The 57,671-nt window shown below is 72.2% G+C and carries 47 protein-coding genes (1 of these 47 running past the window's edge); 22 read left to right on the top strand and 25 right to left on the bottom strand.

Annotated elements, in window-relative coordinates:
* Positions 1-1,919: tetratricopeptide repeat protein (locus ABTY56_RS30765; RefSeq protein ID WP_350632625.1), on the bottom strand; the 1,919-nt coding region annotated here is incomplete at its 3' end.
* A 292-nt stretch (positions 1,920-2,211) separates the two neighbouring features.
* On the opposite strand from ABTY56_RS30765, the gene ABTY56_RS30770 reads away from it, so the two are divergent.
* Entirely contained in the window at positions 2,212-3,999 is a 1,788-nt protein-coding gene (locus ABTY56_RS30770) for a serine/threonine protein kinase (protein ID WP_350632626.1), read from the top strand.
* A 127-nt stretch (positions 4,000-4,126) separates the two neighbouring features.
* Here the strand turns inward: ABTY56_RS30770 and ABTY56_RS30775 are convergent, their stop codons facing one another.
* Positions 4,127-6,370, bottom strand: a complete 2,244-nt coding sequence (locus tag ABTY56_RS30775; protein ID WP_350632627.1) for a heavy metal translocating P-type ATPase — start codon at positions 6,368-6,370, stop codon at positions 4,127-4,129.
* Between the two features lie 207 nt (positions 6,371-6,577).
* Here ABTY56_RS30775 and ABTY56_RS30780 point away from each other — a divergent pair, with 207 nt between their 5' ends.
* Together ABTY56_RS30780 and ABTY56_RS30785 are read left to right on the top strand one after the other, a co-directional pair.
* Entirely contained in the window at positions 6,578-6,910 is a 333-nt protein-coding gene (locus tag ABTY56_RS30780; RefSeq protein WP_502893221.1) for a metal-sensitive transcriptional regulator, read from the top strand.
* A gap of 47 nt (positions 6,911-6,957) precedes the next feature.
* Positions 6,958-7,878 (top strand): DUF8832 domain-containing protein, encoded by a 921-nt coding sequence (locus ABTY56_RS30785; protein ID WP_350632628.1) that lies wholly within the window; start codon positions 6,958-6,960, stop codon positions 7,876-7,878.
* A 243-nt stretch (positions 7,879-8,121) separates the two neighbouring features.
* On the opposite strand, the gene ABTY56_RS30790 is transcribed toward ABTY56_RS30785, so the two are convergent.
* Positions 8,122-8,403, bottom strand: a complete 282-nt coding sequence (locus tag ABTY56_RS30790) for a hypothetical protein (RefSeq protein WP_350632629.1) — start codon at positions 8,401-8,403, stop codon at positions 8,122-8,124.
* Complete coding sequence (locus ABTY56_RS30795) at positions 8,400-8,834, bottom strand: ATP-binding protein (protein ID WP_350632630.1); 435 nt, start codon at positions 8,832-8,834, stop codon at positions 8,400-8,402. Before ABTY56_RS30795 ends, ABTY56_RS30790 begins: the two co-directional genes overlap by 4 nt.
* Positions 8,835-9,073: 239 nt before the next feature.
* Between ABTY56_RS30795 and ABTY56_RS30800 the strand changes: the two genes are divergently transcribed.
* The 6 genes from ABTY56_RS30800 (at position 9,074) to ABTY56_RS30825 (ending at position 12,107) form a co-directional block, all read left to right on the top strand.
* Entirely contained in the window at positions 9,074-9,931 is an 858-nt protein-coding gene (locus ABTY56_RS30800; protein ID WP_350632631.1) for a helix-turn-helix domain-containing protein, read from the top strand.
* 29 nt (positions 9,932-9,960) lie between these two features.
* A complete protein-coding gene (locus ABTY56_RS30805) occupies positions 9,961-10,161 on the top strand; it encodes a DUF397 domain-containing protein (RefSeq protein ID WP_350632672.1) in 201 nt (66 codons plus the stop codon).
* A 65-nt stretch (positions 10,162-10,226) separates the two neighbouring features.
* Positions 10,227-10,472 carry a DUF397 domain-containing protein gene (locus ABTY56_RS30810; RefSeq protein WP_350632632.1) on the top strand — a complete coding sequence of 82 codons (246 nt, stop codon included), beginning with the start codon at positions 10,227-10,229 and terminating at the stop codon, positions 10,470-10,472.
* 101 nt (positions 10,473-10,573) lie between these two features.
* Positions 10,574-10,783, top strand: a complete 210-nt coding sequence (locus ABTY56_RS30815) for a DUF397 domain-containing protein (protein ID WP_350632633.1) — start codon at positions 10,574-10,576, stop codon at positions 10,781-10,783.
* 107 nt (positions 10,784-10,890) lie between these two features.
* Positions 10,891-11,100 carry a DUF397 domain-containing protein gene (locus ABTY56_RS30820; protein WP_350632634.1) on the top strand — a complete coding sequence of 70 codons (210 nt, stop codon included), beginning with the start codon at positions 10,891-10,893 and terminating at the stop codon, positions 11,098-11,100.
* A gap of 416 nt (positions 11,101-11,516) precedes the next feature.
* Positions 11,517-12,107: a dihydrofolate reductase family protein gene (locus tag ABTY56_RS30825; RefSeq protein WP_350632635.1), complete on the top strand. Its 591-nt coding sequence runs from the start codon at positions 11,517-11,519 to the stop codon at positions 12,105-12,107.
* A 158-nt stretch (positions 12,108-12,265) separates the two neighbouring features.
* Here ABTY56_RS30825 and ABTY56_RS30830 read toward each other — a convergent pair whose 3' ends face one another.
* A complete protein-coding gene (locus tag ABTY56_RS30830) occupies positions 12,266-13,420 on the bottom strand; it encodes a permease (protein WP_350632636.1) in 1,155 nt (384 codons plus the stop codon).
* Positions 13,421-13,543: 123 nt separating this feature from the next.
* Complete coding sequence (gene metF, locus ABTY56_RS30835) at positions 13,544-14,500, bottom strand: methylenetetrahydrofolate reductase [NAD(P)H] (RefSeq protein ID WP_350632637.1); 957 nt, start codon at positions 14,498-14,500, stop codon at positions 13,544-13,546.
* A gap of 244 nt (positions 14,501-14,744) precedes the next feature.
* Between metF and ABTY56_RS30840 the strand changes: the two genes are divergently transcribed.
* From ABTY56_RS30840 to ABTY56_RS30850, 3 genes are all read left to right on the top strand, one after another.
* On the top strand, positions 14,745-15,065 hold the full coding sequence (locus ABTY56_RS30840) for a heavy-metal-associated domain-containing protein (protein ID WP_350632638.1): 321 nt from the start codon (positions 14,745-14,747) through the stop codon (positions 15,063-15,065).
* Between the two features lie 81 nt (positions 15,066-15,146).
* Entirely contained in the window at positions 15,147-15,467 is a 321-nt protein-coding gene (locus tag ABTY56_RS30845) for a metal-sensitive transcriptional regulator (RefSeq protein WP_502893219.1), read from the top strand.
* A 155-nt stretch (positions 15,468-15,622) separates the two neighbouring features.
* The gene (locus ABTY56_RS30850; RefSeq protein ID WP_350632639.1) at positions 15,623-15,916 is read left to right on the top strand and encodes a hypothetical protein; all 294 of its coding nucleotides are present in this window, start codon (positions 15,623-15,625) and stop codon (positions 15,914-15,916) included.
* A gap of 46 nt (positions 15,917-15,962) precedes the next feature.
* Here ABTY56_RS30850 and ABTY56_RS30855 read toward each other — a convergent pair whose 3' ends face one another.
* The 3 genes from ABTY56_RS30855 to ABTY56_RS30865 form a co-directional block, all read right to left on the bottom strand.
* Positions 15,963-16,505: an MOSC domain-containing protein gene (locus ABTY56_RS30855; RefSeq protein WP_350632640.1), complete on the bottom strand. Its 543-nt coding sequence runs from the start codon at positions 16,503-16,505 to the stop codon at positions 15,963-15,965.
* Between the two features lie 107 nt (positions 16,506-16,612).
* Complete coding sequence (locus ABTY56_RS30860) at positions 16,613-16,942, bottom strand: branched-chain amino acid transporter permease (RefSeq protein WP_350632641.1); 330 nt, start codon at positions 16,940-16,942, stop codon at positions 16,613-16,615.
* Positions 16,935-17,687 (bottom strand): AzlC family ABC transporter permease, encoded by a 753-nt coding sequence (locus tag ABTY56_RS30865; protein ID WP_350632642.1) that lies wholly within the window; start codon positions 17,685-17,687, stop codon positions 16,935-16,937. Before ABTY56_RS30865 ends, ABTY56_RS30860 begins: the two co-directional genes overlap by 8 nt.
* Before the next feature lie 62 nt (positions 17,688-17,749).
* Here ABTY56_RS30865 and ABTY56_RS30870 point away from each other — a divergent pair, with 62 nt between their 5' ends.
* On the top strand, positions 17,750-18,208 hold the full coding sequence (locus ABTY56_RS30870) for an Lrp/AsnC family transcriptional regulator (protein WP_350632643.1): 459 nt from the start codon (positions 17,750-17,752) through the stop codon (positions 18,206-18,208).
* 75 nt (positions 18,209-18,283) lie between these two features.
* On the opposite strand, the gene ABTY56_RS30875 is transcribed toward ABTY56_RS30870, so the two are convergent.
* Complete coding sequence (locus tag ABTY56_RS30875; protein WP_350632644.1) at positions 18,284-18,895, bottom strand: TetR/AcrR family transcriptional regulator; 612 nt, start codon at positions 18,893-18,895, stop codon at positions 18,284-18,286.
* A gap of 185 nt (positions 18,896-19,080) precedes the next feature.
* On the opposite strand from ABTY56_RS30875, the gene ABTY56_RS30880 reads away from it, so the two are divergent.
* Positions 19,081-20,784, top strand: coding sequence for an FAD-dependent monooxygenase (locus ABTY56_RS30880; RefSeq protein WP_350632645.1), 1,704 nt, complete (start codon positions 19,081-19,083; stop codon positions 20,782-20,784).
* Here the strand turns inward: ABTY56_RS30880 and ABTY56_RS30885 are convergent.
* Positions 20,766-21,194 carry a DUF4345 domain-containing protein gene (locus tag ABTY56_RS30885; RefSeq protein WP_350632646.1) on the bottom strand — a complete coding sequence of 143 codons (429 nt, stop codon included), beginning with the start codon at positions 21,192-21,194 and terminating at the stop codon, positions 20,766-20,768. The genes ABTY56_RS30880 and ABTY56_RS30885 overlap by 19 nt on opposite strands.
* Before the next feature lie 147 nt (positions 21,195-21,341).
* Between ABTY56_RS30885 and ABTY56_RS30890 the strand changes: the two genes are divergently transcribed.
* Positions 21,342-21,980 (top strand): TetR/AcrR family transcriptional regulator, encoded by a 639-nt coding sequence (locus ABTY56_RS30890; protein ID WP_350632647.1) that lies wholly within the window; start codon positions 21,342-21,344, stop codon positions 21,978-21,980.
* Positions 21,981-22,087: 107 nt separating this feature from the next.
* The gene (locus tag ABTY56_RS30895; protein WP_350632648.1) at positions 22,088-23,359 is read left to right on the top strand and encodes a cytochrome P450; all 1,272 of its coding nucleotides are present in this window, start codon (positions 22,088-22,090) and stop codon (positions 23,357-23,359) included.
* 98 nt (positions 23,360-23,457) lie between these two features.
* Here the strand turns inward: ABTY56_RS30895 and ABTY56_RS30900 are convergent, their stop codons facing one another.
* Positions 23,458-24,627, bottom strand: a complete 1,170-nt coding sequence (locus ABTY56_RS30900) for a Dyp-type peroxidase (RefSeq protein ID WP_350632649.1) — start codon at positions 24,625-24,627, stop codon at positions 23,458-23,460.
* A 94-nt stretch (positions 24,628-24,721) separates the two neighbouring features.
* Between ABTY56_RS30900 and ABTY56_RS30905 the strand changes: the two genes are divergently transcribed.
* The 3 genes from ABTY56_RS30905 (at position 24,722) to ABTY56_RS30915 (ending at position 28,503) form a co-directional block, all read left to right on the top strand.
* Positions 24,722-26,083: a right-handed parallel beta-helix repeat-containing protein gene (locus ABTY56_RS30905; protein WP_350632650.1), complete on the top strand. Its 1,362-nt coding sequence runs from the start codon at positions 24,722-24,724 to the stop codon at positions 26,081-26,083.
* 197 nt (positions 26,084-26,280) lie between these two features.
* Positions 26,281-27,015: a TSUP family transporter gene (locus ABTY56_RS30910; RefSeq protein WP_350632651.1), complete on the top strand. Its 735-nt coding sequence runs from the start codon at positions 26,281-26,283 to the stop codon at positions 27,013-27,015.
* A gap of 168 nt (positions 27,016-27,183) precedes the next feature.
* The gene (locus tag ABTY56_RS30915) at positions 27,184-28,503 is read left to right on the top strand and encodes an MFS transporter (RefSeq protein WP_350632652.1); all 1,320 of its coding nucleotides are present in this window, start codon (positions 27,184-27,186) and stop codon (positions 28,501-28,503) included.
* A 109-nt stretch (positions 28,504-28,612) separates the two neighbouring features.
* Here the strand turns inward: ABTY56_RS30915 and ABTY56_RS30920 are convergent, their stop codons facing one another.
* Positions 28,613-30,655, bottom strand: a complete 2,043-nt coding sequence (locus ABTY56_RS30920) for a heavy metal translocating P-type ATPase (protein WP_350632653.1) — start codon at positions 30,653-30,655, stop codon at positions 28,613-28,615.
* A gap of 97 nt (positions 30,656-30,752) precedes the next feature.
* Here ABTY56_RS30920 and ABTY56_RS30925 point away from each other — a divergent pair, with 97 nt between their 5' ends.
* Positions 30,753-31,121, top strand: coding sequence for an ArsR/SmtB family transcription factor (locus ABTY56_RS30925; RefSeq protein ID WP_350632654.1), 369 nt, complete (start codon positions 30,753-30,755; stop codon positions 31,119-31,121).
* 234 nt (positions 31,122-31,355) lie between these two features.
* On the opposite strand, the gene ABTY56_RS30930 is transcribed toward ABTY56_RS30925, so the two are convergent.
* From ABTY56_RS30930 to ABTY56_RS30960, 7 genes are all read right to left on the bottom strand, one after another.
* Positions 31,356-31,976, bottom strand: coding sequence for a hypothetical protein (locus ABTY56_RS30930; protein WP_350632655.1), 621 nt, complete (start codon positions 31,974-31,976; stop codon positions 31,356-31,358).
* A complete protein-coding gene (locus tag ABTY56_RS30935; protein WP_350632656.1) occupies positions 31,976-38,854 on the bottom strand; it encodes an RHS repeat-associated core domain-containing protein in 6,879 nt (2,292 codons plus the stop codon). The genes ABTY56_RS30930 and ABTY56_RS30935 overlap by 1 nt, the downstream gene beginning before the upstream one ends.
* An 86-nt stretch (positions 38,855-38,940) precedes the next feature.
* The gene (locus ABTY56_RS30940) at positions 38,941-43,347 is read right to left on the bottom strand and encodes a LamG-like jellyroll fold domain-containing protein (protein WP_350632657.1); all 4,407 of its coding nucleotides are present in this window, start codon (positions 43,345-43,347) and stop codon (positions 38,941-38,943) included.
* A 72-nt stretch (positions 43,348-43,419) separates the two neighbouring features.
* Positions 43,420-43,596 (bottom strand): hypothetical protein, encoded by a 177-nt coding sequence (locus tag ABTY56_RS30945; RefSeq protein ID WP_350632658.1) that lies wholly within the window; start codon positions 43,594-43,596, stop codon positions 43,420-43,422.
* Positions 43,597-43,873: 277 nt separating this feature from the next.
* Complete coding sequence (locus ABTY56_RS30950; protein WP_350632659.1) at positions 43,874-44,866, bottom strand: hypothetical protein; 993 nt, start codon at positions 44,864-44,866, stop codon at positions 43,874-43,876.
* Positions 44,867-45,076: 210 nt separating this feature from the next.
* On the bottom strand, positions 45,077-47,131 hold the full coding sequence (locus tag ABTY56_RS30955) for a transglycosylase domain-containing protein (RefSeq protein ID WP_350632660.1): 2,055 nt from the start codon (positions 47,129-47,131) through the stop codon (positions 45,077-45,079).
* 164 nt (positions 47,132-47,295) lie between these two features.
* Positions 47,296-50,121 (bottom strand): SpoIIE family protein phosphatase, encoded by a 2,826-nt coding sequence (locus tag ABTY56_RS30960; RefSeq protein ID WP_502893220.1) that lies wholly within the window; start codon positions 50,119-50,121, stop codon positions 47,296-47,298.
* A 347-nt stretch (positions 50,122-50,468) separates the two neighbouring features.
* On the opposite strand from ABTY56_RS30960, the gene ABTY56_RS30965 reads away from it, so the two are divergent.
* Entirely contained in the window at positions 50,469-51,947 is a 1,479-nt protein-coding gene (locus ABTY56_RS30965; protein WP_350632662.1) for an MFS transporter, read from the top strand.
* A gap of 71 nt (positions 51,948-52,018) precedes the next feature.
* On the top strand, positions 52,019-52,669 hold the full coding sequence (locus tag ABTY56_RS30970) for a TetR/AcrR family transcriptional regulator (RefSeq protein WP_350632663.1): 651 nt from the start codon (positions 52,019-52,021) through the stop codon (positions 52,667-52,669).
* 123 nt (positions 52,670-52,792) lie between these two features.
* On the opposite strand, the gene ABTY56_RS30975 is transcribed toward ABTY56_RS30970, so the two are convergent.
* The 5 genes in view from ABTY56_RS30975 to ABTY56_RS30995 are tightly spaced (at most 54 nt apart) and all read right to left on the bottom strand, a layout consistent with a single transcriptional unit that may run on beyond the window.
* Positions 52,793-54,166, bottom strand: coding sequence for an alpha-L-fucosidase (locus ABTY56_RS30975; RefSeq protein ID WP_350632664.1), 1,374 nt, complete (start codon positions 54,164-54,166; stop codon positions 52,793-52,795).
* Positions 54,163-55,008, bottom strand: coding sequence for a carbohydrate ABC transporter permease (locus tag ABTY56_RS30980; RefSeq protein WP_350632665.1), 846 nt, complete (start codon positions 55,006-55,008; stop codon positions 54,163-54,165). The genes ABTY56_RS30975 and ABTY56_RS30980 overlap by 4 nt, the downstream gene beginning before the upstream one ends.
* Positions 55,005-55,940, bottom strand: a complete 936-nt coding sequence (locus tag ABTY56_RS30985; protein WP_350632666.1) for a carbohydrate ABC transporter permease — start codon at positions 55,938-55,940, stop codon at positions 55,005-55,007. The genes ABTY56_RS30980 and ABTY56_RS30985 overlap by 4 nt, the downstream gene beginning before the upstream one ends.
* Positions 55,941-55,960: 20 nt before the next feature.
* Positions 55,961-57,238, bottom strand: coding sequence for an ABC transporter substrate-binding protein (locus ABTY56_RS30990; RefSeq protein ID WP_350632667.1), 1,278 nt, complete (start codon positions 57,236-57,238; stop codon positions 55,961-55,963).
* Positions 57,239-57,292: 54 nt separating this feature from the next.
* Positions 57,293-57,671, bottom strand: partial view of an ROK family protein gene (locus ABTY56_RS30995; RefSeq protein WP_350632668.1) — the 3' portion only. The gene runs 158 nt beyond the window's last position; 379 of the gene's 537 nt are visible here — the last part of the coding sequence; the start codon falls outside the window, past its right edge; the stop codon is at positions 57,293-57,295.

The following is a 57,671-nucleotide window of genomic DNA, read 5'->3' on the forward strand; positions in this document are numbered from 1 at the left end:
GCGGGCCCCGTCGCGCTTGCCGGAGCCGCGGCGGCGGTCAGGAAGTGCCGGTACCACTCCAGCGCGACGGCCCAGTTGCCGGCCCGTTCGGCGAGCAGGGCGCGCAGCCGGGCGGTCGCCGGGTCGCCGTTCGGGTCGGGCGGGCCGAGCAGGGCGATCGTCTGGGCCGGGCGGCCGGCCAGCAGGGCGACGGCGGCGAGGTGGTAGCGGTCACGCAGGCCGCTGCCGGCGTCCAGCAGGGTGGTGACCGGCTCCGGGGTGCCCGCGGCGAGGGCGAGGGCGGCGCGCAGCCGGGCCTGCCGGTGGGTGAGGGCGCCGGGCAGGGTGTCGGCGAGGGCGAGTGCGGCGGTGGCGCGTTCGCGCTGCTCGGGGCGGTCGCGGCCGGTGAGCAGCAGCTGGGCGGCCTCGCGCAGGGCGGCCTCGCGCAGCGCGGTGCGGTAGCCGGGGGCGGCCGGGTGCTCGGCGGCGGCCCGCTGCCAGAGTTCGCGGGCGGCGACCGGGTCTTCGGCCAGGCGGGTGCGGGCGAGCGCGTCGCGGGCCAGGGCCCGGCGCTCGCGCAGGTCCTCGTCGTCCAGGGGCTCCCAGCGGGCGAGGGCGCCGGCCGGGTCGCCGCCACGGGCGAGGGCGAGGCCATGGTGGAAGGCGGCGATCCGGGTCCAGCGGGAGCCGGGTTCGGTGCCGGCCTCGGCGCGCAGCAGCGGCTCGGCCTCGGCGGCCTGCCCGGCGGCGAGCAGGGCGGCGCCGAGCCGGACCCGGGCGGGGCGCCAGTCCGGGGCCTGGCCGAGGCCGGCCCGGTAGTCGGCGGCGGCCTCGGCGGGGCGTTCGGCCCGTTCGTGCACCAGGGCGAGGCCGAACCGGGCGGGGGCGAAGGAGGGTTGGAGGGTCAGGGCGGCGGTGAACTGCTCCCGGGCCTGGTCGTCGGCGCCGAGCAGCAGGGCGAGCCGGCCGAGGGCGTAGCGGGGGCGGGGGTCGCTCGGGGTCTCCGTGGTGGCGGCCGCGAGGTCGCGCCAGGCGCCGTCGGTGTCGCCGTGCCGCTGTTTGGCCAGGCCGCGGAAGAGCAGGCAGTCGGTGCGCAGCGCCGGGCCGCGCCCCCAGGGGGAGGGCTCGCCGGGGCCGCGCCGCAGTGCCTCGTCGAAGGCGGCGACGGCGGGTTGGTCCCGGTGCAGGGTGTACAGCTGGGCGCCCCAGCGGAACCAGAGTTCGCCGCTGCCGCCGGGGGCCGTGGCGGCGAGCAGGGCTTCGGATTCGGCGGCCCGGTCGGTGTCGCGGAGCAGGGCGGCGCGGGCGAGCACCGGCCAGTCGCGGCCGGGCAGGGCGGCGAGGGCGCGGGCGGTGGCGTCCTCGCGCTGCTCGGCGGAGCCTTCGCGGCAGCGGCGCTGCAGCCAGTCGAGGGCGCGGGCGGCGGTGTCGGCTTCCTCGCCGGGCTCGGCGCCGGCGGCGGTGGCCTGGAGGAAGGCGAGCAGCGGTCCGAGGTCGCCGTCCGGGGTCGGTATGCGTTCCCCGGTCTGCGCCTGTGCGTCGGTCGGTATCCGCTCCCCGCTCCGCATGCGTTCCTCGGCGAGGCGGCGCAGGCTCCACCGGGGCAGCTGGCGGGCCGGGTCGGTGAGCAGCGGGAAGGCTTCGCGGTGCAGGGCGAGGGTGGCCTGCTGGTCCCCGGTGGGGATGGTGGCCTCGGCCTGGCCGAGCAGGGCGAGGCCGCGCTGGGGGCTCAGTTCGGCGGGCCCGGCGGCGAGTCGCTTCGCCAGCCGGGCGTAGCGGCGCCGGGCCTGGGCGTCCTTGCCGGCGGCGAGCCGTTCGGCGGCCGCGGCCAGGGCCTTCGCGGCGGCCGCGGCGTCCAGGGCCCTTCGGCGGCTCGCCAGTACGACGGCGGCCGCACCGGCCAGTGCCACCACGATCAGCAGCACCGCTAGCAGCGCCATGCACCGTCTCCCTGTGTCAGGATGTCGCCCACTTCATGATCAACAAGCTTTGGACGATCATGAGTTGACGTCGTGTCGTGATGTTGATTCTCGGGCGCCATCAGAATAGGCCCTCGATCGGACAGACGAACAGGAAAGAGCACTATCCTGGGCGACGCATGAGCAGGACATGAACAAGCGCACCAACAGCGGTTCTTCGTAGGCTTCGAGAGCTTCGAACGCTTCGCAAGCATCGAGCGGCCGTTGACCGAGCAGTCAGTAGCGTCGAGCGGTTCATAACGTCGGGGGTCGTGTGTCCGAGTCGCGTTGGGTGCCCGGGCTCCGGTTCGGGCCGGAGTTCGACCCCGAGCAGTACGAACTCCTGGAGTTCCACCACCGGGGCGGCGAGGCCGAGGTCTGGCGGGCCGTCCGGACCGGCCACAACGGGCGCAAGGAACTGGTCGCCGCGAAGATCATGCTGGAGCGCGACCCGTCCGAGGTGCGGCGCTGGCTCGGACGCTGGGACGACGTGTCGCACAACGCTCACCGGCTGGGCGTCACCGACCTGGTGGTGCCCAGCTTCCTGCTCGGGCCCTCCCCGCACCGACCCGGCGCAGCGCCCTCCGCCGGGCTGCTGGGCTACCAGATCTCGCCCTGGGTCGAGGGCGTGCCGCTGCACACCTGGGCCCGCGGGCAGCGCGGCGGTCCGGCGGCGGTGGCCGAGGTGCTGGTCCGGCTGTGCCGGATCGTCGACGAGCTGCACCGCAAGCGCTGGGTGCACCGCGACATCTCCCCCGCCAACGTCCTGGTGGACGGCCAGAACCAGGTCAAGCTGATCGACCTGACCTTCCTTGCCCCGCTCGACCACACCCTGACCGTCGCGGTGTTCACCCCCGGGCACGTTCCGCCGGAGGCCGAGCAGGTCGGCGGCTTCCCGACCACCGCCAAGGACCTGTTCGCGGTCGGCACCCTCGCCCGCACCCTGCTGCTGCCCGACCACGGCCGGCTCGACCACCGGCTCGCCGCCGAACAGGCCCGCGCCGAGCTGCTGGCGGCCGGCTACGGCGAGGAGTTGGCGCGCTGGGCGTGCGAGCCGCTGGCCCGCGACCCGGAACGCCGCCCCTCCCCGCTCGGCCCGTGGGTCGCCCGCGGCCGCGAACTGCTGCGCTCGAACCGGCCGGTGGCCCGCACCGCGGGCCTCGCCGTGCTGCCCGACCGCGCCGGGCGCCCGCTGGTGGTCACCGGCGGCTCCGACGGCACCGCGCTGGCCGGCCCCGGCCGCACCGGCCGGCTGCTGCCGGCCGGCCAGGGGCCGGGAGCCGTACGGGAGTTGACGGCCGGCTGGGCCGGGCGCCAGGGCGAGCTGGTGGTCTGCGCCGAGGACCGCGGCAACACCCTCTGGGTCGGCACGTCGGCCGGCTGGTGGGAGGCGGCGCGCGGCGTCAACGGGCTGGCGGGGGCGGTCGGTCCGGCCGGGGAGATGACGGTCTGGACGGCCGCCGGCGGCGCACTGCGCTCCTACCGCTGGGCGCCCGGCCTCACCCTCACCGGCCACGAGCTGCCCGGCTGCCCCGCCGACCGGGTGCTCGCGGCGCTGGAGGAACGGCCCGGCTGCTGGCTGATCCTGGTCGAGCACCACGGCCGGGTGCTGAGCTGGCGGCCCGGCACCACCGAACCGCCCACCCCGCTCGGCCCGGACGGCGCGCCGCGCGCCGGGGCACTGGCCCGCACCTCCGCCGGCCCGCAGGCCGCCACCCTGCGGCCGGACGGCTCAGTCCAGCTGCACACCCTCGGCACCGCCGGGCCGGGCACCGAGATCGGCGACGGCGAACCCTCCCTCGGCATCGCCATGGCGGGCCACCGCGGCGGCCCGACCATCGCCCTGGCCGGCGCGGGCGGCGTACGGCTGCGCCTGCCGGCCGGCGGCACCTCCCGCCGCCCCCGCTGGTGGCGGCCCACCCTGCGCCCGGCCACCCGGGTCGCGCTCGCGATGGGCGACGACTGGCGGCTCTGCCTGGCCGCGGTGGTGGAGGGCGAACTGCAGGTCTGGCAGGAGGACGCGGCGTACCGCTGGCAGGCGGTGGAACTGCCGGAGGACTGACCGGCCGCACTCCGGGAACGCCGGGGGCCCCGGAGCCCCGGTCGGGGTTCCGGGGCCTCGGCCCGGCGGTGGAGAGCGGTCCGGAGTCCGCGCGGTTCGGCGGAGCGCGGTCCGGAGTCCGCGCGGTTCAGCGGAAGCGGCGCAGTCGGAGGCTGTTGCCGACCACGAAGACCGAGGAGAAGGCCATGGCCGCCCCCGCGATCATCGGGTTGAGCATCCCGGCCGCGGCCAGCGGCAGGGCGGCGACGTTGTAGCCGAACGCCCAGAACAGGTTGCTCTTGATGGTGCCGAGGGTCCTGCGGGAGAGCCGGATGGCGTCCGCCGCGGCCAGCAGGTCGCCGCGGACCAGGGTGAGGTCGGCAGCCTCGATCGCGGCGTCCGTGCCGGTGCCCATCGCGAGGCCCAGGTCGGCCTGGGCGAGGGCGGCGGCGTCGTTGACGCCGTCGCCGACCATCGCGACGACCTTGCCCTCGGCCTGCAGCCGCCGGACGGCGTCGACCTTGTCCTGCGGCATGACCTCGGCGATCACGTGCTCCGGCGCGATGCCGACCTCGGCCGCCACGGCCTCGGCGACCAGCCGGTTGTCACCGGTCAGCAGCACCGGGGTCAGGCCCAGTTCGCGCAGCTTGCCGATCGCCTCGGCGCTGGTCGGCTTGACCGCGTCGGCGACCTCCAGGACGGCCCGCGCCTCGCCGTCCCAGCCGACCGCGATCGCGGTGCGGCCGGCCGCCTCGGCGGCGCGCTTGACCTCGGCCAGGCCCTCCGACAGGTACTGCGACCACTCGTTGAGCAGCGCCTCCCGGCCGGCCACCACCGCGTGGCCGTCCACCACGCCCTGGACGCCGAGGCCCGGGACGTTCTCGAAGCCCTCGACGGCGGGCAGTGCGCCGGCCTTGGCGGCGGCGTCGGCGATCGCCCGGGCGATCGGGTGCTCGGAGGCGTGCTCCAGGGCGCCCGCCAGGCGCAGCACCTCGGCCTCGGTGGTGGTGCCGGTGGTGTGGACGGCGAGCAGGGTCATCCGGCCGGTGGTGACGGTCCCGGTCTTGTCCAGGACGATGGTGTCGACCTTGCGGGTGGACTCCAGGACCTCCGGGCCCTTGATCAGGACGCCCAGCTGGGCGCCGCGGCCGGTGCCGACCAGCAGCGCGGTCGGGGTGGCCAGGCCCAGGGCGCACGGGCAGGCGATGATCAGCACGGCGACGGCGGCGGTGAAGGCGGCGGTCCAGCCCTCGCCGGTGCCCAGCCAGTAGCCGAGGGTGGCCACCGCGAGGGTGATCACGATCGGCACGAAGACCGCGGAGATCCGGTCCGCGAGGCGCTGCGCGGCGGCCTTGCCGTTCTGCGCGTCCTCGACCAGCCTGGCCATCCGGGACAGCTGGGTGTCGGCGCCGACCCGGGTGGCCTCGACCACCAGCCGGCCGCCCGCGTTGACGGTGGCGCCGGTGACGTTGTCGCCGACCCCGACCTCGACCGGGACGGACTCGCCGGTCAGCATCGAGGCGTCCACCGCCGAGGCGCCCTCGACCACCGTGCCGTCGGTGGCGATCTTCTCGCCCGGACGGACCACGAAGCGGTCGCCCACGGCCAGTTCGGCGACCGGGATGCGCACCTCGGCCCCGCCGCGCAGCACCGTCACGTCCTTGGCGCCCAGCTCCAGCAGCGCCTTGAGCGCGGCACCGGCGGTGCGCTTGGAGCGGGCCTCGAAGTAGCGCCCGGCCAGGATGAAGGCGGTGACGCCGGCCGCCGCCTCCAGGTAGATGTTGGACGCCCCGTCGCTGCGGGCGATGGTGAACTCGAAGCCGTGCCGCATGCCGGGCATTCCGGCGTCGCCGAAGAACAGGGCCCACAGCGACCACAGGAACGCGGCGCCGGTGCCGAGCGAGACCAGGGTGTCCATCGTCGCGGCGCCGTGCCGGGCGTTGGTGAACGCGGCCCGGTGGAACGGCCAGGCGGCGTAGGTGACGACCGGGGCGGCCAGGGTCAGGGACAGCCACTGCCAGTTGTCGAACTGCAGGGCCGGGACCATCGCCATCGCGATCACCGGCACGGCGAGCGCCACCGCGGTGAACAGCCGGGCGCGCAGCGGGGCCAGTGCGTCCGCCGGCTCGGCCTGCGCGCCAGCCGGGCCCTCGGCGGCCGGGGGCTCGGGCAGCGCCGCGGTGTAGCCGGTGGCCTCGACGGTGGCGATCAGGTCGGCGACCTCGACGCCGTCCTCGAAGGAGACCTTCGCCTTCTCGGTGGCGTAGTTGACGCTGGCGGTGACCCCGTCCATCCGGTTGAGCTTCTTCTCGATGCGGGCCGCGCACGAGGCGCACGTCATTCCGCCGATCGAGAGTTCCACCGCCGCGGAGGCGGGAGCCTGCGTAGTCATCGTCGCTCCTCGTGACAGTCGTCTTGCCGGTCGTGCGGTGCGTTCGGCGGCCGGGCCGGGCCGTCATACCTCGGAGGGGTATCGGGCGGTGCCGGGTTCATTTATACCCCCGAGGGGTATCGACGGCAACTCTTGGCGATACCCCTGGCAGGTATTTAGTGGCAGTGTCGATCCGCTTGACGCGATACCCCCATGGGGTATTCACTCATGGGCATCGAGGCGGGGCCGCGCCCCCGCCGGAATCCCGAGGAGGGCCGCATGGCCGGCTACAGCGCCGACAAGGACCAGCTCCTGCGCAGACTGCGCCGCGTCGAGGGCCAGATCCGCGGCCTCCAGCGCATGGTCGACACCGACACCTACTGCATCGACACGCTGACCCAGGTCTCGGCCGCCACCAAGGCCCTCCAGTCCGTCGCACTGCACCTGCTCGACGCCCACCTCGCCCACTGCGTCCACGACGCCATCGCGGGCGGCGGCGCCGAGGCCGACGCCAAGATCGCCGAGGCCTCGCAGGCCATCGCCCGGCTCATGCGCGCCTGAGCCCCGCCCCCTACGCCCCCCCACGCCACCCCGAGGAGAACCCCGCCATGAACACCGCGCTGCGCATCACCGCCTTCACCGCCGGCCTCGCCGCCGCCTTCGGCTTCGCCCTCGGCGTCGGCAACGCCACCGGCAGCGGCTCCTCCCCCAAGCCCGCCACCGCCGCGCACGCCACCGCCGCGCACGGCGGCCACGGCGCCGGAGGGCCCGAACCGGCCACCGAACACCTGCCCGGCGGGCTGCAGATCTCCGAACGCGGCTACACGCTCAGCGTCGAGAACCCCTTCGTCACCGCCGGCTCCCCCACCGACCTGCGGTTCCGCATCCTCGGCGCCGACGGCAAACCGGTCACCGCCTACCAGCAGCAGCACGAGAAGGAACTGCACCTGATCGTCACCCCGCGCGACCTCTCCACCTTCCAGCACCTGCACCCGACCCTCGCCGCCGACGGCACCTGGAGCGCCCCGACCGCTGTCCCCACAGCCGGGGAGTACCGGGTCTTCGCCGACTTCACCCCAGCCGGTTCGAGCGAGGGCCTCACCCTCGGCGCGGACCTGCACGCCGCCGGCGACCTGCGCCCGGCCCCGCTCCCGCAGACCGGACGGACCGTCACCGTCGACGGCTACACCGTGACCCTCGGCGGCGACCTCACGCCCGAGCGCAGCGGCAGCCTCAAGCTCAGCGTCAGCAAGGACGGCAAGCCGGTCACCGACCTCCAGCCCTACCTCGGGGCGTACGGCCACCTGGTCGCCCTCCGCGCCGGCGACCTCGCCTACCTGCACGTCCACCCGGACACCACCACCCCGGGCCCGGAGATCGGCTTCACCACCACCGCCCCGAGCACCGGCAGCTACCGCCTCTTCCTGGACTTCAAGCACCAGGACACCGTCCACACCGCAGCCTTCACCCTGGCGACGAGTGGCAACACCGCCGCCCCCGGCGAGCCCGCCACCGACCACCAGCACTGAGCGCGCCCCCAAACGCAAGGTGCCGGGCGATCCACGAGGGATCGCCCGGCGCCGCTGCTCACCCTCGGGCGGCTTGCCGGAGCACCGCGCGGTAAAGGGTCTCCGCATGACCCGGGGTCGCCGCCCAGAGCTGCATCTCGGTGTGGGCGGCCTGGCGGCGGGGACTGATGGCGCGGACCGGGCGGGAGAACTGGGCGTTGAGACACCACCACATCTCGATGCGGACCCAGGTGAGTCGCCGGATCACTCGGGGCCCGTCGCCGGGCGCAGGTAGATGGGGTGAGCGTGGACCCCGAGGAAGGCGATCACGCCGACCACGCCGATGTGGATCAGCTGGTGGGCGATCCGCTCGGCGGAGGCCGGGGAGAAGTAGTCGGCGAGGTAGCCGGCCTGGTCCTCGTCCAGCGGGAGCCGAGCGAGGCCGGCGCGGACGGCGTCGAGGGCATCGGGGAGCTTGGCGAAGGTGACCGCCTTCGCGATGTCCTTGATCTCGACGCTTACGGGGAAGGGGAGTTCGGCGCTCACTGCGCACCCCCACCGATCAGCGCCCACATCACCTTGCCGATGCCACCCTCGCGCGGTCGGCAGCCCCAGCTCGCGGCGAGCTGCGAGACGAGCCACAGCCCGCGCCCGGTCTCGTCGTACTCGGCAGCCGGGTGCGGTACGGAGGGCGCGGTGGCGTCGGCGTCGTGCACCTCGATGCGGAGCGAGTCGGCATGCAGCTCGAACCGGATGAAGACGAGCCGCCCCGGCGGGGTCTTGGCGTGGAGGACGGCGTTGGTGACGAGCTCCCCGAGCACCAACTCACCGGTGTCGAGGAACCGTTCACCGTCGGGATGCGTGGCGAGGAAGGTTCGGAGCAACCGACGGGCGAACCCGGCGGACTTGTGGTGCCTGGGCAGCCACCACGAGTACGGGTTGGTGGGGGCGGGCGGCTTCTCCAGCGTTCCGGGCATGGCGGGGCCTCCTCCGGGGGTGAAGGGAAAGTTCGCGATCCGGGGGCGGCGGACGGCAAAGGGATGCCCGAGCGATGAGCCGCGAGGATCACGCTGTGTGTCGCATTGGACTACGCCAAGTAGCATGCACCGCATCAGTGCTCATCGCAACATGCAGTTCTGCATCAGTGCAGATTGGCTAGCCTGGATCAGACGCCACGTCACAAGGCAGACTGGACAGGCCACAAGGAAGGAACGCCGTGACTGACGAATCAAGGCCGACCGTGCGCGGCCGCCGTCTTGGCTCAGAGCTTCGCCGGCTTCGGGAGTCGGCGAGCAAGAGCACAGACGACGCCGCAGGTGCTCTGAAGTGCTCGCGCGCGAAGATCAGCCGCATAGAGACCGGCATTGTCGGGATCCGGCGTTTGGACCTCGGCATCCTGCTGGACCTCTACGGAGTGACCGAGCTCCAGGACAGGGACGCCCTCGAAACACTCGCTCGGGAAAGCAAGAAGCGCGGCTGGTGGCACGACTACGGCGACACGGTCCCGCCTGCCTTCGCCGATTTCCTCGATCTGGAGGGCGACGCCCGGTACATCCGAACATGGCAACCCCTGGTCATCCCGGGCCTCTTGCAGACCGAGACCTACGCCCGGGCGTTGCTGGGGGCGAACCCCGCCGCTGTCCGCCCGGAGCGCATCGATCTACTGGTCAAGGTGCGGATGGAGCGCAAGGCGGTCCTGACCAAGTCGGACCCGGCGCGGTTCTGCGCAATCATCTGGGAAGCAGCTCTCCGGTGCCCTGTCGGCGGTGCTGATGTGCACCGAGCGCAGCTGCACCACCTCGCCGAGGCAGCGCAACTCCCCAACGTCACAATTCAGGTCGTGCCGCTCGACGTCGGCGCCACCGCCGGAGCCTGCGGCGCGTTCGTGATGTTCGGTTTCACAGACTCGTCGGCTTCGGGAGCGGTGGCCCTGGAAACACTGACCAGCAGTCACTATCTGGAGGAAGAGGCAGAGCTCGACGGCTACGGACTCGTCTTCGACTACCTGCGATCGTCAGCTCTGAACCCGGCCCAGTCGCTCGATATGATCACCGCCATCGCGGCAAAGACCTGAACACCAGACACGAAGGTGAGCACATGACCATGCCGGAGATCTCCGCTCGGGGTTGGTACAAGAGCAGCTACAGCGCTCAGGCAACCGACTGTGTAGAAGGGCGCGTCGTCAGCAGCGGCATGGCCGTCCGGGACTCGAAGAACCCCCACGGCCCGGCTCTGGTTTTCCCGGCCGACGCATGGATGGCATTCGTTGCCGCCGTAAAGGTCGGGGAACTCCCCAACGCCTAAACCTGCTTGCGCGAGAAGTCAGCCAGGCCGACTTCTCGCGCACGTCCCTTGCGCTCAGTGAGAAGGTGTCCAAGCTGCTGATCTCCGACTGGCGGGAAGCTATGGAAACGGTTGATCTGACAGAAACGGCGTGGCTCAAGTCCACCCGCAGCAACGCACAGTCCGCCTGCGTTGAGGTCGCGTTCCTCAACAACGGCATCGTTCCCGTTCGAGATTCCAAGGATCCCAACGGGCCAGCACTGGTCTTCCCCTCCGACGCCTGGACGGCCTTCGTCACCGCCATCAAGACCGGAGACCTTCCCAGCACCTGAGCATCGTTGCGCTAGAAGTCAGCCCGGCCGACTTCTCGCGCAAGTCGTTTGCGCTCACTGAGAAGGCCTCCAAGCTGCTGTTCTCCGACTGGCAGGAAGCTATGGAAACGGTTGATCTGACAGAAGCGGCGTGGCTCAAGTCCATCCACAGCAACGGACAGTCCGCCTGCGTTGAGGTCGCGTTCCTCAACGATGGCATCGTTCCCGTTCGAGATTCCAAGGATCCCAACGGGCCGGCACTGGTCTTCCCCTCCGACGCCTGGACGGCCTTCGTCACCGCCATCAAGGCCGGAGACATCCCCAACACCTGAACATCATCGCGCGAGAAGTCGACCCGCCCGACTTCTCGCGCAATCTTCCCCCAAGCAGCTCGCAGCAAGCCCCACGACAGCACGAGACCAGACAAGAGGGTGAGCACGTGACCACGCCGAAGACCTCCACCCGAGGCTGGTACAAGAGCAGCTACAGCGGCAACCAGGGCAACTGCGTTGAGGTCTCTGACGGCTTCGCCAGCATCGTCCCGGTCCGCGACTCCAAGGACACCAGCGGCCCGGCGCTCGTCTTCCCCGCCGCTGCGTGGACGGCGTTCATCACCGCCGTCAAGACCGGGGAACTCCCCAGCACCTGAGCATCGTTGCGCGAGAAGTCGGCCAGGCCGACTTCTCGCGCAAGCCTGGCACTCAGTGAGTGACCAACGTGAAGCCTCTGGTTGTCGCGGGCGATCTTGTGGTGAGAACCGTCCTACCAAGAGCTTCACGCTCCGGGGTGAGCTGGCCGCAGCCGAGCTCAAGGGGCGCTGGCGCGCGCTCGGGCATGTGACGCTCAGCCCCAGCCGGATCGGTGACATCGCCCGCGCCGCCCTCCTCCTCAACAGGCACTGGAAGTGATCGTGCTTGAGAAAACGTCAGTCGTCCGACCTATCGTCTCCATTGTCGGCTCGGATCGGCGGGGCCTGACGAGTCCGGCCGGCACTCGTTGGGTGGGACTGAGGAACGGCCTCCGAGCCGCCGGCAGTCCTGACCATGACGAGGGGACGGAAGAATCGTGAGCCGCCTGACTGTGGCGATGCAGATCTCCATCGACGGCTACGTCGACAGCAGCTTGTCGGATGCCAACTGGCTGTTGTGGAATTGGGGCCCCGACTGGCCGTGGAGCGCGGACCTCCGCGCGGCCTTCAACGGCCTGCTCACTGGCGCCTCGGGCATCCTGCTGAGTCGGCCCATGGCCGACGAGGGTTACCTTGGGCACTGGAGCCGGATGGCGGAGCTGCATCCCGGCGATCCCGACTGGGAGTTCAGCCGGGCCATCGGCGCACTCCCCAAGTTTGTCGTGAGCCGGTCGGGCAGGCCCGAACTCGACTGGCCACGGACCACGGTGCTCAACGGCGAGCTGGCCGACACCGTGGAACAGGCGAAGAAGCAGGCCGACGGGGACTTGGTCTGCTTCGGTGGCGCCGGCCTGGTCTCCTCCGTGCTGCGGGAGGACCTGGCCGACGAGCTCCGGCTGTTCACCAACCCCGGTTTCGCGGGCGAGGGAACCAGCGTCTTTGGGGCCCGGCTCGCCACGCGGAACTACCGGGCCGCCCACTCGGCCGCCTACGCCTGCGGCATCGTGGAGACCCGCTGGGTCAGGTAGACACACCCGGGCGCACAGCGTTCACGCAGTTCCGGCCCCACCCTTTCCGCAGCGGCGGGTTTCCCCGAAGACGGAGCGGTTCCAGCGCGCGAACCGCGGAGGTCCCGCTCCGTCTCCTCGGATCACCGCTTCATAGAGATCATTTCGCTGAGAAAACCTCAGTGGTGCTCGTGGGCCGGGGTGTCGGGGCTGCCGCCCATCATGCGGAGCATCGCGGCGCCGCCGGTGCGGAAGAAGCGGATGAGCAGGGCCGCCGCAAGCAGCAGGAAGGCGATGTTGAGCCAGGTCGTGTAGTTCCACTGGACGCCGGACATCGGGATCTCCACGTCGCGGTTGTCCGGGATCAGGCCGAGGGCGCCGAAGAGAACTTCCACCGCGTAGCCGGCGAGGACCATCGCCGTGTAGAAGGTGCCGAGCAGGAAGAGGGCCATCCGGGCGCCGTAGTACTTCCGGTAGATGTTCAGGATGGGCAGGATCAGCAGGTCCGCGAAGATGAACGCCACCACTCCGCCGAAGCTGATGCCGCCCTTCCACAGCACCACCGCCAGCGGCACGTTGCCGATCGAGCAGACGAAGGACGCGATCGCCACCAGCGGGCCGACCAGTGGGCCCCAGAGCTTGCTCGCGAGCGGGTGGTCGACGAAGAAGAAGGCCTGCCAGAAGGAGTCGGGCACCCAGGCGGCGATGGCGCCGGCGATGAGCAGGCCGATCACCAGGTCCCGCAGGATGGCCGCCCACTCCATCACGAAGACGTGCGAGACGGCCGTGACGCCCTGGCCGGAGAGCACTCGGCGGGCGAAGGATCCCTCCCCGGCCACCGACATGTCCATTGCCGCGTGGCCCTCCATCGATCCCGCTCGGCCGTGCTCGGCCTGCTCGCGGGCCTCGTGCAGCAGCCGGTCGTTCAGCAGCCGCCGGAACAGTACGGCGAGCAGCAGGATCATCACCGGTCCGCCGACGAACTCGGCTGCAGTGAACTGCCAGCCGAGCAACAGGGCGAGGATGACGCCGAGTTCGACGACCAGGTTGGTCGAGGCGATCTCGAAGGCCATCGCGGCGGTGAAGTCGGCGCCCTTGCGGAACAGCGAGCGGGCCAGTGCGACGGCGGCGTACGAGCAGGACGAGGAGGCGGCGCCGAGGCCGGCGGCGACGGCGAGGGTGCGCGGGCGGTCGTCGCCGAGCAGCCGGAGGACGGTCGGCTTGTGGACGACGGCCTGGACGACGGCGGAGAGCAGGAAGCCGAGGATCAGGGCCCAGGTGATCTCCCAGGTCATCGATCCGGCGATGGACAGCGCGTGCAGGATCGCGTGCATGGTGGTCCGCCTCCCGTGGTGCCGCGGGACTCCGCTGGGCGCCGGTCACCATATACCCGTACGGGGTATCCGGGTACGGTGGCGCGCCGACGCCCGGAGCCCCGATCACGGCGCACGCTCCCGTCAGGTGTGGCTGCCGATCAGCGGCCGGGCCCCCGGCGCCGCCGCCTCCTCCGCCGCCGGCCGGTCCAGTCCGAGGTTGCGGTGGATCTCCAGTGCGGCGGTGGAGCGGTTCAGGGTGATGTAGTGCAGGCCGGGCGCGCCCTCGCGGAGCAGGCGCTCGGCCATCCGGGTGGCGTGGTCGACGCCGATGCGGTGCGCGGCCGCGCGGTCGCCGCGGGCCGTCTCCAGGCGCAGGGCCAGGCCGGCCGGGAAGGACGCCCCGCTGAGTTCGGCGAAGCGGCCGATCTGGCGCACGTCGGTGGCGGGCATGATCTCCGGGATGACCGGGGTCCCGCAGCCCGCGGCGGCCAGCCGGTCCCGCAGCCGCAGGTAGTGCTCGACCTCGAAGAACATCTGGGTGACGGCGTAGTCGGCGCCCGCCCGGCACTTGTCGACGAAGTGCCGGATGTCGTCGTCCCAGTCCGCGGAGCGCGGGTGGCGCTCGGGGAAGGCCGCCACGCCGACCGTGAACGCGCCGCACTCCTTGACCAGCCGGACCAGGTCGACGGCGTGCCGCAGGCCCTGCGGGTGCTGCTCCCAGACGCCGTTGGGGTTGCCGGGCGGGTCACCGCGCAGGGCGAGCACGTCACGGATCCCGACGTCCGCGTAGCGCCGCAGGACGGCCTGGAGCTCGGCGGTGGAGTGGCCGACGGCGGTCAGGTGGGCGACCGGGCGCAGTGTGGTCTGCGCGGCGATCCGCTCGGTGGTCTCGATGGTGCGGTCGCGCGAGGAGCCGCCGGCGCCGTAGGTGACCGAGACGAAGGTCGGTGCGGCCGCCTCCACCCGCCGGATCGCCGCCCACAGGGCGCGCTCGCCGGATTCGTCCTTGGCGGGGAAGAACTCGAAGGAGTACGTCCGTTCGCCGGCGGCGAGGATCTCGCGCAGGCCGCGCGGACCGCGTCGGGTGGTCTGGTCCATGGGGTTCACCTCGGGTGGTGGGTGGGGTCGGGGCGGCGCGCTTCCACCCTGCCCGACCACCCGCAACAGGGCCGTCACAGCCCGGCGTTGACGGCTGCGGCCGGGCGGAGGCGGCCATCGGGCCGGAGTCCGCCCAACCCTGTTGATACCCTAGGGGGGTATGGTATGTTCTCCGATGAAGGAAGCAGCCGGCCGACTGGGCCACCCCCGGAAGGCACCGGACACTGACGACAGGAGCACACTCATGAGCGAGACCACCCTCACCGTCGAGTCGACCACCGCCGCGGCCTCCTCCTGCTGCGGCTCGTGCGGCACCGACGCCACCGCGGCCATGGCCGGCACCGCCGCCCTGACCTCGGTCTTCCAGGTCAAGGGCATGACCTGCGGCCACTGCGTCACCTCGGTCACCGCCGAGTTGACGAAGATCGACGGTGTCACCGACGTCGCCGTGGACCTCGCCTCCGGCCGGGTCACCGTCGGCAGCACCCGGCCGCTCGCGGACACCGACGTGGCCGCTGCCGTCGACGAGGCCGGCTACGACCTGGTCGGCCGCCTCGACGGCTGACACCCCCGCCGTCGGCCCGGCCCGAGCGGCCCGCACCGCCGCCCGTCCGGGCCGACTCCCCTGCCACCGCGCGCCGGTAGAGTGAGGGCCCTCCTCACCGCACAGGAACCGGAGACGGCCATGGCCAGCTACAGCTCTCACAAGGACGACTTCCTCAAGCGGCTCCGTCGTATCGAGGGTCAGATCCGCGGCCTGCAGCGCATGGTCGAACAGGACACCTACTGCATCGACGTCCTCACCCAGGTCTCCGCCGCCAGCCGCGCGCTCCAGTCCTTCGCCCTCCAACTCCTGGACGAGCACATCGAGTGCTGCGTCCGCGACGCCATCGCCGAGGGCGGCCAGGAGGCGGGCGTCAAGATCCGCGAGGCCAACCAGGCCATCGCCCGCCTCGTCCGATCCTGATCCGACCGGCGCGGCACGTTCGACGCGTGGGCCCGGCAGCAACGCCTGCCGGGCCCCACGCCGTTCCGCCGCCCATGACGACGGGTCCGGGTACCGGCCGGGGGTATCCTCGAGGCCCGCCGGGCGTGCGGGGCAGACGAGTTGGGGGATCCGGCATGGCTTCGATCGAGTTCGTCCGCCGGCTGGACGGTCTGGTCTACCACTTCGACCAGGACGGCACCTTCAACGGCCGGCCGTCCTTCAAGCGGACCGACCTGGACGTCTGGTGCCGCTGGCTGCCCGACCGCGGCTGGTGCACCGTCGACGCCGCCGGAGTGCCCAACTCCGCGCCGCTGCCCGGCGGGACGGCCGGGGAGCCGTTCCCTCCGCTCTGCGCCTGGCGCAGCTGGAAGGCCGGGAAGTCGTACCTCTACGACCTGCGCCGGGTCGACGGGGAGCAGCCGCGCTGACCCTTGATCCTGCCCCTGATGGCCCGCCGGTGGCCCGGCGCCGGCCTCAGACCCGGTCGAGCGCCCGGTGCGGCCCGTCCGGCAGTTCGACCGCGATCGCGTCGCCGGGCCGGATCGCGCCGCCGGTGCGGACGATGCCCATGATCCCGGCGCGGCGGACGATCGTGCCGTCCTCGGCGCGGCCGACGACCTGCTTCAGCAGGCCCTTCCGGTAGTCGTCGATCTGCGCGCACGGGTTGCGCAGGCCGGTGATCTCGACCTCCGCCTCCGCACCGATCCGCAGCACCGCGCCGACCGGCAGGCCGAGCAGGTCCACGCCCTCGGTGGTGATGTTCTCGCCGAGCGCGCCCGGTGCGACGTCGAAGCCGGATTCGCCGAGCTCGGTGAGGAGTTCGCGGTGGATCAGGTGGACCTGGCGCAGGTTGGGCCGGGTCGGGTCCTGGGCGACGCGCGAGCGGTGCTTGACCGTCACCCCGGCGTGCACGTCGCCCTCCACTCCGAGCCCGGCGAGCAGCGTGATGCCGGCCCGGTTCGGCTTGGTGAACGAGTAGTCGGCGTTGCTGCTGACCGCCACCACGGTGCCGCTCATGCTTCGGACCCCTCCTCGCGGACGCCTGTTCGATCAGCCCCGAGCATAGGCCAGGGCCTGACGGACCGGCAGGACCGGCAGGACCGGCACCCGGCGGGCCACCGCCGTCAGGGCCCGAACACCGCACTGGCCAGCAGGACGTTCACCGCTGTGCCGCCGACGATGCTCAGCAGGACGTTGCGGCGCCACAGGTGCAGCCCGACGGTGACGGCGAGCGCCACCAGGGGTGCGGCGGCCCGCGCCTGGGTCAACGGGAGGTCGCGCAGGCAGTAGACCAGCAGGATCACCATGACCCCGGCCGGCATCCGGGTGCTGAGGTACTGAACGGTCCGGCTGGCTCGCAGCGGGGCCAGCGCGGTGAACGGCAGGGCGCGCAGGCCCCAGGTGACGGCGGCCGAGACGGCGACGGCGAGCAGCAGGTAGCGGGCGTCAGGCACCGGACGACCTCCGCCCGGCGGAGACGCGCCGGACCAGCAGCGCGGCGGTGAACAGCGTGAAGGCCACCGGCAGCAGTTGACCGGGGAAGACGAGCCGCGCGACCAGCACGCTGAGCAGCGCGAGCAGCGGGGTGGGCAGGTCGTCGCGGCGTTCGGCGACGGCTTCCAGGGCGAGGACGGCGAACAGGGCGGTCATCGCGAAGTCCAGGCCGGTGACGCGCTCGGGGATCAGCGAGCCGAGCAGGGCACCGGCGGTGGCGCCGACGACCCAGTACAGCTGGAAGATCAGCTGCAGCGACAGGATCCGCGTGCCGGACCACGACCGGGCCTGCCCGCCGGTGGTCATGGCGTACGCCTCGTCGGTCAGCGCGAAGGTGCTGTAGGCCTTGCCGACGCGCCCGCGCACCCGGTGCAGCGGGAACGAGAGCGCGTAGAACACGTGCCGCGCGTTGACCAGGAAGGCGGTCAGGGCGATCGTCGCCAGGGGCGCGACCGCCACGGTCAGGCCCACCAGCAGGAACTCGAACGAGCCCGCGTAGACGACGGCGGCGAACAGCGTCGAGGACCACCAGGGCAGGCCGGCGTGGGTGATGACCACGCCGAGGGCGAGGCCGAGCGGCAGCAGGCCCAGCCCGACGGAGGCGGAGTCCTTGAATGCGGCCCGCGCCTCGGTCAGCCGTGGGGGCGGCGGGGCCGCGAGGGCAGGAGGAAGGAGGTCGCTCAGTGCGACCGGAGGCGTGGACATACCGAAATCTTAGAAGAATTATCGGCACATATGGTTTCAAATAATTCCTCTACGATGGCCGTGTGAGCAATGAATTCATCCTCGATGCCATCGATCGCGAAATCTTGTTCCACCTGCGCCAGGACGGACGACTGACCAACGTCGAACTGGCCAAGCGGGTCGGCCTGACACCACCCCCGTGCCTGCGCCGGCTGAAGCGCCTGGAGGACGCCGGGGTCATCGCCGGCTACCGCGCCGTGATCAACCCGGAGGCGCTCGGCCAGGGCCTCGAGGTCATGGTCGACGTCGAGGTCTACGCCAACGACCTCAAGACCATCGAGGCCCTGGAGGAGACGCTGGCCTCCTACGAGGAGGTCGTCGAGTTCCGCCGGATGTTCGGCCGCCCCGACTACTTCCTGCGCGTCGCCGTCGCCGACCACGCCGCCTACAGCGCCTTCCTCACCGCCAAGCTCACCGGCCTGCCCGGCATCCTGCGGGTCGAGTCCCACCTCACGATGAAGAAGATCAAGACCGACTCCTGAGGCCGGCGCGGGGGACCCGGCGGGACGGTCGGCCGACGGACCAGGCACGTAGCGGGCAGGTCGACCGACGGACCGTCAACTCCCTGACGGTGCGCGCAGCAACGGCAGCACGACCTCGTCCAGGACCTCCGCCACCACCTCGTCGGACGGTACGGCGCCGCCCGTCAGGAACGCGTCGCGCAGCAGGTCGAGCGGGAGCGAGACGACGCGCCGGGTGATCCGGTCGGGATTGATCTCGCCCCGGTCGGCGGCGCGGCGCATCATCACGCCCAGGCTGCCGACCGGCCCCTCGGCGGTGAGCCCGCCGGTGAAGCCGGCGCGCAGTTCGGGGTCGCGCAGCAGGTCGACCAGGAAGCCGTGGACGGCGTCGGTCGGCAGGTCGTCGAAGCGGTGCAGCAGACCGGCCAGGAAGAGCGCGAGGTCGGCGCGCAACTCGCCGGTGTCCGGCGGCTCCTGGTAGTCGGGGGCGTTGCGGCCGAGGGCGGCGATGACCAGGGCGGCCCGGTTCGGCCAGCGGCGGTAGAGCACCGGCTTGCTGGTCCGCGCGCGGGCGGCGACGCCCTCCATGGTGAGCCGGTCGTAGCCGTGGTCGGCGAGTTCGGCCCAGACGGCGTCCAGGATCGCCCGCTCCAGCTCGCTCCCACGCCGCCGCGAGGCGCCGGCCAATCCGGCCGCCGGCTCCGCCACCGATCCGGTTCCCGCTCCTGCTCCCGTTCCCGCTCTGTCGCTCACCACCGGGCCCCGCGCCTCCCGCGTCCGTCGTACCGACTCTCGTAGATACGTTGCGTTTCTTATCGACCCGAGTCTACAGTCGGAGACAAGAAACGCGCCGTATCTTATGGCCGGATGGATGGCTATCCAGGGGGTCCGTCATGCGCAACGTCACGCCTGCCGTCACGCACAACGCCACACACAACGCAACACACAACGCCACGCGCACCACCACGCACACCGCACAGCCCGCCCGCGACACCGCCCACGACACTGCTTGGGCCGACGTCCTCGTGGTCGGGGCCGGCCCGGTGGGCCTCGCGCTCGCCCTCGGGCTGGCCCGCGCCGGGGTGGACTGCCGCGTCATCGAGCGGGAGCCGCGGTTCCGCGACCGCGGCGTCCGCGGCAAGGGGATCAACCCGCGCACGCTGGAGGTGTTCGACGACCTCGGCGTCGTGGACGCGATCCTCGACCGCGGCACGCTCGACCTCAAGGTCCGTACGTACGAGGGGAGTCGGCTCGTCGGCGAGGTCGACCCGGCGCCCGGCAACCGCCCCACCCCCGACCGCCCGTACGCCGGCATGGTGCTGCTCGGCCAGCACCACACCGAGGAGGTGCTGCGCGGGCGGCTCGCCGAACTCGGCGTCACCGTCGAGACGGACACCGAGCTGACCGGCTTCGCCCAGGACGCGGACGGCGTGCTGGCCACCGTACGACGCTCCGGCCGGACCGAACGGCTGGGCGCCCGTTTCCTGGTCGGCTGCGACGGCGGCCGCAGCACCGTCCGAAAGCTGGCCGGGATCCCCTTCCTCGGCGAGACCTGGGAGGAGGAACGGTTCCTGATGGCCTCGATGGAGGTCGACGGCCTGGACACCGGCGCCATGCACATCTGGAACGACCCCCGGCTCGGCGTCGGCGCGCTGGCCATGATCCCGATGCGGGCCGACGCCAACTGGGCCGTGCACGCCTCCGTCGACCCGGACGAGCACGGCGCGATCCCCGACCCGACCGGGGAGACCTTCCGCCGGCTGTTCGCCGAACGCGCCGCGTTGCCCGGGGTCACACTGCACGAACCGATCTGGTCCACCGTCTGGCGGCCGACGGTCCGCATGGTCGAGCGCTACCGCGACGGCCGGGTGCTGCTCGCCGGCGACGCCGCGCACTGCCACTCCGCGGCGGGCGGCCAGGGCATGAACACCGGCATCCAGGACGCGCACAACCTGAGCTGGAAGCTGGCCGCCGTCCTGCGCGGCGCGCCCGACGCACTGCTCGACAGCTACCAGGACGAGCGGCTGCCCGTCGCCCGCGCCGTCCTCGCCGCCACCTCCGCCCAGCACAAGGCGCTGTTCAGCGCGGACGGCGCCCGCGCACTGACCGACCAGTTCGTCAACCTGGCCGCTGCCGGCTCCGACTTCACCGGGCTCTCCGTCGGCTACCGGGGCGGGCCGCTCGGCCGCGACCTCGACGACACCACCGGCATCCGGGCCGGCGACCGCGCCCCCGACGCGCCCTGCACCACCACGGACGGCAGGCCGACCCGACTGTTCGACCTCTTCCGCGGCCCGCACTTCACCTTGCTGACCATCGGCGCCCACCCGGCGCACCCGGCCCACCCGGCGAACCCGGCGCTCACAGGCCTGCCCGCCCTGCCCGGCCTGCCCGACCTGCGCTCCGTCGAGCTGCGCCGGGCCGCCGTCCTCGACCCCGACGGCCACCTCGCCCGGGCGTACGGGCTGCGCGGCGACGCCGTCGTCCTCGTCCGGCCGGACGGCTACGTCGCGCTGACCGGTGCGACCGGCGACCCGGGTGCCGTCGATCCGGACGCCGCCGCCGGGCACCCCGGGGATTACGCCCCGGTGGCCTGAGCCTGGGCGGAGAGCCGCGACGACGCCTCGGCCCACGCCTTCTCGTCCGCGTCGGCGAGCCAGAAGTAGACCGGAGCGAGCCCGAGTTCGATCCCCATCAGCACCACCTGGAAGCCGTGCGGCCACCCGTCCACCGCGATGGACAGGACCCGTCCGAGGCCGCCCAGCAGGAACACCGCCGCCAGCCACCGCACCACCCGGGCCGGCACCGGCGCCTGCCGGGCGGCCCAGATCCAGGCCACGCCGTACCCGGCGAAGACCGCGCCCATGAAGCGGCCGAAGCTGTCGATCGTGGGGCCGGCGTCCGCGGCCCCGGGCACCGCGGCGTTCCCCAGCAGGATGTGGAAGAACCCGATCGCCACATTGGCGACCCCCATCGCCCACACGAGCACCCGCAGTGTCTTGGCCATGACCCGTCCACCCGTCGTCGGTCCCGTCGGAGCGCGCCCACTCGGCGCACGCCGTCACCGGCATGCGCCTTCACGACGCACGCCATAGTTGACACGCGTCTACTAAGCTCGACCACAAGTGGACACGTGTCAAGTAACCTGGCACGCATGCCAGTCCAGGAACGACGCCGCCGCCTCTCGCCCGCCGAACGGCGTACCCAGCTGCTCGCCGTCGGCGCCCGGCTCTTCGCCGCCCGCCCGTACGAGGAGGTGCTGATGGAGGAGGTCGCCGAGCAGGCCGGGGTCTCGCGGGCCCTGCTCTACCGTCACTTCCCGAGCAAGCACGACCTGTTCGCGGAGGTGTACCGGCAGGCCGCCGACGAGCTGCTCGCCAAGTCCCGGTTCGACCCCGCCGACACCCTGGTCGAGCAGCTGGTCGAGGGCATGGACGCCCACCTGGACTACTTCGTCGCCAACCGGCACGCGGTGCTCGCGGCCAACCGCGTCCTGGCCGGGGACCAGGTGATCCAGACGATCATCGCCGAGGAGCTCGACGCCCTGCGCGGCCGCCTGCTCGGCGTCCTGCCGCTGGCGGACGAGACGGCGCGGCGGGCCGTGTCGCAGATCCTGCGCAGCTGGCTGGTGTTCGTCCGGGTGCTGGTCATCGACTGGCTGACCGAGGAGAGCTGCACCCGCGACGAGCTGCGCGACGCCTGCATCGGCGCCGTCCTGGGCGCGCTCCGGCCGTTCCTGCCCGGCGCGCCGTTCGGGGGCATACCATCGGGCACAACGGGAGAAGCGCCATAAGCCTCCAATTCCCTGTGAAAATATGACAGTTGGACTTCTCTGGAACTCCCTTCTCCCGTCGACCAGCCGGCCCGCCCACCCGCAGCCCGCCGACCCCGAAGGGACCCATGGACTCCGCCGCCACCACCAGGACCGCCCTCCCCCCGCTCCACCGGCTTCCCGTCTCCCCCGTCCGGCCGCCCCACCCGACCACCCTCCCCGACGGCACCCCCGCCTGGCTGGTCACCCGCTACCACGACGTCCGGCAGGTCCTCGGCGACCCCCGGATCACCCGTGCCGACCTGCACGACGTCGGCACCGCGGGCGCCACCGCCGACGTCGCCGCCAACCCGGCGTCCCTCTTCAACCAGGACGGCCCCGCCCACCGCCGCCTGCGCGCCACCATCCAGCGGGCCTTCACCCCGCGCGCCATCGCCGGCTGGCAGCCGTGGGTCGCGGCCGCCGTCCAGCAGTCCGTGGACGCGCTGGTCACGGCAGGACCGCCCGCCGACCTGGTCACCGCGTTCACCCGGCCGGTGCCGTTCGCCGTCACCACCCGGCTGATGGGGCTCGACGGCGACGGTCCGGACAGCCTGGACGAGGAACGGCTGCACCGCTGGACCCTCGCGCTGCTCGCCCAGGGCGGCGACCCGAGCGACGGCGACGGTGACAAGGACGCGAACGGGTACGGCGACATGGACGGGGACGGCGAGGCGAACGGCACCGCGGCGGCCGACCACGCCGAAGCCCTCGCCGAGTACGGCGCGTTCACCACCGAGTTGATCGAGCGCCGCCGCCGCGAGCCCGGCGACGACCTGGTCAGCCGCCTCGTCCAGGCGGCCGACCACGACGGCGGCATCCCCGAGGAGTCACTGGTCCACCTCGTCGCCGGCCTCACCGCCAGCGGCAACGAGAGCGTCGCCGGCGCCCTCGGCAACGCCCTCGTCTACCTCCTCGGCGAACGCGCCGAGCACTGGCCCCGGCTCGCCGACCCGGACACCGCCGAGCGCACCGCCGAACGCCTGCTGCACTTCATCCCGCTCGGCGACGACGAGGCCACCATCCGCCGCGCCACCGCACCGATCGAACTCGGCGGCGCCACCATCCCGGCCGGTGCCGTCGTCGCCATCAGCCTCGGCAGCGCCAACCGCGACCCGGACGTCTACCCCGACGGCCTCGACGCCGACCTCGACCTCCCCCTCGCCGTCCCCACCCTCGCCTTCAGCGCCGGCCCGCACTACTGCATCGGCGCCTGGCGGGTCCGCCTCGAGATGCGCGAGTCCCTCCACCGCCTGGCCGCCGCCCTGCCCGGCCTGCGCCTCACCACCCCGGTCCCGGACCTCGCCTGGCAGCTCGGCAGCACCACCCGGAGCCCGGCCCGGATCCCCGTCGACTGGTGAACCACACCGGCCGTACCGCCTCGGTCGTACCTCCGTGGCCGCACCCGCCGCTCCCTGGAAGCAGCCACGGCGGCCACGGCGGTACGGCCCGCGGGCGTTCAGCCGAACAGCCCCTCCCCCAGCACCCCGCCCTCCCTCGCCCCCGGCAGCACGTACACCACCGCCGACGCCGTGTGCTCCAGGAACGGGTTGAGCGCGTCCCGCACGGCCAGCCGGTTCTGCACCCGGGTGAACTGCGCCGGGTCCCGCACGAAGGCGCAGAACAGCAGGCCGCGGTCGCCCGGCCCGTCGTCGTAGCTGTAGCCGCGCCGCAGCATCCGGGCGCCGCCGTCCAGCCGGGGGCTGGAGAGCCGGACGTGGGCGGTGGCCGGGATGACGTACGAGCCGTCGGGGTTCTTCGCGTAGATGTCCGGCTCGTCGTGCTCCGCCGTTCCGGTGAGCGGGGCGCCGTCGCCCTCCCGGCGGCCCATCGCCTGGTCCCGGCGGTCCGCGGGGAGGGCGGTGAAGGCCGCGGTGTCCATCCGGATCCGCCGGTAGACCAGGACGGTCCCGTGCTCGTGCGGGCCGGGCGGGCCCCAGACCCACTGCCGGGCGGCCTCCTCGTCCGGGTTCGCGGTGCCGTCCTTGAAGCCGAACAGGTTCCTCGGGGTCGCCCCCGCGGCCGTCCGGGGCAGGAAGCCGGACTGCGTCCACCGCACCGACGCGCCGGCCGTACCGACCGCCGCGCCGACCTGCTCGGCGACGACGGACAGCGGCCACCGGTCCGCCGCACACAGCTGGACCAGGAGGTCGCCGCCGCCGCGCGCCGGGTCGAGCCGGTCCCCCGGGAAGGTGGGCAGGTCGGCCAGGACCGGCGCCGGAACGTTCAGCCCCAGCCGGGCGGCGAGCCCCGGCCCGACCCCCACCAGACTGCTCAGCCGGGCCGGTTCGCCGCCCTGCAGGCGCGGGTCCGCCGGGGTGCCGCCGACCGCCTCGGCCAGCACCCGGGTCAGCTCCCCGAGCAGTCCGCGCAGGGCGGTCCGGCCGTCCGAGGCCGCGGCGGGCGGCAGGTCGAAGGCAAGCAGCTGGGTGGCCGGCTGCTGCGGGGCCGTCACCCCGGCCTGCCGCTCACCGTGGAAGGGGAAAGGGACGGACGGCTCGGGCGGCGGCGCCGCCGCGGCCCGCCCACCGTCGCCCCCGCGGGCCAGTGCCGTGACGCCCGCGCCTACCCCGGCACCGATCCCGGCGGCCAGCACCGCCCCGCCCGCCAGCAGAGCCCTTCGGTCCACACCGCGCCCGACAGTTCGTGTCCGGTTCTGCGCCTTTCCGGTTTCGGCATGCATGGGCGACATTGGAGACGATAGAACACGCATTATGCAACTTTTGACCACACGTCAATTCCGGCTCACCACACCACAGTCGCGGGGAAAGTCGGTCCGGACCATCACCCCCGCGCTGCTCATTGCCGCCGCCCTCCTCATCTCCGGCTGCTCGTCCGGTGGTTCGACCTCGTCCGAGGCAAAACACCCGGACGGCACGGTCGTTCGAGTCCCGCAGCACTTCCCGACCATCCAGCAGGCCGTGGACGTGGCCCGCGCGGGCGACACCGTCCTGGTCGACCCGGGCACGTACCGCGAGAGCGTCCGGATCACCAAGCCCCGGATCGTGCTGCGCGGCACCGACCGCAACACCGTGGTCCTCGACGGCGGCGTGCGGCTCGTCAACGGCGTCACCGTCACCGGCCCCGGCTCGGTGGTCGAGAACCTCACCGTCCACGGCTACCTGGCCAACGGCGTCCTGTTCACCGGCGTCACCGACGAGAAGCTGCAGCAGCGCGGCGCCGGCGGCTCCGCGTACGACCCCCTGGACACCGCCCGCTTCCCCGTCGTCCAGGGCTTCCGCGCGACCCGCGTCACCGCCTACGACAACGGCCTGTACGGCATCTACGCCTTCGACGCGCGCGGCGGCGTCATCGAGGACTCCTACGCCTCCGGGCAGGCCGACTCCGGCATCTACGTCGGGCAGTGCAGGCCCTGCGACACCCTGGTGCGCGGCAACACCGTCGAGCGCAACGCCGTCGGCATCGAACTCACCAACGCCTCCGACGGGTTGACCATCCTCGGCAACCGGGTCACCGGCAACCGGGTCGGCGTCACCGTCAACTCCAACGACCTGGAGGCCCTCGCCCCGCAGCACGGCGCGGTCATCGCGGGCAACGTCGTCACCGACAACAACGCCGCCGACACCCCCGAACAGGCCGACGGCGGCTACGGCATCGGCATCGGCATCGGCGGTGGCACGGCGAACCAGGTGCAGCGCAACCTCGTCCGGGGCAACCGCGCCGTCGGCATCGTCATCACCGACCCGCCCGGCCACCCGGCGAGCGGCAACCGCGTCGAGGGCAACCGCGTCACCGGCAACGGGACCGACCTCGCCATGGCCTCCGCCGACCCGGCCAACTGCTTCAGCGGCAACCAGCCCGCCGTACAGAGCCCGGAGAACCTGGAGACGGTGGCGGGCTGCGCGGTCCAGGGCCGCGGCCCGGTGCCCGCCGGCCGCACCAGCCCGGTCCAGGCGCCGCCCGGCATCCCGTTCAGCCAGGTGCCGGCCCCGCCCGCCCAACCGTCACTGCCCGACCCGACCGCTCCCGCCCGCCCCGCGACCGACCTCCCCGGGCCGGTCGACCCCGCCGCCTACCCGCTCCCGGACACCGCCGACACCGTCCCGGCCCCGCCGACCCCCTGACCGCGGAGGCACCGGCCCGCCCGCAACTCACCGGTGCGGCATGATCGGTACGGCCCGCCCGCCGACCGAGGAGCCCGATGAACCGCCGCGCCCACACCACCGCCCCGGCGGCCCCGGTCACCGCCTCCGTCCGCCGCGGCACCCGCGGCACCCGCGGCCGGGCCGCCGGCGGCCGGCGCTGACGGGGGCCGCGTCCGATGTCCCACGGCTGGATCACCGACCTCCTCCTCGGCTGCGCCGTCCTCGCGGGCGCGTCCGTCCAGCGGCTGACCGGGATGGGCTTCGCCCTCGTCGCCGCGCCCGTCCTGGTCCTCCTCCTCGGCCCGGGCGGCGGGGTCACGCTGTCGAACCTCGCCGCAGGCGTCATCAGCGCCGTCGGCCTGCTGGGCAGTTGGCGGCAGGTACGGCTGACGGCGATGCTGCCGCTGATCGTCGCCGCGGCCTGCACCGTCCCGGCCGGGGCGTGGGTCGCGGCGGAGGTGCCGGAGTCGGGGCTGCTGATCGGCATCGGTGTGCTGGTCAGCCTGGCCTCGCTGCTGGTGCTGCGCGGGGCCCGGGCGTCCGCGCTGCGCGGGGTCGGCGGGGCGCTGGTCGCGGGCGCGACCAGCGGATTCATGAACTCGGCCGCCGGGGTGGGCGGTCCGGCCATATCGCTCTACGCCGTCAACACCGGTTGGACGGCCCGAGAGTTCGTGCCCAACGCGCAGTTCTACGGCGTGGTGGTGAACGCCTTCTCGCTAGCCACCAAGGGCCTGCCCGGGTTGGGCGCGTCCGCCTGGTGCCTGGTGGCCGCCGCGCTCGCGGGCGGCGCGGTGGTCGGCCGGCTGCTCGTCGAGCGTGTGACGGAGGACCGCGCCCGGCTGGTGGTGCTGGGTCTGGCGCTGGCGGGCGGGCTGACCACGCTCGTCAAGGGCGTCTCGGGTCTCGGCTAGCGGGGCGCCGCGAAGGGCCGGCAACCGACCAAGAGTTCGCAAACCCGCAGGACAGTCCGGACAGCTCGGGACGTCCCCGACTTCCCTGCCGACACGGTCAGTTCGGGACAGCCCGGGCAGTTCGGAATCCGCCCGAACAGCCCTCCGCGGACATGACATACTGCCTCGGTGACCGCAGCAGACCTGGCAGAGAAGCCACCCAAAAGCCGTCCGCGACTGGGCCGGAAGTTCACCCTGCTGTGGTCGGCCTCGGCGATCTCCTCGGTCGGCGACGGCATGCGGGAGTCGGCCCTGCCACTGCTGGCGGTGGCGGTCTCCGACTCACCCAGCGCGGTCTCGGTGGTCTCCGTCGCCACCTCGCTGCCCTTCCTGCTGATGTCCCTGTACGGGGGCGTGCTCGCCGACCGGTCCGACCGGCGGCGGCTGATGTGGACGATCGACGCCCTGCGCGCCGTCGTCGTCCTGGGCTTCGCCGCCTGGGTCTTCCTCGCCACCCCTCCGCTGGTCGCGCTCGCCGCGGTGGCCTTCCTGCTCGGCTGCGGCGAGACGGTCTTCTCCAACGCCGCCACCTCGGCCGTCCCGGAGGTGGTCCGCCCCGACCAACTCGACGCCGCCAACGGCCGGATGCAGGCCAACATGCTCGTCGGCGGGAACCTGATCGGCCCCCTGCTCGGCTCGGCGCTGTTCGCCGTGGCCGCCGGCTTCCCCTTCACGGTGGACGGCGCCTCCTTCGCGCTCGCCGCCGTCCTGGTCGCCGCGACCGGCCGCTCCACCACCGCCCCCACCAGGACCGGGCGCCCGGTGCTCACCGAGATCCGCGAGGGCGTCAACTGGCTGGTCCGCCACCGCGAGGTGCGGATGCTCGCCGTCCTCTCCACCCTCGGCGCGATGACCTGCTTCATGGGCACCACCATGATGGTCCTGATGGTCACCAGGGTCGTGCACGCCCCCGCCGCCTCGTACGGCATCGTCCTCGCGGCCGGCGCGATCGGCGGCACCGCCGCCAGCACCCTGGCCGGCCGGCTCAGCGGCCTGCTCAACCGGGGCACCCGGATCGCCCTCGCCTTCCTGCTGATGGGCGCCTCGCTGATCCTGATGGCCCTGAGCAACTCCGTGTTCGAGATCGCCGCGCTGTACGGCGTGATCGGCTTCGGCATCGTGACCTGGAACATCCAGGCGATCTCGCTGCGCCAGCAGGCCGTCCCGAAGGAGCTGCTCGGCCGGGTCAACAGCTGCTACATGCTGCTGACCCGACTCGGCATCATGACCGGCGCCGCCCTCAGCGGTTGGATCGCCTCCGTCACCAGCATCCGGACCCCGCTCGTCCTGGCCGGCACCCTGCTGCTCGCACTCCTGGTCGCGGTGCTGTTCCTGCTCCCCCGGATGACGGCGATGGAGACCCCGCGGACCGAGACCCCCGCGCCGGAGGCCGCCGACGCCACCGGTGACGCCACCGCAGCCACCCCCGGCCCGGAGAAGAGCGAGTAACCCCCCGTCAGGGGGAGGCGGCCCCTCCTGACGAGCGAGGCACAGCGGCCGGGGGCGGCTGCGAGCGTGAGGGGCAGGACAGCCCGCCGCCGGCAGCCGTCACCGCCGCCTAGGGACGCCGACGGCGGGCCCGAGCCGGCCCTTCATCCCCGGCCTCGACAGGGGCCCCGACCTCCGCACGGGCCGAGGCCCACGCCGCCTCGCGCAGCAGCCGCAGGCCGTTGAGGCCGACGATGACGGTCGAGCCCTCGTGGCCGAGCACGCCGAGCGGCAGCGGCAGGGTGGCGACGAGGTCCCAGACCACCAGCACCGAGATGAACACCGAGGCGATCACCAGGTTCTGCACCACCAGGCCGCGCGCCCGCCGGGAGAGCGCCACCACGGACGGAACGGTGGCGAGTTCGTCGCGGACGACCACGGCATCGGCGGTCTCCAGGGCCAGGTCCGAGCCGGCCCGGCCCATCGCGACGCCGGTGTGCGCGGCGGCCAGCGCGGGCGCGTCGTTGACGCCGTCGCCGACCACCAGCACCTTCCGCCCCTGCGCCTCCCGCTCCCGTACGGCGGCGACCTTCTCCCTCGGCAGCAGCCCGGCCCGGACCTCGGCGATGCCGACCTCGGCGGCCACCCGGGCGGCCGCGCGCGGATTGTCGCCGGTGAGCAGCACCGGCGAGCGCCCGGTGAGCCGGGTCAGCGCGGTGACGGTGGCGGCGGCGTCCGGGCGCAGCCGGTCGGCGAGTGCGAGGACGCCGACCGGGATCCCGTCCACCTCGACCAGGACGGCGGTGCGACCGGCCTCCTCCCACGCGGCCGCCACCTCGGCGGCTTCGGCCGAAGCGGCATCGGTCCGGTTGTTGATCAGCCGCACGGGCGCGCCGACCGCGACCACCCGGCCCTCGACGGTGGCGGTGACGCCCGCCCCCGGCACGGAGGCGAAGTCCTCGGCGGGGGCCGGGGTGAGCCCACGGCTGCAGGCGGCGTCCACGACGGCGCGGCCGAGCGGGTGCTCGCTGGCGTGTTCGGCGCCGGCGGCGAGCGCGAGCAGCTCGTCGTCGGAGAGGCCCGAACCGGCGAGCGGACGGATGTCGCTCACCCTCGGGGTGCCCTCGGTCAGGGTGCCGGTCTTGTCGAGGGCGACGGCGTCGGTCTGCCCGAGGCGTTCCATCACCACGGCGGACTTCACCAGGACGCCGTGCCGTCCGGCGTTGGCGATCGCGGAGAGCAGCGGCGGCATGGTGGCCAGTACGACGGCGCACGGCGAGGCGACGATCATGAAGGTCATCGCCCGCAGCAGCGAGCCGGTGAAGGCCGCGCCGAGGGCGAGCGGCACGGCGAAGACGGCGAGGGTCGCGATCACCATGCCGATCGAGTAGCGCTGCTCGACCTTCTCGATGAACAGCTGGGTCGGCGCCTTGGTCTCGGAGGCCTCCTCGACCATGGCGACGATCCTGGCGATCACCGAGTCCGAGGCGTCCCGGTCCACCCTGACGCGCAGCGCGCCGGTCCCGTTGAGGGTGCCGGCGAACACCTCGTCGCCGCTCCCCTTGGCCACCGGCAGCGGCTCACCGGTGATGGTGGCCTGGTCGACGTCGCTCGCGCCGGCCAGCACCCGCCCGTCGACGCCGATCCGCTCCCCCGGCCGGACCAGGACGGTGTCCCCGACCGCCAGTTCCGCCGTCGGCACGGTCTCCTCCCGCCCGTCGGGCAGCAGCCGGGTGGCGGTGGCCGGGGCGAGGTCGAGCAGGCCGCGCACCGAGTCGGCGGTGCGGGCGGTGGCGAGCGCCTCCAGCGCGCCGGAGGTGGCGAAGATGACGATCAGCAGTGCGCCGTCCATGACCTGTCCGACGGCGGCGGCGCCGAGCGCGGCGACGATCATCAGCAGGTCGACGTCGAGGGTCTTCGCGCGCAGCGCCCGCAGCCCCGCCCACGCGGGTTCCCAGCCGCCGGTGGCGTACGCGAGCGCGTACAACGGGCCCCAGGCCCAGGCGGGGGCGCCGGTCAGCTGGAGCGGCAGCGCGATCAGGAACAGCACGGTCGCGGCGGCGGCCCAGCGCGCCTCGGGCAGCGAGAGCACCCGGGTGCGTCGCCGGGGCGCGGCATTCGGGCGCGGTGCGGCCGGGGGTGCGGGACGCGCGGTCAGGGTGGAGGAGGACATGGCGGAGTGGACCTTCGGGGCAGGGTCGGCCAAGGACCCGTCCACCATACATGAACATATGAACGCTTCTTCATGCATGAGTTGTACTATTGGCCGCATGGGTCATGGAGCCGCCACCCCCGCCACCGCCGTCCCGCACACGCGCCTGGACGCCGTCAGCGCTGCCCGGGTGGCCACCACCCTCCAGGCCCTGGCCACCCCCTCCCGCCTGCTGATCCTCTCCCGCCTCCGCGAAGGGCCGTGCGCCGCCACCGAACTCGCCACCGAGGTCGGCCTGGAGCAGTCCGCCTGCTCGCACCAGCTGCGACTGCTCCGCAACCTGGGCCTCGTCGTCGGGCAGCGCCAGGGCCGGCAGGTCGTCTACGCGCTCTACGACAACCACGTGGCGGCGCTCCTCGACCAGGCCGTCTACCACATCGAGCACCTCCGGCTCGGGCTCAGCGACGTGCCGGACCTCGCGGAGTAGCGCACGGACGGAGCGTCAGGCCCGACCGGCGAGGAGCGAGAAGTCGGCGGGTCCGACGTTCCGCGCATGCGCTCGCCGATCCTCCGGGAATCCCCACTGAGCGGTGCCCCGCCCGACCCGGGCGGGGCATCTCTTTATCCTCTTCATCCCTCCGCATGACCGTCCTGCCTCGTGCGTACCGACTGCTGAGGGGCCCGCCGGAGATCCGGCGGGCCCCTCAGGGTGCCACTGCGGTCAGCCGCCGTAGTTGGCGGTCAGCCGAGCCGCGTACTCGACCGGGACGGAGCCCCGGAAGACGGGTTCGAGGTAGTCCTCCAGCGCTCCCGACGCGTCGATGAACGGCCCGAACCGGCTGCACCACGCGTGCTTCGCGGCCTGGTCCGGGAATCCCCGGAAAACCGCCACCTCGGGGTCACGTTCGGCCCAGCAGCCCCAACGCCCGGACGGCCCGGTGATGGCGATGACCTCGGCCGAAATGGCGAGCGCGCCCGCGAAGTCGTCGTTCGGTTCGTACTCGATGACGGCCCGGTAGTCGTCTTCGCCGGCCCCCACGGGCAGCGACACCGCCGGATACATTCCGTACTCCGGAAGGTAGTACGTCTCCGTGTCCGGCCTGATCACCAGGAGGTGGATCAGGTCGTCACCGTGCCAACGGGCCATCGCCTGGAGCACGGGCCAGAAGCCCGGCGTGAGGGCGGTGTCGAAATCGCCGAACAGGGTGTCTGCCGGTGCCGTCGGTGCCGTGCGGAAGACCTGGTCGGGAAGGCGCGAGGCGAGGTCGAAGACCCCGTCTGCGTGCCGGCGGACGGCCAGGTACCCAGCACGGTCCAGCAGGGCCGATGGGGGTGGTGTCATCAGTCGTCACCCAGTCTGATCTTGAGGTCCGCGTGCTTGGAACCGGGCTTGTAGTAGTCGGCCGTCCATCCCGGGTAGGAGTCTGCCTTGGGTCGGAGGAAGTACCGAGTCCCGTCCTTGCCCGTGTACATGATGTTGGGACCCTTGTTCTCCTTGACGAAGCCGTTGGCCTCCAAGTTCTTCCCGAACTCGGTCGGGCCGGCGTCGGTCTGCCGGTTCTCGACCGACTTCCCCTTGGTGGTCTTCTTGTACTCAGAGCTGAGCGGGCAGTCGCTGTTGTGGACCAGGACCGGCGTTTGTCCCGCCTGCACGTAGTAGGTGTGCAGACCACGAACAGTGAGATTGTAAGCGGGCTGGACCAGGCGGAAGTGCCGGACCTGCGCCACGGTGACGGCCGTGCCGTCGGTGGTGCGCACGTGGTCGCCTGGGACGAGCTGGGCGACGTACGTCCAGGCGCCCTCGTTGACGCTCCAGAACGGGTGGTGGTCGGTCGCCGTGATCTCACCACGGCCGTCCGCGAGGACGAGCGTGGTGAAGTCGGCGTCGTCCGGGGTCACCATGGTGGCGTCGACCTCGCGGGCGGCCGTCGTCGCGGTCTCGGGGTCGGTGGCGAGGACGACGTCCCCGACCTTCAGCCGGTCGATGGGCCTGGTCGTCCCATCCGCCATCTGAACCTCGACGCCCGCCGGGAAGCTGTCGCAGGACTTGGCGATCTGGTTGCCGGGTGAAGGCTTCTCGGCTGCGAGCGCCTTGGGCTTTGCCGACCTGTTGAACTTGGACAGGCCCTTGCCGAGGGCACCCGCGCCGACGCCTATCTCGCCCGGGCCGAACATGGGGATGTTCTCGAACTGCCAGTTCTTGAGCTTGTCCCAGAGCTCGTCGTAGATCGGCGAGTTCCGGCAGTCCTTGATCACATGGCAGGCGTTCAGCGCCGCCGCCACGTAGTCGTGGGTGTCGGAGTCCGGGTCCTCTCCGAAGCGGTGGTGCTCCTTCTGGAGGATCTTCAGGTTCTTGTTGGTCTCCTTGATCAGCCTGTTGAAGTCGGTCTTGCCGGTGGTGATCTGCACTCCGCCGGGGAGGACCGACTTCACGCTCTTGACGGTGTCGACGACCCAGTCACCGCCGTCGACCGGTATCCAGCGGTCCTCGACCAGCTGGCCCTCGGGGGTACGGCACTGGGCCGTGCCGCCGCAGGTGCCGTCGGGGCGCATGCCGGACGGGTCGCTGAGGGTGAGCGGGTCGTTGTTGCTGTACGTGTAGGCCGCCAGCGACTGCGGGTCGGTGCCGACCAGGATCGGGTCCACGCTGATGAACCGGCCGGTGGCCGGGTCGTAGTCGCGAGCTCCGAGATGGGTGAGGCCGGTGGACTCGTTGGTGCCGCCGAGGAAGCCGCGGGTGCCGGCCCAGGTGGTGGGAGCGGTGCCGCGGGTGCCGCCGAAGGGCAGCGAACGGCGCTGGTCCACGGCGCCGGTGGTGGCGTCGATGCCGACCTCGGCGGTGCCGTGGTGGTCGTTGACCTGGAAGGTCAGTCGGTTGTCGTCGGTGCGGACGGCGGTGGCCGCGCCGAGCGGGTAGTAGCGGGTGGCGGTGGCCTTGGCCGCGCCCTTGACCAGCTTCAGCTCGGTGTTGCCGAGGTAGAGGGTCCAGCTCTCGGCAGCGGGGTCGGCGGTGTCGAGGGTGTGGCCGACGAGGCGGTCGCCCGCGGCGTCGTAGAGGTAGTCGGTGGTCTGGTTGGTGGTCGTGGTGGTGGTGCCGTTGGTGGTCTGGACGGTCGCGGCGAGCCGGCTGAGCCGACCCCCGGGCTCCCAGGTCAGAGCCTGGTCGTTCGACTGCCCGACGGACGGCGACTTGAGGTGCCGACCGGTGGTGTTGCCCGCGTTGTCGTAGTCGTAGCTCTCCACGACCGGAGCGCCGGCCGCGCCGGTGACGGTCGTGGTGGAAGCGAGGCTGTGCGGGCGGGCCGCGCCGGCGGCGGGGTAGGTGTAGGTGGTGGTGGCGTCCTGGCCGGTGTTGCCGGTGGCGTCGTGCCGGGTCTCGGTGGCCCGGGTGCCGTTGGTGTTGTAGGTCCAGCTGGTCCAGTACGGGGCGGGGCCGCCGAGCTGGGTGCCGTTGGGGGCCGAGCAGCTGCCGGTGTTGGGGGTGTAGGCCTCGGTGAGACGGGCCAGGGAGTCGTAGCGGAAGCACTGTCGGTCGGTACCGGAGCGCGAGGTGTCGGTGACCGAGGTGACGTTGCCGGCCTGGTCGTAGGTGTAGGCGGCCGCGCGGGTCGCTCCGGTGACGCCGTACTGGTCGGTGCGGCTCGACTGGAGGCGCTGGGTGCCCCACTCGTAGCCGTTGGTGACGTACACGTCCTTGCCGGCGGTGCCGTTGCTGAGAGTGGACTGCAGCGGCTTACCGGTGAGGCTGTAGGTCTGGTTGGTGAGGTACTGCGTCAGGCCTTCGACGGCGGTGGGCCGACGCAGGGCGTCATAGGTGAACGCCACCGCTTCGGCCGGCAGGTTGCCGGCCGCCGGGAAGGCGGTGGACTTGGTCTGGCCGTCCAGTCGGTAGGTGGAGCCGGTGATGTAGTTCCCGGCGAGGGCCTCCTGGCCGGGAACGGACGGGACGGTGACGGTGGTGCGGGTCGGCCGGGCGAGGGCGTCGAACAGCGCGTAGGTGGTCTTGTACTGGTAGCTGGCGCCACCGACCGTGCTGTAGCGGGTGCTGGAGGACAGCTGGCCCTTGTTGCCGGACGGGTCCCAGGCCTGGGAGATCAGCAGCGGGCCGGTCGGCGAGCCGTCGTGTCTCTCGATCGGCCGGGAGAGGTTGTCGTAGACGGTGGCGACGGTCTTGCCGTTGCCGTCGGTGGTGCTGGTCAGCTCGCCGCGGTCGTTGTAGGAGTTCGTGGTGGTCCCGGAGTCCGGGTAGACCGACTTGGTCTCCCGACCGAGCTGGTCGTACTGCCAGGTCCAGACGCTGCCGGCGGGGCCGGTGAGCCTGGCAAGGTTGCCGGCCGCGTCATAGCCGTAGGTGGTGGAGTCGTAGGCGCCGGTGGGGGTGGCGGACCTGAACTGGCGCAGCTCCACGACCCGGCCGACCGCGTCGATGAGGGTCGTGGTGGGGGTGCCACCGGCAGGCGGGGTGACGGTGACGCGGTCGCCGCCGTACTCGGTGAGCGTGCTGGCGAGCGGGGTGCCGACGCCGTTCCCGGCCAGCGCGGTGGTCTTGACGACCCGTCCGAGGCCGTCGTACTCCGCTGCCGCCTGGGTCTCGACGCCGGTGGTGTCGTCCACGTTGCGCAGCGTGCCGGCGGGTGCGCCGGTGGCGTAGTACGGGGAGTAGGCGAGCACGGTCTGACCACGGTCGTCGTAGAAGGTGTCCGCGATGACGCGGCCGCCGTTGTCGCCCGGGGTCTGACCCTGCCGGAAACGGCCGAGGCCGTCGTAGAGGGTGTAGGAAGTCTGCTGGGACCCGTCCTCGTTGAGGGTCTTGCCGGCGACGGAGACGATCTGGTTGTCGGTGATCGTGTAGGCGTACTCCTGGTCGGGGGTCTGCCCGGTGCCCTTGGAACGGTCGGGCAACCACACCTTCAGGGTGCGGCCGAGCGCGTCGTAGAGGGTGTCGGTGCGGCGGTTGTTGGTGTCGACGGTGTCGACGGCCAGGCCGCGCAGCAGGTCGTAGTCGGTGGTGGTGGTCTGCGTGGTGGTGGCGTCGCCGGCCTTGGCGGGCGGCGTGGTCTCCACCGTCTTGGTGGGCCGGCCGGTGGCCGGGGTGTAGGCGGTCGTGCTGGTCCGGGCGCTCGGCGAGGCCGTGGTGACCGGGTTGGCGGCGCCACTGAGGTCGTAGACCGTGCTGGAGGCCAGCTCGGTGCTGCTCAGCGGACGGCCGTAGCCGTCGTAGGAGGCGGCGTGGTCCAGGTACGTGGCACTGTTTCCGGTGCGGGACTTGAGTGTCTGGATGACGGTGATGTCGCCCTTGGTGGGCGCCGCTCCGAAGCTCTGGCCGTCGAACCGGTAGCGGATGTCCGAGAGCACCGCCGAGGTTCCGTCGGCCCGGGTGTCACGGTTGACGTCGGCGGCGCAGTTCGCCGCGACCACCTCGACGCGGGTGGCGCTCCTGAGGATCCAGGCACCGGTGTTGTCGGCGTACGTGGTGCGGGTGCAGGTGTCGTCGTCGGGGACCGCCACGTCTCCCTGGTTCTCGACCGAGGTGACCCGGCCGTAGCCGTCGCGGGTGTTGTTGGTCCGGGTCTCCCGCCACGTGTTGCCGACGCCCTTGTCGAGCGAGGTGAAGGTACGGGTGACGGCGGTTCCGGTGATGTCGGCGGTGGTGGTGCCCCAGTCCCGGACGCGCTTGGCGGTCTCCTGCTTCCACGGCGTGTTGACGTTCTTGCCGAGGATGACGCCGCCGGGCTTGTCGTACTGCTCGGTGCGGTACTCGTAGCCGGCCCACGCGTTGTCGTCGGTCAGGACGGTGCCCTGGCCGTCGTCGACCGTCACGCCGCGCTTGCTGTTCTTGTCGCCGGGGTTGTTGCGGTCCTGGTCCATGCCGCGCAGGAAGTAGTGGTCGGCCTGCGTCGTCATGCCAGTGACGCCGCCGGTCTCCACGCGGGTGCGGGCATAGCCGCGCCACTGGGACCAGGTCTTGAGCTTGTCCTTGGTCAGACCGTCCTCGTCGTCGTAGTGCCAGGCGGCGTCACCGAGGTAGGTGTAGTGGGTGACCATGTCGGGTGCGCCACCGGTGCGGTCGGTGGCGATGACCGAGTCGACGACGTACTTGTTGAACCACTCGGTGGTCACCGGCACGTCGTCGGACGGCTGGTACATCTGCGGGAAGCAGCGGGTGGTGTTGGACTGCGGGGTGGGCAGGGCGTTCCAGTCGCACGCGGCGGCGGAGTAGTTGACGTCGATCTGGCCGCCGAGCTCGTCGGTGATGGTGCCGAGGCGCTGCTTGATGAACGGCATGCGGCCGTCGCCGACCTTGTCGAGCCGGTTCGCGAGCTGCTTGTAGGCGAGGGTGGTCTTCGGCAGTGCGACGGACGGGGCGGCGGAGGACCCGGTGTGCCTGATCGAGTCCAGCAGCAGCTGGTAGTCGAAGTCAGCCGTACCCCACTTGTGGGTCAGGTCCCAGGTGTCGACGGTGGCGTAGCTGCCGTCGGCCTGGAGGGTCTTGGCCGCGATCTGGGTGAGCCGGGTGCGGGTGAAGAAGGTCGGCGCGTACCTGCCGGTGCAGTCCGTGCCGTCGTTGCAGTTCTGGTCCCACGGGGTGTCGTACCAGTACTGGCGGTTGGCGTCGATCTTCGCCGGGTCGCAGAGCGCGGTGTTGCTCTCCAGGCAGCGCTCGGCGGTGCCGAAATCGACCCGGCCCATCGGCTTGACGGTGGCGGAGTAGACGTCGCCCTGCTGCTGGCCGTACTCGATGTGGTCCAGACGGCCGCCCCGGACGTACGGCGTGCGGTCCGAAGCCTTCAGGTTGCGGCCGTAGTTGTTGGTCTCGGGGGCGTACCAGTAGGTGATGTCGTTGCCGTGGGCGTCGACCACCAGGTCCAGGTTCCACCGCCAGCCCTGCTGGCACCACGAGGACGCGAAGTCGGCGCCGTTGCACGGCTCGCCCGCGTTGTTGCCGTAGACCGGCACCGTGTAGACCGACTTGGTCTCCGGCTTGCCCGCCGACCAGTTCGGCAGGCGGTTGTAGCCGAAGTAGTAGGTGGTGCCGTCGGTGGTGGTGGCGCGGAAGTACTCGCCGTCGTTGTCGCCGTTTCCGCGAGCACCGTCCCGCAGACGCACGACCTTCGTCGCGTCGTCGTTCTTGATCCGCCACTCGTCGCCGGAGACCGGTATCAGCTCACCGGAGTGCCCGGCGAAGCTGATGGTCGCATTGTCCGTCCCCCAGCAGAGGTCGCCCGGGCTGGCCGAGCCGGTCTTGGGCGCGCCGTCGTCCGCACACGCCTTGTAGCTGCGCTCGACGAAGCCCGGCGACAGCTCGAAGCCGTCACCGGCCCAGGAGGCCTGGTTGTTGCTGTTGGCCGTCCGGCCGTCGATCGCACCGGAGTTGTACGACAGGACGACCTTCGGCGTGAGGCCGCCGGGCATCGCGGTCAGCGGCATGTCGTACGACCAGCTGAACGAGCCGCTGTTCAGCGAGGTGGACCACGAGGACGCCGAGGACAGCGGCGTCGCCTTGTAGTCGCCGCTGGGCCCGGCCGTGCCGGCGGTGGCGGCCACCACCATCGCGCCCGACGTGGACTGCAGGCGCATCGACCCGGCCGGGGCCGTGGTCAGCGCGTCCGCGGCGACGGTCTGGTGCTCCGGGTCGTTGCCGCCCGGCAGTGGGGTCTGCACCCGGCACTCGGGCAGGTCGGGCGTGGTCAGCGCGCACTCGGGCAGGCGCACCAGCTTCAGCCGCGCGCCGAAGCCGGAGCCCGCCGCCTGCGCGAAGGACGAGTAGTCGACGGCGAGTCCGCTGTTCTCGTCCGCGCCCGAGACGGTCAGCAGCACGCCGTTGATCCCGGCCCTGATGGCGGCGTCCTGGCCGAGCAGCTCGACCTTCGCCTTGCCCGCCGCGCCCGCGGAGGAGACGGCGACCGGCAGCGTGCCGGCCTTGACCGCCTTGCCCTTCTCGCCGGGGACGTCGACGGTGGCGCTGCCCGCTCCGGGCAGGGCGCCGTGCTTGCCGTCGACCTTGCTGACGGTGGTGTCGCCCTTGCGGCCCTTGGCCTTGGCGTCCGAGCCCTTGACCGGCTTCTCCGGTGAGACCGCGGACGGCTTGCTGTACGGTTCGGCCGCTGCCGCGACGGCGGCCAACGGCAGTGCCGGCAGCAGCGACCCGACCAGCGTGGCCGCGATGACCGCGGACACTCTGGGCCGGGCCGGCCGCAGCACCGACCTCTTCCTGCTCATGGTGGAACGACTCCCTCGGGAGAAGGTGGATAGGACGGACCATGGGCCGGGCGGCAGGTAGCCGCCCGGCCCATGGAGGTTGGGGATCAGACGCCGGTGGCGGTGGCCAGCTCGACGTTGTAGTCGGCGAGCTTGCCGATCTGCGCCGGGCTCAGCACGCCCTGGTACAGCCAGACGTCGTCCAGCTCACCGGAGAAGTACTCGCCCCAGGCGCCGGCCGCCTTGTTCCGGCCGAACTGCACGCCGCCGCCCGCCTCGTAGGGCTGCGGGGCGCCGGTCCAGGAGATGTGCGGACTGCAGCCGGTCGAGCCGTCCGGGCAGCCCTGGTTCTCCACCTGGCCGTTGACGTACAGGGCGAGCCGGTCCGCGAAGGCGTCGTAGCTGACCGCCAGGTGCGTCCAGTTCTCCAGGACGGAGGTGGCCGGGGTGTGTGCGGTCAGGGTGCGCACCGCGCCGTTGGCGTCGGAGTCGCGGACCTCGGCCTGCCACTGGCCGGTGGGCTGTCCGGTGGCGTCCAGGCCCAGGGCGTGCCAGCGCAGGGTGACCGCGCTGTTGCCGGAACCGGCCACCGACAGGACCGTCATGTCCCGGGTCGGGACGCCCGCGGTGTTCGCCCAGCCGGCCAGGGTGAAGCTCTGGCCGGTGTGCAGCGGGGTCGAGGCGGTGGCGGCGTAGCCGGTGGAGCCGTCCAGCAGCAGGGTGCCCGGGGTGGGCAGCACGCCGCCGTCGGCCTTGATCGAGGCGCCGCCGCCGAGCTGGGCACCGGCCTTGGCCGGGCCCTCGTCCGGGGTGACCGCCGGGGTGCCGGTGGTCGAGGAGAGCTTCCAGCGGCCGGCCAGCTGCGGGCGCTGCTGCACCATCGCGGTGGCCTCCGGGCCGGTGACGACGCGGTCGTAGATCCGCACGTCGTCGATGTCGCCGCCGAAGAACTCGGCGTTGACGCCCTCGCGGTTGACCGCGCCGATCTGCAGCGGGCCGGGGTTGGCCCAGGGCGCGTTCTGGGTGTAGTCGGACTCGCCGACCAGGTAGCCGTTGATGTAGAGGCGCAGCTTCTTGGCGGCGGTGTCGGAGACGCCCAGCAGGTGGGTCCACTCGCCGGTGGTGCCGGCGAAGCACGGCACGCCGTTCACCTGGGTGTTCGGGGTGCAGTCGGCCTGCCAGGTGCGCACCAGGGTGTCGGCGGAGGTGTCCTCCTTGTAGCGGCCGAAGATCCAGCGCTTCCAGTAGGGCGAGTAGTACAGCGAGAACTCGTTGTTGTGCTGGCCGATCTGGGTGACCGCCATCTTCGGGTTGGTGTCCCCGGCGGCCGGCGCGGGCAGCTTGACCCAGGTCGAGACGGAGAAGTCCCGGCTGCCGTCCACCTGCGGGCGGGTGCCGCGCAGGTAGTCGTCCACGCCGTCCAGGTGGACCGCCTTGTCGGCGATGCCCGGCCGGCCGAGTGCCACGCCGTTGTTGGCGGTCAGGTTGTCGGTCTCCGTGGTGCCGACCGGCTTGGCGTCGGTGCCGTTCAGGTGCCACACCGCCTTGGCTGGGCGGCCGTTGGCGAGCTGCTTGTCGGCGGCGACGTCGGCGGCCTCGGCCGCGCTCAGGTTGCGGTCCCAGAGCCGGACCTCGTCGACCGAGCCCTTCCACGGGTCGGTCATGTTGCCGTGCCACTTGGAGCGGCCGAACTCCAGCGGGCCGCGCGCGTCCCAGGTGGCGGTGACGGCCACCGGGGTGCCGGGCACGCCGTTGACGTACAGGGTGCTCGTCCTGGCCACCGGGTCGTAGACGCCCGTCAGGTGGGTCCACTGGCCGAGCACCACCGGGGTGTCCGAGCTGGCCACCTCCAGGGTGTAGACGGCGTTGGTGTCCTGGCTGGACGTCCACATCGCCCACTTGCCGTTCATCAGGCCGAGGGCGAAGCGGGCGGCCCAGTTCCCGTTCTCACTGACCGCGACCCGGTTGCGGGTGGTGTCGCCGGTGAGGTTGACCCAGGCGGAGACGGCGAAGCCGCGGGTGGTGTCCAGGACGTTGCCCTGGGTCTCGCCGTAGCCGTTGGGGGTGCCGTCCAGGGCGAGGGCCTCGCCGAGGTGCCCGGGCGCGCCGGGGGTGGCGCCGGAGGCGAGGGTGGCCTCGAAGCTGCCGCCGGTGCCGGTGACGGTGGTGCCGCTCGGGTCGTCCATCGACCAGCCGGTGCGCTGGGTCTGCCCGGAGAGCACGTTGAAGTAGTACGTCTCGGGCTGCGAGGCGTTGCCCGCGCCGTCGATCGCCTTGGCGGAGAGGAAGTGCACTCCGGCGGTCTGCGGTTGGATGCGCACGGTCTGCCCGGCGCCGCCGCTGGTCGCCATCTCGTTCGCCGCGGACGGTGAGGTGTCCAGGCCCCACTGGTACTTGACCACGTCGGTGGCGGCCGACTTGAGGGTGAACAGGCCGTTCCTGCCGACGCCGTCGGTCCACGGCAGCGCCGCGGTGGCGTCCTTGGAGCCCGGGTAGGTGTCCGAGGTGATCGCCGGGCCGTCCGGCGCGGAGGTGTCGACGATGAAGTAGCAGCCCGTCGGGTCGCCGTCGGAGGACCACGGCCCCCACTGCGCGCCGTCCCAGGCGCGGGCCTCCCAGTCGAGCTGGATGTTCTGCGGCAGGCTCGTCGGCAGCGGCCAGGAGAACATCGAGCCGGAGCCCTTGAAGGTGTTGCCCGCCGGGGCGGCGTCCTCCGAACCGGTGGACCACCAGCGGCGGCGCAGGCCGGTGCCGTCGTCCCAGCCGACCGCGAACTGCACGCCGATCGCCTCGCCGTCCGGGTCACTGGCCCGCGCGGTGACCTGCGGCATCTTGTTGATCTTGATGCCCGGGTACTGGCAGACCGAGCCCGGCGACATCGTCATGTCGGCCATCGGGATCTGGTTGGGCCGCAGGTTGTAGTACACCGTCAGGTAGGCGTCGTCGGTGAAGCGCTTCCAGGCGAGGGTGTCGCTCTCGTTCTGGGCCTTCAGGCCGAAGCTGATGGTCGGCCAGCCCCAGTTGGCGGCGTCCTGGACGAGGTTGCGCACCGCGCCGTCCTCGCCGTACTCCAGCCAGCCGCCGGGGCAACTGCCGCTCCAGCCCTTGGCGGTGTTGATGGTCTGCAGGTAGCGGCCCCAGAAGCCGGAGGCGTTCTGGGCGTTCCAGTTCAGGCCCGGGGAGATGTAGCCGGTGTTCCACAGCTCGACGGGCCGGGAGTCGCAGGAGTACGACCAGCTCTCGTAGGTGCCGAAGGTGGCGGCGAGTACCTGCTTGCCGAGGAACGGGTTCGGCATCTGGAAGAACGCCCGCTTCACGTCGGTCGGCGCGCACCGCGAGGTGTCGCCGCAGTAGCCGACGCCCCAGTCGTGGACGTAGTTGCTGTTGTACGTGAAGTGCCAGTACGCCTGGTTCGGGTAGGTGCGCGAGACACCCGCCCAGTCGCCCGCGTGCGGGGTGTTCCACGCCGGGTCGATCATCACCGGGTAGACCGTGTCCGGGGCGTCCAGCATGCCCTGGTCGGGGGACAGCAGCAGGCCGTCTTTGGGCAGTTCGACCTTGAGGCGGGTCATCTTGGCGCCCTCGCCGGGCAGATCGCCGTAGCCCGCGGCGGGGTCGTTCTGACCGACGGCGGGGGCGCTCTGGCCGACGGCGGGGGCGCTCTGGCCGGCCGCGGGGGCGCTCTGCGCGGGCGCGGCGGCGGGGGCCTCGGCCTGCGGGGCGGCCTTGAGCGCCTTCGGGGCGGCGGGGGCGCTCTGCGCCGCGGCGGGCGCGGCCGGCTTGGAGGAGTCCCACATCACCGGGACGGGCGCCTCGAAGACGGTGCCACCGCCGGAGGGGTCCTTGGCCTTGAGGGTGCCGTCCGCCTCCTGACTGAACGTCAGTCCGGTGCCCTGGAGGCCGAGCCGGAGCCGGTCCAGCTCGGGGTTCTTCGCGGCCTCGGCCGTGTGCACCACGATGACCTGGGTGAACCCGGTCTTGGTGGCGGACAGCCGCAGGTCCACGTCCGGCAGGATCGAGGGGTACTCGGCGGTCGCGCCCTTGATCGTCGGCTTGGGCAGCGGCTTCGGCCAGCTGAGCTTCAGTTCCTTGCCGGCTCGGGCCATCGTGACCAGCGGCGCGCTGCCGCCGCCGGAGAACCGCAGGTCGGCGGTGGAGCCCTTGGGGGCGACGGTGCCGCCGGGCAGCGTCTGCAGCGTCGGGTCGAGATCCACCCAGGCGCCGTTCTTGCGCACCCGCTTGGGCTGGACGTAGGTGGTGGTCTTCAGCTTGCCGTCGGGCTGGGCGACGGTGTCACTGGTCTCGCTGCGCTTTGCGAGCACCTCGACCGGCTTGCCCGTGCGCGCGGACTCCCGGACCGCCTGGGTCTCGGCGGTGTCCTGGGCCCCGGCCGCGCCGGGCGGAGGGGCTCCGCCGGGCGCGGCGGCGGCCGGCACCACCGCGGTGGCGGCCAGCGCGACCGCCGCGAGGGCCGCGGCGAGCAGGCTGCCCGACCGTCTTGCTGCTGTTCTCACTGTGCGTGGGCTCCGACTTCCGATATGTGGGCGAAGTTTGGAGCGGATCTTCACGGAAAATTAAAAGCACTGTCAATGGTTCATCAGAAATGAATGAGAACGCACGGCCTGTCGCGACGCGATCGAACCGGGATCAGCACAGGTAAAAGCGGATGAACCACCCCCGGGGGACGTGAGAGAGATCACGCCGGCGAGACGGCTGCGGACGAGGGCATGGACGCTGCCGATCCAGGCGTCGATGCTGGTCATCGGCGGTGTCGAGGATGCGGGCGGCCCACCGCCGGAATCCCGCCCCGTATCCGCCGTCCGGTCCGGCAACTTCACTAATTCCGTCGAGAGTTAATACCCCATCGGACTCATTTGCCCGACGTATCAGAGGACTTGTTCCATGGGTATCCGGCGGAGCCGAAGCACCCGGCATCAATTCCCCGCCGGCGCCGGATCATTCGGTCGACGCCGCCGACGGCGGGTTCACCCTCCCGATGCTGACCAGCGTGCCGAGCGTCCGGCGGATGTGAGGTCCCCGTCAGTCACGCGCCCCCGCCCCGCGCAGGGACACCCCGAAGCGGGTACGGAGCCGGTGCACCTCCCACCAGGCCACCGCGGTGACCGTCGCCGGCCCGCCGACGATCGAACACAGCTGCACCCACAGCGGGCCGGGCGGCAGCCCGCCGATCGCCAGCCCGATCACGGCCAGCTCCCACACCAGCACCACGGTCAGCACGGGCGGGAACACCGCGTGCACCCGGTCCATCGTGAAGGCCGTCCGGACCACCGTCGGCGAGGCGAACGCCACGAACATCAGCACCCAGACCGGCACCGCCAGCGCCAGGATGTCGACCAGCTGGCCGACCAACAGCACCTGCACCGACCCCTGTACCTGCTGGGAGAGCCAGAGCAGCACCGGCACCGCCGTGCACGCGCCCACGTACTGCAGCGCCATCAGCACGGCGGGCCGCACCTGCGCCCGCATCGCGGGCCGCGCGGTCGGCCCGGCCAGCCGGAACAGCACCCCGACCACCACCGGCGCCGTCACCAGCACCAGCCACGGTGTGATCACCAGCCGCAGCTCCCACTGATCGTTGGCCTCGCTCCAGTCGTCCGGCGACCCGTACACCGCCAGCACCGTGAACCCCGCCGCGAGCGCCAGCCACCCCCGGATCCGCTGCACCCGCAGCACCACCCGATCGCCGATCCCCCGCGGCCCGGGCACCACGAACACCCGCCGCGCCAACCGCCGCGCCGACCGCGCCATCGGGTAGAGCCCCAGGAACAACAGGAACGGCCACAGGCAGAACACCACCGGCAGCCACACCCACCCGCCGACCGCCCGTCGCGCGGGCGCCACCAGCTCCCGCAGGGTGGGCCACTCCCCGCCGCCCCGGAACCGCTGCCACAGCGGGACGCCGCGCTGCGGCTGCTGCCCCTGCTGCCACTGCCCCGGGCCCGGCCACTGTCCCCGGCCCTGCCCCTGCCCCTGTCCCGGCCACGAGAAAGGGTTCTGATCCCCGTACGTCACGCCACAGTCCTCACGCGGTCTCTGCCCCCACCGGACACCCAGTCAACTCCGCAGCCCTGCACACTACTGCCGCGCGCCCACACACCGCCCACCCCCTCCCGGCGGACGGCACGACGAAGCCGTCGACCCACCCACCCCGTGGGGCGAGTGGGTCGACGGCGTGCGGACTGCGCCCGTGCTGCGGGCGCGCGGCGCCGGGGCGCGGCCCCGCTACGGCAGCTGGACCGGGGGGAAGGTGCCGGCCCGGGTGCCGTCGAGGGCGCCGTCCATCGCGTCGCGCCAGATCGGGCCGGCCAGGGTACCGCCGAAGGCCTGGTCGATCACCTTGCCGCCGATCTTCTGGCCGTCCAGCGGCTTCGGGTTGTCGGTGTCGCTGACGACGGTGGCGCCGGCCATCTCCGGGGTGTAGCCGACGAACCAGACCTGGCGGCTCTCGTTGGTGGTGCCGGTCTTGCCCGCGCTGTCGCGGCCGGTGAGGCCGGCCATCTTCCCGGTGCCGTCGTCCACGACGCCCTTGAGCATCGCGGTGACGGTGTCCGCGGTGTCGGTGGACATCACGGACGAGCAGTTCGCCTGCGGCACGGCCAGCGGCTTGCCGTCCGGGCCGGTCACCGAGGTGATCGCGGTCGGCGCGCAGTAGGTGCCGTGGGCGGCGAAGGCCGCGTAGACGGCCGCCATCGTCAGCGGGGTCAGGTCGTTGCTGCCGAGCGTCATCGACGGCACCACCTGGAGCTTCTCACCGCCCGCCTGCTGGGTGATGCCGAGCTTGTTGGTCATCTGGGCGACGTTGCAGAGCCCGGTGTCGGCCTCCAGCTTGGCGAAGTAGGTGTTGACCGACTGCGCCATGGCCGTCTTCATGGTGAACTGGCCGGTCAGGGACTGGCTGTCGTTGTGCACCTGCCCGGACGACGGGAACTTCGCGCCCGAGCAGTCCTTCATCGCCGGCCACGGGATGCTGTAGTCGGTGGTGTAGCTCTGGCTCGGCGTGAGGCCGCTCTCCAGGGCCGCCGCCGCGACGATCGGCTTGAACGTCGACCCGGTCGGGAAGCCGAGCCCGCCGCCCATGGCCTTGGTGGCGTTGTAGTTGATCTGGGTCTGGTGCTGCTTGTCGTCGACGCCGTACGGGCGGCTCTGCCCCATCGCGAGGATCTTGCCGGTGCCCGGCTCGACGATGCTCATCGCGGTCGCCGCCTGCTCCCCGGCGTTCACGTGCCCGGTGACCGAGGTGTAGAGCGCCGCCTGCGCCTTGGGGTCGAGCGTGGTGTGGATCTGCAGTCCGCCGCGCTTCCAGACCGCCTGCCGCTCGGCCGCCGTCTTCCCGAACGCCGGGTCGGTGAGCACCACCTTGCGCACGTAGTCGCAGAAGAAGCCCTCGCCCTGCTTGGCCAGGATGCAACCCTGCTGCGGCGCCTGGACGTTCAGCCCCAGCGGGGTCGCGATCGCCTGCTGGGCCTGCTCCTTGGTGATGTGCCCGTACTCGGCCATCTTGCGCAGCACGGTGTCGCGCCGCTCCTTGGCGGCGGTCGGGTTGACCACCGGGTCGTAGTTGGTGGGCGACTGCTCCAGGCCGGCCAGCATCGCGGCCTGCGGCAGGGTGAGGTCCTTGGCGTGCACGCCGAAGTAGCGCCGCGCTGCCGCCTCGACGCCGTAGGCCTTCTCCCCGAAGAAGGTGATGTTCAGGTAGTTGGTGAGGATCTGGTCCTTGCTCAGGGTCTCCTCGAGCTTGATCGCGTACTTCAGCTCCTGGATCTTGCGGCCGATGGTCTGCCGCTGCGCCTCCTGGACCTTCGCCGGGTCGTCGCCCGCCTCGTCGACGAAGACGTTCTTCACGTACTGCTGGGTCAGGGTCGACGCGCCCTGCGCGGTGGTGCCCGAGGAGGCGTTCTTGTCCACGGCGCGCAGCACCCCCTTGAGGTCGATCGCGCCGTGCTCGTAGAAGCGGTTGTCCTCGATGTCCACCAGCGCGGTCTTCACCAGGGGGGATATCTGGTCCCCCGGGACCACGGTGCGGTCACGGTCGTACACGGTGGCGATCGTGCCGCCCTGGGCGTCGAGGATCGTCGAGGCCTGCGACAGCGCGGGCGTCTTGAAGTCGTCGGGCAGGTTCTCGAAGTCGTCCGCGGCCGACTGGGCCCCCAACCCGGCCGCCGCCACCGCCGGCAGGGCGATCCCGGCCGCCACCACACCCGCGACCACACTGATCCCGATCAGCCGCAACCCGTGCCCGAACTTCCGCATACCTCTCCCCGCCCGCTTCTCTGCCATGAGGAGGACCCTACGTGCACGTCATGAGGAACTCGTAAGGGATCCGGCACCGCTCTGTCACAGCTCTGCGACAGACCCGCCGGGCCCGTTTGGCGTCGGTGAGGCCCGGCCCGGCAGCGCGCCCGGTACCGGTCACGTGGTCCTCGTCCACGCCGCTCGGGGCATCACGCCGGCAGCGCCTCGAACTGGAACTCGGGCGCGGTCAGGGGCTGCTCGGACCAGATCACCTTGCCCCGGGCCGTGTACCTGGTGCCCCACCGCTCGGCCAGCTGCGCCACCAGGAACAGGCCCCGGCCGCCCTCGTCCGTGGTGGCGGCGTAGCGCAGGTGCGGGGCGGTGCTGCTGCCGTCGGAGACTTCGCAGACCAACCCGCTGTCCCGTAGCAGGCGTACCCGGATCGGCTCGGCACCGTAGCGGATGGCGTTGGTGATCAGCTCGCTGAGGATCAGCTCGGCCGTGAAGCTCAGCTCCTCCAGCCCCCAGGCCGTCAGCCGGTCGGTGCACTCCCTGCGGATGCGCGAGACGGCGGCGAAGTCGAACGGCACGTCCCAGACGGCCACTTGATCGGCATCGAGCAGCCGGGTGCGGGCGACGAGGAGCGCGATGTCGTCGCTGCGCCGCGGTGGGACCATCGCGTCGAAGACGGCCCGGCAGGTGTCCTCCGGCGAGGGGTGGCCCCGGGCGCCCGCCAGCGAACGGCTCAGCTCGGCGAGCCCGGCGTCCAGATCGCGGTCCCGGTTCTCGACCAACCCGTCGGTGTAGAGGACCAGTGCCGTTCCGGGTTCCAGCCGGAGCTCGGTGGTTTCGAAGGGCAGTCCGCCCACGCCGAGCGGCGGACCGACCGGCAGGTCGGCGAACTCCACGCTGCCGTCGGGGTGGACCAGCGCGGGCGGCGGGTGCCCGGCCCGTGCCATGGTGCACTGCCCGGAGACCGGATCGTAGACCGCGTACAGGCAGGTGGCCCCGGTGACGGGCGCGCTCTCGCCGTCGTCCGCCGCCCCGGCCGTGTCGTGCTGGTCGAGCCGCGTGATCAGCTCGTCGAGGCGGGCGATCAGTTCGTCCGGGGGCAGGTCGAGGGCGGCGAAGTTGAGCACCGCGGTCCGCAGCCGGCCCATGGTGGCGGCGGCGTGCAGGCCGTGGCCGACGACGTCGCCGACGACCAGGGCCACCCGGAACCCGGGCAGCGGGATGACGTCGAACCAGTCCCCGCCGACCCCGTGCAGCGCCGGCAGGTAGCGGTAGGCCACCTCCATGGCGCTCTGCTCGGGCAGCCGCCGGGGCAGCAGGCTGCGCTGCAGCGTCTCGGCCATCCGGTGCTCACGGGTGTAGCGGCGGGCGTTGTCGATGCAGACCGCCGTGCGGGCCACCAGTTCCTCGACGAAGGAGAGGTCCTCGTCGTCGAACGGCGCGGACTCGCCCGCCCGCCAGAAGTCGACGGTGCCCAGGGTCTGGCCGCGCGCCCGCAGCGGCGCGGTGATCAGCGAGTGCATCCCGTACGAGAGCACCCGGTCGGCGGCCTCCGGGGCGCGCGCCCGCCAGGCCCGCTCGTGGCGCAGGTCGTCGGTCAGCGCGGCGCGCCCGGTCTCCAGGGCCCGCTCCTCGGGGGTGCCGGGGAGCGGGCTGATCTCCGTGCCCACGGGCATGAACGGCCAGTCGTCGCCGCTGCCGCTGGTGGCCGTGCGGTGGATCCGCGGGCCCTGCCCGGTGCCGAGGTCCGAGAACAGCTCCTCGCCGCGCAGTACGGCGTCGGCGAGGTCGACGGTGGCGTAGTCGGCGAACCGGGGAACGGCCACGTCGGCCAGCTCCTGCGCGGTCCGCGCCACGTCCAGGGTGGTGCCGACCCGCAGCCCGGCGTCGTAGAGCAGTCGCAGCCGGGCCCGCGCGGCCTCGGCCTGCCCGGCCAGTGCCCGCAGCTCGGTGGTGTCCCGGATGGTCGCGACGCTGCCGGCCCCGCCGCCGAACGGTGCGGTGGGACGGTTGTTGACGGCGAGCAGCCGGTCACCGGCCAGGTGCACCTCGTCGGTCGCGGTGCGCTCGGAGGCCAGCAGCCCGGCCAGCCCGGGATCGAGCCCGAGTTCGGCGACCGGCCGCCCCTCCACCCGGGGCGGCAGCTCCAGCAGCCGACGGGCCTCGTCGTTCACCAGCAGGACCCGCCCGTCCTCGCCGACGATCAGCACACCCTCGCGGACCGCGTGCAGCACCGCCTCGTGGTGCTCGAACATCCGCGTCATCTCGGCCGGGCCGAGGCCGTGGGTCTGGCGCTCCAGCCGCCGCCGCACCAGCAGTGCCCCGCCCGTACCGACGGCGATCGCGACCGCCGCGCCGCCGAACAGCAGCGGCAGCTGCCGACTCACCGCACTGCCCACGTGCGCGACGGTGATCCCGACCCCCACCACTCCGGAGACCGAGCCGTCCGGTCTGCTGACCGGGGCCCCGGACTCGACGACTCTCCCGCCGGGGGTGTCGAAGCTGTCGGTGGTCGGCCCCGTGAGGGCGTGCTCGAACGGGCCGACGACGTGCTTCCCGATCAGCTCGGGGCTCTCGGCCGTGTAGCGGATCCCGGCCGGGCTGGCGAACACGATGTAGTCGAACCGGCCCTGCTTCCCGACCTCGTCGGCCAGCGGCTGCAGTACGGCGGTCGGATCGGGGCCGTCCATCGCGCTGATGACACCGGGGTCCCGCGCCAGCGCGACGGCCGCGGCACGGGTGCGGCCGGCGGCCACGTTCGTGGCGTAGCTGCGGGCCTGCAGGACGAGCGTCGTGAGCGCCGCGCCGACCAACAGCACCACCACGACCAGCAGCCACACGAACACCTGCCCGGCGACGCCGTGGACCCGCAACCGCGAGCGCAGCCCGCCCAGGGCCGATTGATCCTGCCCGGGTCCACCCCGGCCCGACCGGCCTTGCCCGGGTCCACCCCGGCCCGACCGGCCTTGCCCGGGTCCACCTCGGTCAGCACCCGCGGCGCCGTGGTCGTCGACTCCGTGCATCAGCCCGGATCAGCTCTCGGCACGGTGGTTCATGCGGGCCTCCCGTCGTCCGACGGCTGAGAGGAGTCCCCGAGACAGCGGCATCGTCCTCGGCCGGACGTCGCCTCGGTTTTCAGACTAGTACCGGGCTCTCGGCCGTGCCCTCCGCGACGGACCGTGACCGATGGCCGCAGTGCGTGAGCACCCTCCCTATCGGAGCGGAGCGCTCCGATCCGTTATGGTGGAGACGTCGGCCTATCCGGCTCGCAGCGCAGGAGCGCGACGCGCCCGGGCCGCGTGCCGAGCGGATCACCCCGCTCTCGCGGCTGTGATGCCGCCCTCGCCAACCCGAGATGGAGGAGTCGTCCGTGGACGACAACAGAACCGGCCACCGCCACCACCGGCCGAACCTCGTGCTCGCCGCGCTGCTCGCCGCGGTGGGTGCCTACTCGCTGATGCAGACCATGGTCATCCCCGCGATGTCCGTGCTCGCGAACCGCCTGCAGACCGACACCGCCACGGCGGGTTGGCTGGTCACCGCGTTCCTGCTCGGCGCCGCCGTCCTCACCCCGGTCCTGAGCCTGCTCGGCGACCGCTACGGCCACAAGCGGCTCCTCGTGATCGTCCTGGCCGTGTTCCTTGTCAGCACCGTCGGAGCCGCGGCCGCGCCGAACATCGGCGTCCTCATCGGCATGCGCGCCGTGGAAGGCGCCTCCATGGCCTCGCTCCCGCTGGCCCTGGCCATCGTCCGTGAGGCCATGCCCCGCGAACGCGTCGCCGCCAGCTTCGGCATCACCACCGCCATGCTCGGCGGCGGCGCCGGTGCGGGGCTGGTCCTGGGCGGCCTGATCATCCAGCACACCTCGTGGCGCTGGATGTTCGGCGCGGAGGCCCTGCTCACCGCCGTCGCCATCGCCGTCGTCGTCGCCTGGGTGCCGGAGAGCCCCGAACGCCACAGCAAGCGCATCGACCTGCAGGGCGCCTTCCTGCTCGCCGTCGCCGTCGTCGCCCTGCTCCTGGCGATCACCGAGGGCAACAAGTGGGGCTGGCTCTCCACCGGCGTACTGCTGCTCTTCGCGACCGCCGCGATGTTCTTCGTCGCGCTCGGCGTCTCGTCCTCGCGCCGCACCGACCCGATCCTCGACCTGCGGCACATCACCCACCCGCCAATGCTCGTCACCAACCTGGCGGCGCTGCTGATCGGCATCGTGCCGTTCTTCTTCTACGTCCTCATCCCGCAGCTCCTGCAGCTGCCGGGCGGACTGCCGCCCGCGCTGCGCCCGGCGGCCTCCTACGGCGCGGGCCTGTCCGTCGTCCAGGCCGGACTGCTGATGCTCCCGGGCTCGTGCTTCGTCGTGCTGGGCGGGCGCAGCGCCCAGTGGCTGCGCGGCCGGTTCGGCAGCCGGGCTCCGCTGGGAGCCTGCATGGCGCTGATGACGGCCGGAGCCGTACTCACCGCGCTCTTCCACGCCTCCCCCGGGCAGCTCGCCGTGTGGTTCTGCCTGGTCGGCCTCGGCGCCGGCTACGGGTACGCCGCGCTCGCCGACCTCGTCGCGACCCTCGTGCCGCGCCGCGAGATCGCCGCCGGCAACGGCCTCAACACCGTCGTCCGCACGGTCGGCAGCGCGGTGGGCAGCCAGGTCTCCGTCGTCTTCCTGCAGACCTTCACCGTCCACGGCACCCACGTCCCCTCCCAGCAGGCCTTCACGGTAGGTTTCTGGGTCGCCGCCGCACTCGGCGCCCTCGGCATCCTGCTCACCGGCGCCCTGCGCATCCGCCCGCACCACCAGGACCCCGCCCCCGAGTCCGACGTGGTACCACTGGCTGCGAGCCGCACCGGCCAGTAATGACACCCGCGTCGGCGCCGCCCCCGCACGGAACGGGGCGGCGCCGACCGCCGCGCCGAAGGAGCACGAACATGCGCGCCGACCGCACCGGACCACCCCGCGGACGCCAGAAGGAAGCCGACCGCAACGACGAACTGGTCCTGCGCGCGGCGCGCGAGGTCTTCGCCGAGCTCGGCTGGAACGCCCCGGTCTCGGAGATCGCCCGCCGCGCCGGCGTGGGCATGGGCAGCCTCTACCGGCGCTACCCCGCCAAGGAGGACCTCGCCCAGGCCCTACGCGTGGACGGCATGAACCGGCTCGCCGGCATGGCCCGCACCGCCATGACCGACCACCCCGACGCCTGGACCGCACTCACCACCTTCCTCCGGGCCGCACTGTCCTCCCCCGACACCAGCTCCCTCCTCACCCTCATCGGCGGCCGCCTGCCCGCCACCGACGAGGTCAACGCCGCGGACGAGCGCCTCCAGCGGGCACTCGACGACCTGGTGGCCGCCGCCCACCGCGGCGGCACCCTCCGCCGGGACTTCACCTCGGCGGACATCCCCCTCCTGCTCAGCCACCTCAACACCCGCCTGCCCACCACCACCGAACGCGCCGTCCAGCTGCACCTGCGCTACCTCGACCTCGTCCTGGACGGCCTCCGGACCCCCTCCACGACGGCCGAGCAGCCCGCCGGCCCGCCCGACTGGACGGAACTCAGGAACCTCTGGAACGCCCCCTGACGGGCGCCGGCCCGCAGCGCCGCCACCGGCCGTCGCGCGCGGCCGTGACGGGCGGGGACGACGAACACCCGGACCGCCCGGTCGAGTTCCGGCGGTCCGGGTCCGTGCGTACGGTTGCGGGCCCTACGTGGCCTGCGCGGTGCTCGGCGGGCCGGTCAGCTCGATCTTCACGACGGTGTCGATCGGGTCCGGCAGCGGGTAGGTGAAGTGCCCGACCTCGCCGAACTGGACGAACGGGATGTCGGGGTAGGACTTGATCACCCAGGCGTCGCACTGCTGCAGTTCGCGGCCGTCGGCGAGCAGCGTGATCTTCGCGATGCGGTCCTTGTCGAGTCCGCCGGTCAGGGCGAGCGGTCCGATCGGGGGGCGCAGGACGTGGGCGTAGAGGGTGTTCCCGGTGCGGGTGTAGTAGCCCCATTCCGGGGTCCCCAGTCCGGCGGGGCCGGCGCCGTGGACGGATTCGCCGTGGACGGCGAGCCAGGCGCCGATCGCGTGCAGCCGTTCCACGGCCTCGGGCTGGATCCGTCCGCGGGGGTCGGGGCCGACGTTGAGCAGCAGGTTGCCGCCCTTGGCCACGCACTCGACGAGCTTGGTGATCAGCTGCTCCGGGCTCTTCCACAGGTCGTCGCCCACGGTGTAGCCCCAGTTGTTGTTGATCGTCATACAGGCTTCCCACGGCACGGGGCTGCCGTCCTCGGCCCGGATGCCCTCGACCGGGATGATCTGCTCCGGGGAGGCGAAGTCGCCGCTGTAGACCGTCGGTTCGGCGGTCACGATGGAGCCGGGGCCGCCGCCGTCGGCCTCCAGCCGGTTGTCGATCAGCGCGGTCGGCTGCAACTCCCGGACCATCGCGATGAGTTGCTCGGCCCCCCACTCCTGCGGTCCCATGCCCTCGTAGGAGAAGTCGAACCAGAGGATGTCCAGCTGTCCGTAGTTGCTGCACAGTTCACGGATCTGGCCGTGCATGTACGCCCGGTACGAGTCGAGGTCGGGCTCGTGGTCGGCGAAGGCGGGGTTCTCCCGCTCGGGGTGGATGAAGTCGCCGTAGTGCGGGTAGTCGGGGTGGTGCCAGTCGAGGAGCGAGTAGTAGAGGCCGACCTTGATGCCCCGGGCGCGGAAGGCGTCGAGGTACTCGCGGACGAGGTCGCGGCCGATGCCGTTGTGCATGCTGCCGTACGTGGTGAGCGCCGAGTCGAAGAGGCAGAACCCGTCGTGGTGCTTGGCGGTCAGCACCGCGTACTTCATGCCGGCGGCCTCGGCGAGCTCCGCCCAGGTGTGCGGGTCGTAGTCGTCGGCGCCGAAGCCGTCGACGGCGAACCGGTACTCCTCGATCCCGAGTCGGTCGTGCGAGCGCAGCCACGGATCGCGGGCCGGGACGGAGTACGCGCCCCAGTGGATGAACATGCCGAAACGGTCCCGGCGGAACCAGGCCGAGCGGTCGAACCGCGCCGGAACCTCGGTCGGCAGGCCCTCGCGGCCGATCGACGTCTCGGTCATGCCTTCACCGCGCCCGCGACCATGCCGTTGACGATGTACTTCTGCGCGGTCAGGTAGACCGCGACCACCGGCACCATGGTGAGGACCAGGTCGGCGCAGACCAGCCCGTAGTCGAAGCTGTGCGTGGACTGGAAGGTGAAGACGGTCATGGGCAGGGTCCATCGGTCGGCGTCGGGGATCAGGAAGAGCACGTTCTGGAACTCGTTCCAGGCGTAGGTGAAGACCAGGATCAGCGCGGTCGAGCTGACCGGCCGCAGCAGCGGGAAGATGATCGTGAAGAACATCCGCAGCGAGCCGGCGCCGTCCAGCATGGCGGCCTCGTCGATCTCCCTGGGCAGCTGCCGGATGAAGCCGACGTAGATCAGCGTGATGAACGGGATCTGCACGGCGACGTCGGTCAGGATCAGCCCCAGGTAGGAGCCGCCGAGGCCGATCTCCTGGAGCAACCGGATCGCCGGGATGAAGGCGAACGGCGCGATGAGTCCGGTGAGCAGGTAGCTGTAGACGCCGCCGGTGACCCGGCCCGGACGCCGGGCGATCACGAAGGCGGCCAGCGAGCACACCAGGACGGTGACCACGGTCACCGCGGTTGCGATCAGCACGCTGTTGCCCAGCGCCTGGAGGGCGTTGCCGGTGCGGATGACGGTCAGGTAGTTGTCGAAGTGCCAGCTGCCGGGCAGCGAGAAGCTCATGGTCTGGGCGTCCGCGGTGCCCTTGACACTGGTCAGCAGGACCAGGGCCAGCGGGGCCAGGAACACCAGGGCGATCAGGGCGGCGGTGGCGTAGGTGGCCACGGAGGCCACGATGCCGCCCGGCCGGCGCCGGCTGCTGTGCCGGGTCACGGCGTCGCCTCCATCCTGCGTACGAAGCGGTTGATGACCAGTGCGATGAGCGTGATCAGGGCGAACTGGAAGACGTTGACGGCGGCCGCGTAGCCGAGCGAGCCGGTGTTGAGCTGCTTGTAGACGTAGGAGGTGAGCACCTCGGTCGCCGTGCCGGGGCCGCCGCCGGTGGTGGCGTAGATGAGGTCGAAGGCCTTCATCCCGGTGATGAAGGTGATCAGCGCGGCGAGGTTGACCGCGTGGCGGATGTACGGGAGCTTGATGTGCCGCACGACCTGCCAGGCCCTGGCACCGTCGAGTTCGGCGCTCTCGATCAGTTCGGTCGGCACCGCCTGGAGCGCGGCCAGCACCAGGACCACCGTCCACCCCACGCCCATCCAGACGTCGACGGCGGTGACGCTGTAGAGCGCGAGGTCGAAGCTGCCGAACCAGTCGTTCGCGAGTCCGAACGGCTTCAGCAGGGCGTTGACCGGCCCGTCGCCCTTGAGCAGGTAGTCGAAGAGCAGGCCGACCACGATGGTCGAGAACATGATCGGCAGGTAGACCACCACGCGCAGCGCCTTGCTGCCCCGGAACGCCCGGTCGAGCAGGAAGGCGATCGCGATGCCGAGCACGGTCTTGCCGACCGTCACGCAGGCCGCGTAGACGAACTGGTTGGCGGTGGCGTTCCACAGGGCCGAGCCGTCGCCGAACAGCAGGCCGTAGTTGGCGAGTCCGACGAAGTCGGTGTCCGGGACGTACGTCGAGGCGTCGGTGAGCGACAGGTACATCCCGAAGAACGCCGGCAGGAGGAAGAAGACCGTGAAGACCACGACCGCCGGTACGAGGTACGCGTACGGGTAGGCGCGGTCCACGCCCTGCCGGGACCGGCCGGCCGCCTGCGCGCGCCGGCCGGTCCCCGCTTCCTGCCGCCTTGGGGCAGCGATGCTCATGGGTTTCGTCGTCCGCCCTGTCAGAATCCGGTGGCGCCGGCCTTGGCGCCGGCCCCCTGCCAGGCCTTCTGGACCTGCTCGGCGAACTTGGCGGCGTCGGTCTGCTTGCCGATCAGCTGCTGGTAGGCGGCGATGATGTCGTCCTGCGGCTGCGGGATCACCGACTGCTGGTCGAAGGGGATGACGGAGCCGCCCTGGTCGACGAGCTTCTGCAGGTCGGTGACGCCGTCGGAGGGGTCGGCCGCCTTGACGTCGGTGAAGGCGGAGACGCCGGGGTTGGCGTCCATGAACTTCTGGGCCTGCGGCTTGTCGATCATGAAGTTCAGGAAGTCCTGGGCCGGCTGGGCGACCTTGGAGAACTTGGCGACCTTCAGCAGGTTGGGCTTCTGGAGCCCGAGAGTTGTGGTGCCGTCGGCCGAGGGCAGGAGGAAGAAGCCGAGGTGGGCCGAGGGGTTGACCTTGGCGACGGCGGCGAGTGCCCAGGTGCCGTTGATGATCGCGCCGGCCTTGCCGCCGGCGAGGGCGGCGGTGGCCGAGTCGTAGGTGGCGGTCAGCGCGTCGCCGTTGGTCAGGCCGTGGCCCACCCAGTCCGCGAGGGCCTGGTACTCGGGGGCGAAGCCGGGGATGTCGGCCCACTTGGCCTGGTTGGCGTCGAGCTTGGCGGCCAGCTGGGGGTCCGCGCCCACGAAGTTCGCGTTGGCGGCGCTGCGGTGCTGGAGCAGCGTCCAGCCGTCCTTGCCGCTGACGTACAGCGGGGTGGCGCCGGTGGCCTTGACCTTCTCCAGGTCGGCCTGGAAGTCCGCCAGTGTGGTGGGCGGGGCGGTGATGCCCGCCTTGGTGAAGACGTCCTTGTCGTAGATGACGCCGGTGGCGTTCAGGCCGTCGGCGCTCGGGGTGCCCCAGATGGTGCCGTCGGGGGAGGTGATCGCCTTGCGGACGTCCGGGCTGAGACGGTCGATCCACGGGCCGGTGGCCGGCTGCATGAGGGCGGCCTTGTCCTTGACGGTGTCCTGGCCGGCGAAGACGTCCACCCCGCTCTTGGCGGCCAGGCGGGCCTGCACCAGCGCGTCGTAGTTCGCGTCCGGCACCGGGGTGAGCTTGACGGTGTTGCCGGTCTGCTTCTCCCACGCGTGGACGTTGTCCTGGAAGCCCGGCACGTTCGCCCAGGAGGTGGGGAGCATGAACGTGATCGTGGCGTGCCCGGAGCCGCCGGAGGAGCCTGAGCCGGAGCAGCCGGTGAGCGCCGCGGCGACCATCGCCGCGGTCCCGACGGCGGCGGCGATTCTGATTCTGGGCATGGGAAAGGTCCTCTCGGTGGGTGGGGTGAGAAGAGAGCGGGGGCGGCGGGGCCGCTAGACGCCGACGGCCTGGGGCATGCGTCGGCGGTGGTCGGCTAACGCTGCGAGCAGTGGGCCGATGTCGATCCGGGCGGGAAAGGCCGGGTCGCCGAGCAGGGCGTCGAAGGTGCTGCTCAGCGCCATCTGCAGGACGCCGAGCGAGGGGCCGAAGACCGGGAACTGGGTGACGGCCAGTTCCAGCGGATAGGCGCGCCGCAGCAGGGCCGCCAGCCGCGCGTCGATCCGGTCGGTGAGCGCGCGCCGGCCGGCCACCGGACCGCCGAGCACGATCAGCTGCGGGTCGATCGCCAGCGTGAGGTAGGCGATCTGCCGTGCGGCCCGGTCGGCGAATCGGTCGAGCTCCGCCCGGCTGTCCGGGTCGCCGCGGTCGGCG

The sequence above is a fragment of the Kitasatospora sp. NPDC097691 genome, assembly GCF_040302665.1.
Lineage (GTDB): Bacteria > Actinomycetota > Actinomycetes > Streptomycetales > Streptomycetaceae > Kitasatospora.

Coding starts and splice junctions, on each gene's coding strand:
- ABTY56_RS30775 (WP_350632627.1), bottom strand. CDS start 6,370: ATGACTACGCAGGCTCCCGCCTCCGCGGCGGTGGAACTCTCGATCGGC.
- ABTY56_RS30780 (WP_502893221.1), top strand. CDS start 6,578: ATGGGCATCGAGGCGGGGCCGCGCCCCCGCCGGAATCCCGAGGAGGGC.
- ABTY56_RS30785 (WP_350632628.1), top strand. CDS start 6,958: ATGAACACCGCGCTGCGCATCACCGCCTTCACCGCCGGCCTCGCCGCC.
- ABTY56_RS30795 (WP_350632630.1), bottom strand. CDS start 8,834: ATGCCCGGAACGCTGGAGAAGCCGCCCGCCCCCACCAACCCGTACTCG.
- ABTY56_RS30805 (WP_350632672.1), top strand. CDS start 9,961: ATGCCGGAGATCTCCGCTCGGGGTTGGTACAAGAGCAGCTACAGCGCT.
- ABTY56_RS30815 (WP_350632633.1), top strand. CDS start 10,574: ATGGAAACGGTTGATCTGACAGAAGCGGCGTGGCTCAAGTCCATCCAC.
- ABTY56_RS30830 (WP_350632636.1), bottom strand. CDS start 13,420: ATGCACGCGATCCTGCACGCGCTGTCCATCGCCGGATCGATGACCTGG.
- metF (WP_350632637.1), bottom strand. CDS start 14,500: ATGGACCAGACCACCCGACGCGGTCCGCGCGGCCTGCGCGAGATCCTC.
- ABTY56_RS30840 (WP_350632638.1), top strand. CDS start 14,745: ATGAGCGAGACCACCCTCACCGTCGAGTCGACCACCGCCGCGGCCTCC.
- ABTY56_RS30850 (WP_350632639.1), top strand. CDS start 15,623: ATGGCTTCGATCGAGTTCGTCCGCCGGCTGGACGGTCTGGTCTACCAC.
- ABTY56_RS30855 (WP_350632640.1), bottom strand. CDS start 16,505: ATGAGCGGCACCGTGGTGGCGGTCAGCAGCAACGCCGACTACTCGTTC.
- ABTY56_RS30865 (WP_350632642.1), bottom strand. CDS start 17,687: ATGTCCACGCCTCCGGTCGCACTGAGCGACCTCCTTCCTCCTGCCCTC.
- ABTY56_RS30880 (WP_350632645.1), top strand. CDS start 19,081: ATGCGCAACGTCACGCCTGCCGTCACGCACAACGCCACACACAACGCA.
- ABTY56_RS30885 (WP_350632646.1), bottom strand. CDS start 21,194: ATGGCCAAGACACTGCGGGTGCTCGTGTGGGCGATGGGGGTCGCCAAT.
- ABTY56_RS30890 (WP_350632647.1), top strand. CDS start 21,342: ATGCCAGTCCAGGAACGACGCCGCCGCCTCTCGCCCGCCGAACGGCGT.
- ABTY56_RS30895 (WP_350632648.1), top strand. CDS start 22,088: ATGGACTCCGCCGCCACCACCAGGACCGCCCTCCCCCCGCTCCACCGG.
- ABTY56_RS30910 (WP_350632651.1), top strand. CDS start 26,281: ATGTCCCACGGCTGGATCACCGACCTCCTCCTCGGCTGCGCCGTCCTC.
- ABTY56_RS30920 (WP_350632653.1), bottom strand. CDS start 30,655: ATGTCCTCCTCCACCCTGACCGCGCGTCCCGCACCCCCGGCCGCACCG.
- ABTY56_RS30925 (WP_350632654.1), top strand. CDS start 30,753: ATGGGTCATGGAGCCGCCACCCCCGCCACCGCCGTCCCGCACACGCGC.
- ABTY56_RS30930 (WP_350632655.1), bottom strand. CDS start 31,976: ATGACACCACCCCCATCGGCCCTGCTGGACCGTGCTGGGTACCTGGCC.
- ABTY56_RS30935 (WP_350632656.1), bottom strand. CDS start 38,854: ATGAGCAGGAAGAGGTCGGTGCTGCGGCCGGCCCGGCCCAGAGTGTCC.
- ABTY56_RS30945 (WP_350632658.1), bottom strand. CDS start 43,596: ATGACCAGCATCGACGCCTGGATCGGCAGCGTCCATGCCCTCGTCCGC.
- ABTY56_RS30955 (WP_350632660.1), bottom strand. CDS start 47,131: ATGGCAGAGAAGCGGGCGGGGAGAGGTATGCGGAAGTTCGGGCACGGG.
- ABTY56_RS30960 (WP_502893220.1), bottom strand. CDS start 50,121: ATGCACGGAGTCGACGACCACGGCGCCGCGGGTGCTGACCGAGGTGGA.
- ABTY56_RS30970 (WP_350632663.1), top strand. CDS start 52,019: ATGCGCGCCGACCGCACCGGACCACCCCGCGGACGCCAGAAGGAAGCC.
- ABTY56_RS30975 (WP_350632664.1), bottom strand. CDS start 54,166: ATGACCGAGACGTCGATCGGCCGCGAGGGCCTGCCGACCGAGGTTCCG.
- ABTY56_RS30985 (WP_350632666.1), bottom strand. CDS start 55,940: ATGAGCATCGCTGCCCCAAGGCGGCAGGAAGCGGGGACCGGCCGGCGC.
- ABTY56_RS30990 (WP_350632667.1), bottom strand. CDS start 57,238: ATGCCCAGAATCAGAATCGCCGCCGCCGTCGGGACCGCGGCGATGGTC.